Annotated in this window: 49 protein-coding genes and 3 pseudogenes; 41 read left to right on the top strand and 11 right to left on the bottom strand. The window is 39.5% G+C overall.

The genetic code is table 11. The features are described 5' to 3' along the window. Window positions 1–64: 64 nt before the first annotated feature. A pseudogene (locus ABDZ53_RS10375) lies at window positions 65–460 on the bottom strand (KilA-N domain-containing protein); the annotation flags it as partial. Between the two features lie 321 nt (window positions 461–781). Here ABDZ53_RS10375 and ABDZ53_RS10370 point away from each other — a divergent pair. From ABDZ53_RS10370 to ABDZ53_RS10355, 5 genes are all read left to right on the top strand, one after another. After that, complete coding sequence (locus ABDZ53_RS10370; protein ID WP_343756257.1) at window positions 782–1363, top strand: LytR/AlgR family response regulator transcription factor; 582 nt, start codon at window positions 782–784, stop codon at window positions 1361–1363. Further along, window positions 1321–1503, top strand: coding sequence for a LytTR family DNA-binding domain-containing protein (locus ABDZ53_RS12955; RefSeq protein ID WP_425541705.1), 183 nt, complete (start codon window positions 1321–1323; stop codon window positions 1501–1503). The genes ABDZ53_RS10370 and ABDZ53_RS12955 overlap by 43 nt, the downstream gene beginning before the upstream one ends. After that, on the top strand, window positions 1500–2225 hold the full coding sequence (locus tag ABDZ53_RS10365; protein WP_343756255.1) for a GHKL domain-containing protein: 726 nt from the start codon (window positions 1500–1502) through the stop codon (window positions 2223–2225). The genes ABDZ53_RS12955 and ABDZ53_RS10365 overlap by 4 nt, the downstream gene beginning before the upstream one ends. A gap of 157 nt (window positions 2226–2382) precedes the next feature. Continuing rightward, window positions 2383–4212 (top strand): ABC transporter ATP-binding protein, encoded by a 1830-nt coding sequence (locus ABDZ53_RS10360; protein ID WP_343756253.1) that lies wholly within the window; start codon window positions 2383–2385, stop codon window positions 4210–4212. Then, entirely contained in the window at window positions 4199–6079 is a 1881-nt protein-coding gene (locus ABDZ53_RS10355) for an ABC transporter ATP-binding protein (protein ID WP_343756251.1), read from the top strand. The genes ABDZ53_RS10360 and ABDZ53_RS10355 overlap by 14 nt, the downstream gene beginning before the upstream one ends. Before the next feature lie 53 nt (window positions 6080–6132). Here the strand turns inward: ABDZ53_RS10355 and ABDZ53_RS10350 are convergent, their stop codons facing one another. Beyond that, window positions 6133–7677, bottom strand: a complete 1545-nt coding sequence (locus ABDZ53_RS10350; RefSeq protein ID WP_343756249.1) for an FAD-dependent oxidoreductase — start codon at window positions 7675–7677, stop codon at window positions 6133–6135. 332 nt (window positions 7678–8009) lie between these two features. Between ABDZ53_RS10350 and ABDZ53_RS10345 the strand changes: the two genes are divergently transcribed. The 3 genes from ABDZ53_RS10345 (at window position 8010) to cysK (ending at window position 10752) form a co-directional block, all read left to right on the top strand. Further along, window positions 8010–8600: an SOS response-associated peptidase gene (locus ABDZ53_RS10345; protein WP_343756247.1), complete on the top strand. Its 591-nt coding sequence runs from the start codon at window positions 8010–8012 to the stop codon at window positions 8598–8600. A gap of 84 nt (window positions 8601–8684) precedes the next feature. After that, entirely contained in the window at window positions 8685–9680 is a 996-nt protein-coding gene (locus ABDZ53_RS10340; protein WP_343756245.1) for a ribose-phosphate diphosphokinase, read from the top strand. Between the two features lie 145 nt (window positions 9681–9825). Continuing rightward, the gene (cysK, locus tag ABDZ53_RS10335) at window positions 9826–10752 is read left to right on the top strand and encodes a cysteine synthase A (RefSeq protein ID WP_343756243.1); all 927 of its coding nucleotides are present in this window, start codon (window positions 9826–9828) and stop codon (window positions 10750–10752) included. 196 nt (window positions 10753–10948) lie between these two features. Here the strand turns inward: cysK and ABDZ53_RS10330 are convergent, their stop codons facing one another. Together ABDZ53_RS10330 and ABDZ53_RS10325 are read right to left on the bottom strand one after the other, a co-directional pair. Next, window positions 10949–11650, bottom strand: coding sequence for a PspA/IM30 family protein (locus ABDZ53_RS10330; RefSeq protein ID WP_343756242.1), 702 nt, complete (start codon window positions 11648–11650; stop codon window positions 10949–10951). Window positions 11651–11689: 39 nt separating this feature from the next. After that, window positions 11690–12784: an OPA3 family protein gene (locus ABDZ53_RS10325; protein WP_343756240.1), complete on the bottom strand. Its 1095-nt coding sequence runs from the start codon at window positions 12782–12784 to the stop codon at window positions 11690–11692. Between the two features lie 233 nt (window positions 12785–13017). Between ABDZ53_RS10325 and ABDZ53_RS10320 the strand changes: the two genes are divergently transcribed. The 4 genes from ABDZ53_RS10320 to ABDZ53_RS10305 all read left to right on the top strand — a co-directional run bounded on the left by ABDZ53_RS10320 (window position 13018) and on the right by ABDZ53_RS10305 (window position 16982). Beyond that, window positions 13018–13923: an ATP-binding protein gene (locus ABDZ53_RS10320; protein ID WP_343756238.1), complete on the top strand. Its 906-nt coding sequence runs from the start codon at window positions 13018–13020 to the stop codon at window positions 13921–13923. Between the two features lie 195 nt (window positions 13924–14118). Beyond that, on the top strand, window positions 14119–15399 hold the full coding sequence (locus ABDZ53_RS10315; protein WP_343756236.1) for a YeeE/YedE family protein: 1281 nt from the start codon (window positions 14119–14121) through the stop codon (window positions 15397–15399). A 133-nt stretch (window positions 15400–15532) separates the two neighbouring features. Then, window positions 15533–15925 (top strand): hypothetical protein, encoded by a 393-nt coding sequence (locus tag ABDZ53_RS10310; RefSeq protein WP_343756234.1) that lies wholly within the window; start codon window positions 15533–15535, stop codon window positions 15923–15925. Between the two features lie 433 nt (window positions 15926–16358). Continuing rightward, window positions 16359–16982 carry an AAA family ATPase gene (locus ABDZ53_RS10305; protein WP_343756232.1) on the top strand — a complete coding sequence of 208 codons (624 nt, stop codon included), beginning with the start codon at window positions 16359–16361 and terminating at the stop codon, window positions 16980–16982. A 133-nt stretch (window positions 16983–17115) separates the two neighbouring features. Here the strand turns inward: ABDZ53_RS10305 and ABDZ53_RS10300 are convergent, their stop codons facing one another. After that, entirely contained in the window at window positions 17116–17964 is an 849-nt protein-coding gene (locus ABDZ53_RS10300) for an SDR family oxidoreductase (RefSeq protein ID WP_343756230.1), read from the bottom strand. 348 nt (window positions 17965–18312) lie between these two features. On the opposite strand from ABDZ53_RS10300, the gene ABDZ53_RS10295 reads away from it, so the two are divergent. The 3 genes from ABDZ53_RS10295 to ABDZ53_RS10285 are packed head-to-tail and all read left to right on the top strand — an operon-like array spanning window position 18313 to window position 20570. Further along, the gene (locus tag ABDZ53_RS10295; protein ID WP_343756228.1) at window positions 18313–19482 is read left to right on the top strand and encodes an NAD(P)-dependent malic enzyme; all 1170 of its coding nucleotides are present in this window, start codon (window positions 18313–18315) and stop codon (window positions 19480–19482) included. After that, a complete protein-coding gene (locus ABDZ53_RS10290) occupies window positions 19483–20124 on the top strand; it encodes a uridine kinase family protein (RefSeq protein WP_343756226.1) in 642 nt (213 codons plus the stop codon). 26 nt (window positions 20125–20150) lie between these two features. Continuing rightward, on the top strand, window positions 20151–20570 hold the full coding sequence (locus ABDZ53_RS10285; RefSeq protein ID WP_343756223.1) for a lipocalin-like domain-containing protein: 420 nt from the start codon (window positions 20151–20153) through the stop codon (window positions 20568–20570). 49 nt (window positions 20571–20619) lie between these two features. On the opposite strand, the gene ABDZ53_RS10280 is transcribed toward ABDZ53_RS10285, so the two are convergent. Beyond that, a complete protein-coding gene (locus ABDZ53_RS10280) occupies window positions 20620–21510 on the bottom strand; it encodes an RluA family pseudouridine synthase (RefSeq protein WP_343756221.1) in 891 nt (296 codons plus the stop codon). Between the two features lie 265 nt (window positions 21511–21775). Between ABDZ53_RS10280 and ABDZ53_RS10275 the strand changes: the two are divergent. Continuing rightward, a pseudogene (locus tag ABDZ53_RS10275) lies at window positions 21776–23296 on the top strand (AbgT family transporter). Window positions 23297–23315: 19 nt separating this feature from the next. Next, window positions 23316–24515 (top strand): amidohydrolase, encoded by a 1200-nt coding sequence (locus tag ABDZ53_RS10270; RefSeq protein ID WP_343756219.1) that lies wholly within the window; start codon window positions 23316–23318, stop codon window positions 24513–24515. Window positions 24516–24659: 144 nt separating this feature from the next. Here the strand turns inward: ABDZ53_RS10270 and ABDZ53_RS10265 are convergent, their stop codons facing one another. Continuing rightward, complete coding sequence (locus ABDZ53_RS10265) at window positions 24660–26168, bottom strand: methyl-accepting chemotaxis protein (protein WP_343756218.1); 1509 nt, start codon at window positions 26166–26168, stop codon at window positions 24660–24662. A gap of 192 nt (window positions 26169–26360) precedes the next feature. On the opposite strand from ABDZ53_RS10265, the gene ABDZ53_RS10260 reads away from it, so the two are divergent. From ABDZ53_RS10260 to ABDZ53_RS10245, 4 genes and pseudogenes are all read left to right on the top strand, one after another. Continuing rightward, window positions 26361–27092: an MnhB domain-containing protein gene (locus tag ABDZ53_RS10260; protein ID WP_343756216.1), complete on the top strand. Its 732-nt coding sequence runs from the start codon at window positions 26361–26363 to the stop codon at window positions 27090–27092. A 26-nt stretch (window positions 27093–27118) separates the two neighbouring features. Then, a complete protein-coding gene (locus tag ABDZ53_RS10255) occupies window positions 27119–28666 on the top strand; it encodes a complex I subunit 5 family protein (RefSeq protein ID WP_343756214.1) in 1548 nt (515 codons plus the stop codon). Between the two features lie 142 nt (window positions 28667–28808). After that, window positions 28809–29354: pseudogene (locus tag ABDZ53_RS10250) on the top strand (sugar O-acetyltransferase). Window positions 29355–29367: 13 nt separating this feature from the next. Further along, a complete protein-coding gene (locus tag ABDZ53_RS10245) occupies window positions 29368–30378 on the top strand; it encodes a nuclease-related domain-containing protein (protein ID WP_343756212.1) in 1011 nt (336 codons plus the stop codon). Window positions 30379–30612: 234 nt separating this feature from the next. Here ABDZ53_RS10245 and ABDZ53_RS10240 read toward each other — a convergent pair whose 3' ends face one another. Beyond that, window positions 30613–32241 carry an ABC-F family ATP-binding cassette domain-containing protein gene (locus ABDZ53_RS10240; RefSeq protein WP_343756210.1) on the bottom strand — a complete coding sequence of 543 codons (1629 nt, stop codon included), beginning with the start codon at window positions 32239–32241 and terminating at the stop codon, window positions 30613–30615. A 206-nt stretch (window positions 32242–32447) separates the two neighbouring features. Here ABDZ53_RS10240 and ABDZ53_RS10235 point away from each other — a divergent pair, with 206 nt between their 5' ends. Next, window positions 32448–33452, top strand: coding sequence for a sodium:calcium antiporter (locus ABDZ53_RS10235; RefSeq protein ID WP_343756208.1), 1005 nt, complete (start codon window positions 32448–32450; stop codon window positions 33450–33452). Window positions 33453–33518: 66 nt separating this feature from the next. Here the strand turns inward: ABDZ53_RS10235 and ABDZ53_RS10230 are convergent, their stop codons facing one another. Both ABDZ53_RS10230 and ABDZ53_RS10225 read right to left on the bottom strand, forming a co-directional pair. Further along, window positions 33519–34895: an alkaline phosphatase gene (locus ABDZ53_RS10230; RefSeq protein WP_343756206.1), complete on the bottom strand. Its 1377-nt coding sequence runs from the start codon at window positions 34893–34895 to the stop codon at window positions 33519–33521. 92 nt (window positions 34896–34987) lie between these two features. Next, window positions 34988–35419, bottom strand: a complete 432-nt coding sequence (locus tag ABDZ53_RS10225; protein ID WP_343756204.1) for a GNAT family N-acetyltransferase — start codon at window positions 35417–35419, stop codon at window positions 34988–34990. Window positions 35420–35617: 198 nt separating this feature from the next. Between ABDZ53_RS10225 and ABDZ53_RS10220 the strand changes: the two genes are divergently transcribed. The 18 genes from ABDZ53_RS10220 (at window position 35618) to ABDZ53_RS10135 (ending at window position 50391) form a co-directional block, all read left to right on the top strand. Further along, window positions 35618–35974 (top strand): hypothetical protein, encoded by a 357-nt coding sequence (locus ABDZ53_RS10220; protein ID WP_343756202.1) that lies wholly within the window; start codon window positions 35618–35620, stop codon window positions 35972–35974. 3 nt (window positions 35975–35977) lie between these two features. After that, window positions 35978–37174, top strand: coding sequence for a cation:proton antiporter (locus tag ABDZ53_RS10215; protein WP_343756200.1), 1197 nt, complete (start codon window positions 35978–35980; stop codon window positions 37172–37174). 224 nt (window positions 37175–37398) lie between these two features. Next, window positions 37399–38118 (top strand): 16S rRNA (guanine(527)-N(7))-methyltransferase RsmG, encoded by a 720-nt coding sequence (gene rsmG, locus ABDZ53_RS10210; protein WP_343756198.1) that lies wholly within the window; start codon window positions 37399–37401, stop codon window positions 38116–38118. 30 nt (window positions 38119–38148) lie between these two features. Beyond that, window positions 38149–38910, top strand: a complete 762-nt coding sequence (locus tag ABDZ53_RS10205; RefSeq protein ID WP_343756196.1) for a ParA family protein — start codon at window positions 38149–38151, stop codon at window positions 38908–38910. Then, window positions 38903–39790 carry a ParB/RepB/Spo0J family partition protein gene (locus ABDZ53_RS10200; RefSeq protein WP_343756194.1) on the top strand — a complete coding sequence of 296 codons (888 nt, stop codon included), beginning with the start codon at window positions 38903–38905 and terminating at the stop codon, window positions 39788–39790. The genes ABDZ53_RS10205 and ABDZ53_RS10200 overlap by 8 nt, the downstream gene beginning before the upstream one ends. Before the next feature lie 17 nt (window positions 39791–39807). Further along, window positions 39808–40005, top strand: coding sequence for a DUF951 domain-containing protein (locus ABDZ53_RS10195; RefSeq protein ID WP_343756192.1), 198 nt, complete (start codon window positions 39808–39810; stop codon window positions 40003–40005). A gap of 32 nt (window positions 40006–40037) precedes the next feature. Continuing rightward, window positions 40038–41138 (top strand): redox-regulated ATPase YchF, encoded by a 1101-nt coding sequence (gene ychF / locus ABDZ53_RS10190; protein WP_343756190.1) that lies wholly within the window; start codon window positions 40038–40040, stop codon window positions 41136–41138. Between the two features lie 17 nt (window positions 41139–41155). Next, the gene (locus ABDZ53_RS10185) at window positions 41156–41854 is read left to right on the top strand and encodes a DUF1129 domain-containing protein (RefSeq protein ID WP_343756188.1); all 699 of its coding nucleotides are present in this window, start codon (window positions 41156–41158) and stop codon (window positions 41852–41854) included. Between the two features lie 584 nt (window positions 41855–42438). Further along, window positions 42439–44349 carry a heavy metal translocating P-type ATPase gene (locus tag ABDZ53_RS10180; protein ID WP_343756186.1) on the top strand — a complete coding sequence of 637 codons (1911 nt, stop codon included), beginning with the start codon at window positions 42439–42441 and terminating at the stop codon, window positions 44347–44349. A 76-nt stretch (window positions 44350–44425) separates the two neighbouring features. Then, window positions 44426–44659, top strand: coding sequence for a heavy-metal-associated domain-containing protein (locus ABDZ53_RS10175; protein WP_343756184.1), 234 nt, complete (start codon window positions 44426–44428; stop codon window positions 44657–44659). 17 nt (window positions 44660–44676) lie between these two features. After that, window positions 44677–44964, top strand: a complete 288-nt coding sequence (locus ABDZ53_RS10170) for an iron-sulfur cluster repair di-iron protein, ric (protein WP_343756182.1) — start codon at window positions 44677–44679, stop codon at window positions 44962–44964. A 222-nt stretch (window positions 44965–45186) separates the two neighbouring features. Continuing rightward, window positions 45187–45492: a rhodanese-like domain-containing protein gene (locus tag ABDZ53_RS10165; protein WP_343756180.1), complete on the top strand. Its 306-nt coding sequence runs from the start codon at window positions 45187–45189 to the stop codon at window positions 45490–45492. After that, window positions 45492–47144 (top strand): FAD-dependent oxidoreductase, encoded by a 1653-nt coding sequence (locus tag ABDZ53_RS10160; protein WP_343756178.1) that lies wholly within the window; start codon window positions 45492–45494, stop codon window positions 47142–47144. The genes ABDZ53_RS10165 and ABDZ53_RS10160 overlap by 1 nt, the downstream gene beginning before the upstream one ends. Continuing rightward, window positions 47144–47440, top strand: a complete 297-nt coding sequence (locus ABDZ53_RS10155) for a rhodanese-like domain-containing protein (RefSeq protein WP_343756176.1) — start codon at window positions 47144–47146, stop codon at window positions 47438–47440. Before ABDZ53_RS10160 ends, ABDZ53_RS10155 begins: the two co-directional genes overlap by 1 nt. After that, complete coding sequence (locus ABDZ53_RS10150; protein ID WP_343756174.1) at window positions 47440–47700, top strand: metal-sensitive transcriptional regulator; 261 nt, start codon at window positions 47440–47442, stop codon at window positions 47698–47700. Before ABDZ53_RS10155 ends, ABDZ53_RS10150 begins: the two co-directional genes overlap by 1 nt. 239 nt (window positions 47701–47939) lie before the next feature. Then, a complete protein-coding gene (locus ABDZ53_RS10145; RefSeq protein WP_343756172.1) occupies window positions 47940–48104 on the top strand; it encodes a hypothetical protein in 165 nt (54 codons plus the stop codon). Between the two features lie 136 nt (window positions 48105–48240). Further along, a complete protein-coding gene (locus ABDZ53_RS10140; RefSeq protein ID WP_343756170.1) occupies window positions 48241–49623 on the top strand; it encodes a Glu/Leu/Phe/Val family dehydrogenase in 1383 nt (460 codons plus the stop codon). 18 nt (window positions 49624–49641) lie between these two features. Next, entirely contained in the window at window positions 49642–50391 is a 750-nt protein-coding gene (locus ABDZ53_RS10135) for an NAD-dependent epimerase/dehydratase family protein (protein WP_343756169.1), read from the top strand. 132 nt (window positions 50392–50523) lie between these two features. Here ABDZ53_RS10135 and ABDZ53_RS10130 read toward each other — a convergent pair whose 3' ends face one another. Then, complete coding sequence (locus ABDZ53_RS10130; protein WP_343756168.1) at window positions 50524–51171, bottom strand: deoxynucleoside kinase; 648 nt, start codon at window positions 51169–51171, stop codon at window positions 50524–50526. 172 nt (window positions 51172–51343) lie between these two features. Between ABDZ53_RS10130 and ABDZ53_RS10125 the strand changes: the two genes are divergently transcribed. Continuing rightward, on the top strand, window positions 51344–51871 hold the full coding sequence (locus tag ABDZ53_RS10125) for a sugar-binding domain-containing protein (protein ID WP_343756167.1): 528 nt from the start codon (window positions 51344–51346) through the stop codon (window positions 51869–51871). The last annotated feature ends 287 nt before the right edge of the window (window positions 51872–52158 follow it).

Genomic DNA, 52158 nt, shown 5'->3' with positions numbered 1-52158 from the left:
TGCGTAATTTCTTTGGTGAGGGTTAATCCGATAGGATTGTGAAGCATTTATTAGGGTGCGAAACTTGAGTAATATACAATTTAAATTCCGGAGATATCCATGAAGCGAATTCAAAAGCAATATCTGAATGAGCAAATGTACCGCCGTATCTACCTGACTTTGATGTTATCCCTATTGCATTTGTATTCTCTATCCATTTTTTAGGAGACATTACAAAAGAGTTGGAACCCGATTCGTTTTTAAACTGGTCGAATTCGACCAGTTTAAAATTAGGATTATTCAATCGTTCCCAAGTTCCTAAATATTCTAGGGTATTTCTATTTCTCAACCAATTTTTTATTAAATCAGCCGGACTGTCTTTGTTTTCATATTTAGCTATGTCGGTCAAACTTATATAATCTTTCTTTTCTCCGAAAGTAACGGATATTTCATTTCCATGAGCTATAATTTTAGGTGGCACTGTTGATCATCCTCTCATTTTAAGTCATTTTTCGTACTATTCATTAGTAATAAAATAAATGACGCACATATCAACTTCCTATAAATATATCTAATCTATTATCATTATTATATCAATAAGGGTATCGAACCACAACAAAAAAGAACTTATGTTTGCATTTTTGCATCCTGATTATTAATTTATAGAAGTATATTCACCCAGATTGTTCATTTGGGAATAAAAGAGAAAGTATATTGGTATCATTATCAAAGGGTAAAGTGAGCTTAAAATGCCACAACAAAATGCTAGTATTTACGTTATAATAAACGTGAGGTGAATGAAATGAAGTGGCGTATAGCTTTAGTCGATGATGAAGCAGTTCAGATAGAATTATTGAAAAAGTTATTAAAAGAATATGGACAAGCTCATGAAGTATCCTTTCAATTTTTGTGCTTTGAATCAGCAGAGGCCTTTTTGTTTCATTTTGAAGAAGATAAAGCCATTGACTTACTGGTTCTGGATATTGAAATGGATGGTATGAACGGTTTGGAGTTGGCTCACTTACTGCGAGAAAAAAATCAGGATATAAAATTATTATTTGTCACAGGTTATACGGATTATATGGCAGATGGGTATGAAGTGAGTGCGATGGATTATATTCTTAAACCGGTGGACAGAAAAAAACTTCACCGTGTGCTGAACCGCTTCAAAAAAAGTACTCCAAAAAAAGAAGAAACACTAGTTATAGAAACAGCAGAAGAGAAAGTAAAAATAATTCAAGCCGATATCATGTATTTGGAAGCAGATGGACACCGAACCATTGTTAAGTTGATGGACAAGAAGTACGAAGCACTGGAGGGTATTGGTGTGTTTAAAAAAAAGTGTCAGCAGACCTGTTTGTTCAAAGTCACCGATCCTACTTAGTTAATCTTGACCATATTAAAAGAATAAGTAAAACAGATATCTATATGGATAATCATACTTTAGTACCTGTTTCAAGAAGATTATATAAAAAAGTCAATGAAGCCTTTATTCAGCACTTTAAAGAAGGGTTGATACAGTGAGTCCTTATATCATGATTATAATCTCAGTGATTGGCTTAGCGATAGTAGGATTTGGCTTGCGTCATCTTATCCGTTCTTATTATGATAAGAAAATTACTGAAGCCAATGCCACACTTATCCGTTCCCACGTAGAAGAGGTAGAAAGTATTTATAAGCAAATGCGCGGATGGCGTCACGATTATAAAAATCATATCCAAGCGATGAAAGCTTATCTCGAATTGAATCAACTGACTCAATTGAACAGTTACTTAGACGAATTGGATGAAGATTTAGTATCTGTTGATACGCTGATAAAATCTGGAAATGTCATGATGGATGCTGTTTTGAACAGTAAGTTGACATTAGCCCAGTCAAGAGGAATTACTCTTCGGGCAAAAGCTCAAGTACCGAAAACGATTCAAGTGCAAGATGTTGATTTAGGCATAATATTAGGAAATTTATTAAGTAATGCCATTGAAGGCTGCATGACTCTTGAGAATCCAGAAGACCGGGTAATTCGTGTGTACATCAATGAAATGAAAGGGCAACTTTACATCAGTGTCACGAACACAATGAATCACACAATAAGGAAATCAGGGAATGAAATCTTAACAACTAAAAAGGGAAAAGATCATGGGTTTGGTCTCAAACGAATTGATTCGACGGTCAACAAATATGAAGGGTTTATTAACCGCCAGTTTGAAGAAGGAGTGTTTGCTACGGAAGTCACCTTACCGTTGTGACACTCTTTTTTTCTATTCTTTAAGAAACAGCGTCTACTCTGTTAGATGCTTATCTTGTATAGAGTTATATCGACCGTTCATGTGTGTAAAAGGACCATTCAAGAATGAGGAGCCACTTTTTTTCAAATGGATATAAGATAGAAGTGAGGTGAAAGAGATGAAGAAAAAATCAGAACAGAAGTATACAGCAATAAATAATATTTGGTTTTTACTCAAGGAAATCGCAGTGTACGATAAGAAGTTGTTTTTGTATGTCGGGTTAGCATCCGTTTCAGGCATGCTCCTGCCTTTAGCAACATTAGGTTTGACGGCGATTGTCATAGAAGGCGTTTCGACTGGTCAAAATGTGGAATGGCTAATTGGAACTTTTGTTGCCTTACTTGTGGGAGTACTGGTTTTAACGGTGCTCTCTAAAACAAATATGATGAAACTTCAAATGCAGGGAAATATTTTCAGAGTGATCATATTGAATCGTCTGGCCGTTCATTTAATGAAGATTGACTTTGATGTATTTGATGGAGATGAAGGACAGGAAAAAATAAATAAAGCCTTTGATACAGCAAGTAATCCGCATCAAGCATTTCAGCATATATTCCTTGTGCTTGAAGGACTTACAAAGAGCATCCTCGGTTTCCTTCTCTATAGTTATATTTTAGTAGACATTCATTGGCTGTTTATTGTACTCGTTGGTGTCTCATCAGTAATCAATTTCTTATACAGTCTGCATATTAATACATTAGAAGACGACAATAAGAAAGTGGTATCACCCGTTAATCGGAAAATTACTTACTTAACAGAACAAACAGGTCATTTTCAGCGGGCTAAAGATATGCGATTGTATAAAATGGAAAACTGGTTTGGAGATATATTCTCCCAATTGAGTCAAGAAAAATATCAGTTAACCCATCAGGTGAGACGCAGAAAGATTGGTGGAAATATTTTAGACGGAGGATTTAAGCTAGTTATAGATTTAGTTGCCTATGTTCTACTGATTCAAATGATTATTAGTGGAGAAATTAGTGTGGCTAGTTTTACCGTATACTTCGGTGCTATTGCTACTCTGTCTCAGTGGATTAGCGGTATTCTCAGAAGAATTGTTGACTTAAATAAAGCAGGAATGGAAATAGATGATTACAGGGAATTCATGGAATTAAAAAGCACGCGCAACCATGGAGAAGGAGTGGAGACAGAAGTTTCACCCTCCCTTCCTTATTCTATAGAATTTAAAAATGTTTCCTACAGATATCCGGAAGCTGAAACAGATACGATTAAGGAGTTTAATCTTACCATTAAACCAGGAGAAAAAATGGCCTTAGTTGGAGTGAATGGAGCAGGGAAATCGACATTGATTAAGTTACTAACCGGTTTATATCGTCCAACAGAAGGAGAGATTTTAATCAATGGCCACAGAATGGATGAATACAATCTAGATGATTACTACGCTCTCTTTTCAGTCGTTTTCCAGGATTATTATGAATTGCCTGTTACGATTGAAGATATGGTTTTACAAGGAAAAGAAAAAGATGATGTTTATTTAAATAAAGTAGAAAAAGAAAGTGGATTAAAGCACGTGTATCAGTCACTGCCTAAAGGAAGAGAAACAAAGTTAGTTAAACGCATTTTCTCAGATGCAGTTGACTTATCGGGCGGGCAGAAACAAAAGTTGCAATTGGCCAAAGCCTTGTATAAAAATGGTCCGATACTTATTCTGGATGAACCGACGGCAGCCTTGGATTCCATTGCTGAGAGTGAAATCTATCAGCAGTATGAATCCTTGTCGAAAAATAAGACTTCTATTTTTATTTCCCATCGATTAGCTTCTACACGTTTCTGTGATCGCATTGTCTTTCTGGAGGATGGGAAGATTATCGAAGAAGGCACGCACTCTGAGTTAATGAGATTAAGAGGGAAGTATTTTGATATGTTTGAAACACAAAGTTATTATTACAAAAATGAAGTAGGTGAAAAGCAGCATGCAATCGTTTAAAGAAAGTGCCCAGTTGATGTGGCGCGGGTATAAAGAAGTGTATGAACTAGAACCGAAATTGATACTGATTAGCCTGGCACAGGGAGTCTCTGAAGGGCTGTTCCCGTTCATCAGCTTGTTTTTCACATCGTGGATCATTAATATACTATTTACCCAGCCCACTTTTGAAGAGCTGATTCCTATTATTGCTTCAGCGTTACTGTTGACTTTTACGGCGAATGTCTTAGCAAATGGTCTGGAACATTATAGAATAACCTTATATTATCAAGCGAAAGACAAAAAAGACATGAAAATGAACAACAAAGTCATTTATATGGATTATGAATTTATTGAAAACACAGAAGTACATGAATTGAGAAATTTTCTGGATATGGCAGAACTGTCAGGCGGACAGGGTTTGCATTATTATATGTTAGAAACAAAAGGTCTCATTACTCAGTTGATTTCCTTAGTTGTAGCTAGTGTGTTTGTCCTACAGATATTTACGGCAGAGGTTCCAGCCACAAGCTCATTATCTTTTCTTAACAGTGGATGGTTTTTAGTAGGAGTTATCATCGTAGGCATTGCCTACTTCCTCTATGCATCCAAAATTTATGAACGAGGAGTCAACGCATTAAATAAAATGCTTGAAAGTGCGACGCATACAAATAATATATACGGATTCATAATGAATCAACTCTTTGATTATCAGTCAGGGAAGGAAATCCGTTTATATAAACAACAGAAAGTATACAGTAAAGTGTTCAAAGGTATGTCGGAATCAACTGGTGAAGCCTTAACAACTATGCAAAATGAGGAAAACCTGGGAACCACTAAACTTCAAATATGGATTCATTTGTTTTTAGGTTTGGGTTTCTTGTTTACAACACTGAAAGCTATTGGGGGAGCAATACCGCCTGGTTCAATCGTTATTTATACCGGAGCCCTCTCCAACTTTATGATGGCTTTCCCTGAGTTTGTCTCAAATGTCTCTCAGTTAAAAAACAATAATAAAGTCCTTAAGAAATATTTTGAGTTTCTTGAATTGAAAAGTGAAAAACACGAAGGCACGTTGCCAATCGAAAAACGATCAGATCATGAGTATGAATTGGAAGTACGCAATGTTTCCTTTAAATACCCTGGTTCTGACGACTATGTATTGAAAAATATTAACCTCAAGTTAACTATCGGAGAAAAAATGGCGATTGTAGGGATGAATGGAAGCGGCAAGACAACGTTCATTAAGTTACTCGCTCGATTATACGATCCGTCTGAGGGCGAAATTTTATTAAATGGTATTGATATTAAGAAGTACAACTACGATGAATATTTGCAACTTTTTTCAGTAGTCTTTCAAGATTTCGGACTCTTCTCCTTTAGCTTAGGAGAAAACATTGCAGCTTCAACAGAATATGAGAAGGAAAAAGTGCTGTCTGCCATTGAAGATGCTGGCTTTAAAGAGCGCTATGATAAGCTACCAAAGGGACTGAATACGTATCTTTATCAGAATTTTGAAAAAGACGGTGTAGAAGTTTCTGGAGGAGAAGCACAAAAAATAGCCATGGCTCGCGCCATCTATAAAGATGCCCCCATTGTCATTTTAGATGAACCAACCGCAGCTTTAGATCCCATTGCGGAGTTTGAAATCTATTCTCATTTTGATAAAATTGTTGGAGATAAAACGGCCCTTTATATTTCCCACCGACTTTCCAGTTGCCGATTCTGTGATGAAATCGTTGTTTTTCATGAAGGGGAGATTGTCCAAAGAGGCCCACATGAGGAACTCGTAAAAGACAAGAAAGGGAAGTATCATGACTTATGGTATGCCCAGGCGCAATACTATACAGAAGATGACGAAGGAGAAATTAAAGAAGTTGTCTTAACGTAAAATAAATGAAAGATGCCCTTACCACTTTATTCTCAGTGATAAGGGCATTTTGTTTATTCTTCTACTTTTTCAAGTGGTTTCACAGCTGGGCCGTCGAGGACGTCGCCTTTATAGGAGAATCGTGATCCGTGGCAGGAACAATCCCATGACCGTTCAGCGTCATTCCAGTCTAAGCCGCACCCCATATGGGTACAGGTGGTTTTGACTACATGAAGCGTGCCGTCTTTATCCCGGTAACCTCCCACTTTTTTACCATTGACTGTGACCAAACCGCCTTCATCTATGGCTAAGCTTTCGGCAGGCTTGTCTGGTCGCTTAGCATGTTTCACGACGAAATCTTTTCCGACCGCTGCATTCTTTTTAGTAAACTGCTGCACGTCTTTTGTTTTCAATTTATTACGCAAGGGGTCAAATAAGTCGCTGTAATCATTCTCTTGATTTAAAATAGTATCCGTCAGTAACTGACTGGCGGTAGCTCCCATTGCCATGCCCCATTTATTAAAGCCAGTCGCAACGAGTATATGTTCGGAAGAATGAATCATCTGTCCGATATAAGGCACTTTATCCAAAGTAGTCAAGTCTTGTGCTGACCAGTGATAAGGAACCTCTTGTAAATCAAACCAGGTTTTCCCGAAGTTTTCAAGATTACGGTAGTGAGCTTCTGTATGGGTGTGGCGTTTCCCCGTTTGATGGCCATCTCCACCGATTAATAAGTACTCTTCACCCGTTGCGCTGCGGGCTGAACGAAGGGAACGACTCGGTGACTCGGTACTGATATACATGCCTTTTGGAACAGGTTGATTCACTTTCGCTGCAAGCAAATAGGACCGTTCAATAGATAATTTTGAAAAGTATAAGCCATTAAAATCATTAAAAGGGTAGTGTGTAGCGACAACAACTTTTTCACAATCTAGAGCCGCCTCATTTTCCAGATGCACTCTCATTTTACCCTTACATACTTTGACTGCACGGGTATTTTCGTAAATCTCCCCACCGAGTTTTTCAATCTCTTTTAATAAAGGGGCGAGAAATTTAACAGGATCAAATTGGGCTTGATTCGGCATAGTGAGTGCCGCTGTTGTTTCAAAAGGCAATTCATCCACTTGCCCATTAATTAACGTCCCATCAATATGAAGTTTTTGATACGCCTGGGCTTCTTTATCAATTTGTTTTTTTCCTTTAGTTGAAGTAGAAAATACAGTGGCATCCCGGGTTTCAAAGTCGCAATCGATTTCCAGCGATTCACTGATTTCTTTAATCATATGAAGGCCGTCTCTGTTCGCTTCATAGTATAAACGCGCCTCTTTTTCTCCAAAGGTGCTCATCAGCTCATTATAAATCAGACCGTGCTGAGCAGAAATCTTAGCTGTTGTGTTGCCAGTCACTCCAGATATCATCTCTCGCGCTTCAATGAGAGTGACTTTTTTCCCAGCTTTGGCTAGTAAATAAGCCGTGAGTATCCCAACGATTCCCCCACCGATTACGCCGACTTCTGTTGTTTTATTTTCTGTTAAAGACGGATAGCGGGGGATGGAGTGTTTAAGCCAAAGGGATTGGGGGAATTGAGAAAGGTGACTATTTGTTGAGTGGGTGTCCATAAAACTCCTCCTTCAAAAGACTTCTTTTTTTGAGTATAGCACTCTTGAATTTAGAAGGAAAAAGATAGCCTTATTTTACCCTCTAAAAGGAGTGAGCATCTCAATAAAAGGGCTGAGCAGGAATTATTGAGACGCAAATCCATTTTGCATCTCAATAAAAGGGTTGAGCTGGATTTAACGAGACGCAAATCGATTTTGCATCTCATTAAATTATTTTAAAAAAATTAACCGGATGCAAAGAGGAATATCTGTATTTTTTTGCTTATCAGACTAATAAAACTATAATTTAAAACTCTAAATGCGTTATAATATAAGAAAAGGAGGAGTTCAGGATGTGTGGAAGATACGGCTTAACTGTCTCCAAAGAAGAACTGGAAGAACGCTATGAAGCCAAGTGGTCAGAAGGGGATTTTACTGGCCAGGAGGAAATATTTCCTACTGCTGACACTGTTGTCCTCTTGCCGAATCGAAAGTTGTACCGGATTAAATGGGGCTTTACACCCAATTTTGCGAAACGCCCTTTAATCAATGCCCGATCAGAAACGATTTTAGAAAAGAAAACATTTAAAGAGCCATTTTCAAAGAGGCGCTGCCTGATTCCTGCAACTTACTTTTTTGAGTGGCAGAAAGTAGAGAGCATTGAGAAAAAGGAGAAGAAACGCATTCAAATGAAAGACTTACCCATTTTTTCTATGGCAGGTATATGCGAACGGTATACCAATGAAAATGGAGAAAGTCAGCTGACCTATTCTATTTTGACAACTGAAGCCAATAAACAAATGGCTTCTATTCATGACCGAATGCCAGTTATTTTAGAACCGGAAGACGAACAATTTTACTTGAATTTAGACAATGACCCTAAGGAAGTTCAGGCACTATTAAAACCTTCTAGCCGAAAATTAGAAATTACACATGTGGGCTAAGTAAACGGAAATCCCTTGCATTTTTCAGCCTATAAGCTTAGGATAAAATGGAAGAGTGTGAACAGTTAATGAGTGGAGGCCACTATGACAAAAAAGAAAAAGCAGTTGCGATTGTTTTCGTTGAACTCAAATCGACCGTTAGCTGAAGAAGTCGCTAAAGAATTAGGAATGGAACTAGGAAAAGCCGATATTACAACCTTCGAAGATGGAGAAATCAGAATAAACATTGAAGAAAGTATTCGAGGGGATGATGTCTACTTCATTCAGTCGACCAATCACCCAAGCAATGATTACTTGATGGAAGCTGTTATCATGATTGATGCCTTAAGACGGGCAAGCGCACGTAAAATCAATGTGGTGATTCCTTATTACGGCTATGCCAGAAAAGACTCCAAAGAACGTCCGAGAGAAGCTATAACCGCTAAAGTTGTCGCCAATATGCTGACAGTAGCCGGAGCAGACCGAGTTGTGACGATGGAAATGCACAGTCCACAGATTCAAGGATTCTTTGATATTCCAACAGACCACTTATCTGCCGCAGCTCTCTTAGCTAATTACTTTATTGACAGAGAATTATTTGGGGAAGAGGTCGTGATTGTCTCCCCAGATCATGCCGGAGTATCTCGTGCCCGAGAAATGGCTGAACTTTTAAATGCGCCTCTAGCCATTATTGATAAACGGGAAGAAGAAGAACAAGATATCCCTCATAAATACAATATTGTAGGAGACGTTGAAGGAAAAATCTGTATTTTATATGATGACTTAATAGATACAGGTAAAACAGTGACCATAGCGTGCGATACACTTCTGGAAGCGGGAGCAGTAGAAGTCTATGCCTGTGCGACCCATGCGGTCTTTTCTCACAATGCTATTGAAGTATTAGATCAATCCGCACTGAAAAAAGTCGTCGTGACGAATACAATTGATCTGTCTCAAAAGAGTTTATGTCCTTTGGTTGAACAGATTAGTGTGGCCATCATTATTGCGGATGCCATCAAACGTATTTACGAACACAAATCCATTAAGCCTTTATTTGATAAACGATACGTTGAAAAACTGGAACACCATGAATTAATTTAAATAAATCAGACGCCCTTTGGACCCATTAGTCGGTTTAGAGGGCTTTTTTATAAAAAAATTAACTTTCTAATAGTAAGTGCTTGAATAAAAACGCTTTAAAGCTTAAACTGAAAGAGGACTAAAGTTAAAGGAATGAGGAGATTATATGAAAAAAGTAAACTCTGTAACTGAATTGATCGGACAAACACCTATTTTGAAGCTGAATAAGGTTGTAGCCGAAGATGCGGCTGATTTATATGTGAAGCTTGAATCGATGAGTATTGGAGGCAGTGTGAAGGACCGTATTGCTTTGAATATGATAGAGCAAGCTGAAAAAGACGGAATCATCAAACCGGGTGATACGCTTGTGGAAGGAACAAGTGGAAATACGGGTGTGGGCTTGGCTATGGTAGCTGCTGCAAAAGGCTATAAAGCTATTTTTGTTATGCCTGATACGATGAGTAAGGAAAGACGTGCGTTAATGAAGGCTTACGGTGCGCAATTGGAATTGACACCTGGGGCCGACGGAATGCCCGCTGCTAATGCGCGTGCAGAAGAGCTGGCTTCAAAACCAGGGCACTTCATGCCTTCTCAGTTTACAAACCCGGCTAATCCGGCTGTTCATGAAAAAACGACGGGCCCTGAGATTCTGGAAGCTTTCGGTGGAGATTCACCAGATGCCTTTGTTGTGGGTGTCGGTACGGGTGGAACGATAACCGGTGCAGGTAAAGTGTTGAAAGAGAAGAAATCCGATGTTGAATTAATTGTTGTGGAACCGGTGGAGTCGGCTGTTTTAAGCGGCAAAGAAAAAGGCCCTCACAAGATTCAAGGGTTAGGTGCAGGGTTCATCCCAGAAGTGTTGGATACTGATTTATATTCTGAGGTCTTAACGGTTTCCAGTGAGGAAGCAATCGATATGACTCGTCGCTTAGCCAAAGAAGAAGGCTTGCTCGTGGGAGTGTCCGCTGGAGCAAACGTGGTAGCGGCGATTAAAGTTGCGGAACGCTTAGGCTCTGGTAAACAAGTGCTAACGGTTGCGCCCGACACAGGTGAGCGTTATTTAACAGCCCCCGTTTTTGCTGAAGAAGAGTAAATGGCATTTATCTATCAAACAGAGTGAAAAAATCTCTTCGTTTGAAGGATAAATTATATTTATACACCTTAAAGAGTGACACGTTTATATAAAAACTATCAATGAGATAACATATGAAAATCCCCTAGACACTTGTAGAAGCTCACAAGGTTCTAGGGGATTCTTTTATTTAGACTCTCTTTTATTCAGAATCTGTTTATTCTGAGGTCTCGTCTGAAGAAGATAAGCCCATTTCCTGTTTCATACGCGCTAATTCATCTTCTACAGCAGCTGAACCAGAACTACCGTATTTCTCTTCCAATTCTTTTGCAGGATCAACCGGTTCCTGATTTAATTCTGCCATCGCATCCGCTTCGTCCAAGCGGCGAGAGGCTTTATCTTCCATACGCTGGAATGAACCCATAGCTCCTTTGGATTTTCCGACAGAATCGCTTACTGTGTTTAATTTTTCCTGAGTGTCAGCGACAGACATCTGTGCTTTAATCATAGAGCGACGGTTACGCAATTTTTCAATATCGGAAGCCAGTTTGTCATGCATTTGGCGCATTTTAGAAGCATTTTCATGTGCTTTCGCATAAGAATTGGTTAAACCAGTTCCGACATCTTCTAATTCCTGTTTCTTAGATAAGAAGACTCGGGCATCATCGTCATTTCCGGCTTCTAACGCTTTTTTAGCAAAGTTACTGTATTTAGCTACTTCTGCTTCATTCTCATCAACTAAGCGTTTAGCACGTGTTTCTTCAGCCATCACACTAGCTGTGTTTTTCTTCACTTCAGCTAAATCGTCCATCATATCGCGTAAATATTGATCGATCATTTTTTCTGGGTCTTCCATTCGATCAATCATCGCATTGACGTTCGCGCTGATTATATCTGAAAACCGATTTAAAATTGACATGTTGTTTCCTCCTATAAAGATGTTTGTATTTAAATATATTTAATAATTATCCCAATCGTCATCGTTCTCTTTTTCAGAGTACTTCTTAGATAAGTTTTCCGCTTCAGAATCTGAACTTCCAAAAGTTTCTATTGGGCGGCTCAGCATCTCTTCAGTGCGTTTGGCTTCTTTCTCTTTGCTTTCCTGTTTAGACTTCCACCAACGGTATAGAAGATAAAGACCGATAACGACACCAAAAATGATAAACACTGGAATCCACGGTGAAGTGGTCACTTCCATAATGCGTTCGGCTGCTTCGTAAAAGGATTGACTGAAATACTGCTCTTCGTCTAGACTTCTATCATAGTAATTACGGTCCAGATAATCCAGTAAAATGTCTCCCGCTTCCGTATCAATGACGCTTCTTGCCTGTGAACCCGTTACATAGTAGGTCATATAATCATTTGGTCTTGGTTCAAAAAAGACTAATAATAAATGGGCTTCATCTGTAAAGAGCTCATCGTATAAATCGTTGGCGTAGGTTTCTACTTCATCCATGGAAGGATTAGCTGAACCATTGATGTCGCCAGTGATATGGACGTGAGGCTGTACACCTGTTTCATTATAAAAATGACGCAGTCCATTAACGGCTTCAGTTTCATTCTGAATCCATCCTAATTCATCACTGTAATAGTCTGTTTCATTCACCATTCCGGAAGGTAAAGGTTCACGTTCAATCGTTGAACGGGTAATGTTTCCGCCAGTCCCTCCGCCTCCTCCGCCACTGAACAAGCCAGTAGTTGAGAAAAGGGAAAAGAATATAAAGATAAAGAAGAATACTATCAAGATACTACCGCAGCCGCAACCTCCGCCGCCGCCAGGATAATATCCACGTCGTCTTCTACGACCTCCAAACCATGCAGGGCCCATCATCGGTCCGTAACGGGGTCGACGATTGTATCCGCCGCCAAAACCGCCGCCGAATCCACCGCGATTACCGCCTCGGTTGCCTCCGCCAAAGCTTCCGCCTCCACGACCACTACCGAAACCACCGCCACTTCGACCTCCGCCTCCACGGCCGCCACCGAAGCCACCGCCTCGAGATCCGCCACCGCTAAAGCCACCACCGCCACCGCGGCCGCCGCCTCTTCCCATATGTATCCACTCCTTCTTTAAACGATATATTACTAGTGTATAAAATTTAACATAAGAGGTAAAGCAATGCAATTTTTAACTATTGAAACTTATCAATCTGACTAAACGGTATGACTGGGGTTTGGGGCGGGGAGATAATGAATCGAGACATGCATTCTATGCAGTATTTTATAAATATCATGTTAAACTGACAGTAAGATGCACTCATTATGTATACAGGAGGGAACAGATATATGAAAAAGGACTCAAATGACGGAATCCAATCCGAATGGTCAGAATACGAATTAAGAGAAGGCCTGAAATCGCGTTTACTTGAAGAAGAAGCTCTGAAAAGGGGATTTGAAGTGGAGCGGTTGACGTTTGATAAGATGATTGTTTCCATTAATGGAAAACACCTCTTATTTAAAGATATGAATGGTCCAATGTCATCGACGGCTATAAATGAAATAGTAGATAACAAATACTTAGCTCGAACTTTAATCAAAAAGACGGGCATATCTACACCTTCTTCTACCTATTTGTTGATTCATCAGAAAGAAGAGATTTTAGACTTTGTTCATTCTATCGGTTATCCCGTCGTTTTAAAGCCCAATAATCTAGCAAGAGGACAAGGTGTCTTTACGCATATTGATAGCGACGAGTCCTTAATTATTCATTTAGACAAAATCAGTGAGGTCATTGGAAGTACAGACGAAAGAATACTTATTGAGAAACAGTTTATAGGAGAAGACTTCCGTTTCTTTGTCGTAAACAATGAAGTTTTAGCTGTCACTCAAAGAGCACGGGCAAATGTCACAGGCGACGGAAAACAGACCATTTTTGAACTCATTAGAGAAAAAAATGAGAAACGACTACAAGATAGGGATTTGAAGCACTATTTAATCCCTACTGATCCGAACAAGCTAGGAAGATTATATCGTGAAGGCAAAACGATTGACTCTATCCCTGAAAAAGGCGAAAAAGTGATTATTCGTGATGAATCCAATATCGCTAGCGGAGGAGAAGGGATAGACTTCACAGAAAAAGTGCAGCCTGAATTCAAGAAGATAGCTGTTAAAGCGGTCAACAGCATTCCAGGCTTTCGCTATGCAGGAGTAGATGTGATAGCGGAAGACATTACAAAAGAACCGAACAAATAGAACTATATCGTGACAGAAGTCGAATTCAGTCCTGGTCCATTGAGCATGTTTCCTTGGAAAGGACCTGCTCGTGATATGGCCGGTCCGATACTTGATTTTTATATGAATCATCTGGATCACATTAAGTAAGTGGATTGAAGAGAAGGATTGTTTATATGTTTAATTTTAGAAAGGAATATAGAAAGGCGGGTATAAATGGCAAAAAAAACCCGAACCAATAAAATAAAATGGCTCATTGGATTAAGCTTCACGGCTCTATTCTTTTACTACAGCATCAATTTGATGCGTCAGGAGTTTAAACTAGGTTTGTTTTTACTGATTGGATGGGCACTGGGTTATGCCATAAGCCGGTCTGAAATTGGATTATCCTCTGGATTTGCTGAATTTTTCACTAAAGGGAGTAGTCCGAGACTAAATGGCTTACTTGTTTTATTTGGATTAGGGGCTTTAAGTGCCGCTATCGTCCACTATATCTATCACTTAAATGGAGCAGTGCCAAATTTTAGAGCAGCTTCTGATCAAAGCACCATTCCCGGAACAAGCGCTGTAGTACCAGTTAATTTAGGTTTAATAGTCGGATCTTTTATATTTGGAGTAGGACTGACATTGAACTCTGGTTGTGGACTCGGTACGCTCCAAAATATTGGGCAAGGGAATCTGCGTTATATATGGACCTTGTTCTTTCTTATAATAGGGACCATTCCTGGACAATGGGTAAGCTATCATCTCGATCAGTCAGTTATTCATGACTACGGCTTCCGTCTTTACTTACCTGATGCTTTAGGGTACAGAGGGACTTTTCTATTCATCTTTTTTATTCTTATTTTCATTGTCTTTCTAACCAAAAAATACAAGCAAATAAGGAAAAGAAAAGGCACTTATCAATCAACCGAATCAAATATATTGACTGATTCATACGACGAAACAGCCAGTAAATCTTTACGTAAAAAGTTCTTCTTCAGTGTATATAAAAAATATTGGCCTAGAATTGTCACTCATCTACTCATCACTCTCTGTCTGTTGTTTGCTTTAACCTTAACGGGAGAAACGTTAGAAGTAACAGAGGCCTTTAAAAAACCGGCTGTCGCATTTTTTCAAACTTTGGGGGTTTCTTTTAATAATCCTGCTTTTAATAGTACGATAGAAACCGTTGAGGAAGGCTTATTAAATAACTACTTAATAAGACAGAATATAGGAATCGTAGTTGGTGCAGCAACCTTTGGCATCACTTCCTTAAAGTTTAAATTTAGCTTTTCAGAAGGAATGAAAGAAAGACTGCTTCGTATAGTAAGTGGATTACTTATGGGCTTTGGAACGGTACTGGCAAGCGGCTGTATGATGGGAGCCTTGTATTCAGGGATTGTAAACTTATCTTTATCCGGATGGGTCGTTTTTGCCTTTATGAGTTTAGGAGGATATTTGACTGTTCGCGTCATGAATGGAAAAGTCGGGACCATTCCAGAAATTGAAAATTAAAGCTATTGAAACCCCGTAGTATTTATATTACGGGGTTTTTTGCTTTCTAAAAAAGTATTGTCGAGACTTTTTTAAAATGATAGAATGGTTAAATAATAGTAGTATTTTGATTAGAAAATTGAGAGGTGATCGTTTGAAAATACATGTTTTGCAGGTAAAGTTATATACTACTTTCTTTTTTAAAGTAGCATTAGCCAATAAACTGAACTTTCTTTACACACTACTTATACCGGCTGTCTTGTTAAGTCTACAGCTCTATTCTCAACCGGGTAATGAGGAAGGAGTGAGTCATGCCATTATTTATAGCTGGCTAGCCTATATGGTTATTAACCATGCATTGACCCATACGTTTGCTGTATCCATTCTCAGAGAGCAGGGGTATCTTAAGCAATATCACACTGTTGTAACAAGTGTCTACATATTTCTCATTAGTGAAGCTTTAGTTGGTCTTTTTAAATTATTGGCTTCAACCTTGATGCTACTTATACTCGTCTCATTTTTAACTCCCCTTTCTATAACTCGTTAGCTATAGTATCTTTTATAGCGATAGTCTTAACCTATCCAGCATTAGTCCTACTATTTTCTTTTTTTCTACGGTTTAAAATCAACCGACAAACGATCGGCACCATTCAAAATGCAGCGACAATGATTTTGATTGCTGCTCTTATTCTGACGCAGGCATTTTTATCTAATGAATTGACATTGCTTTTAAATATAATTAATCCTCTGAATTTAATTATGAGCACCTTTTACAGCGTACAACTGATAAGTCTGAGTGACTTGTTGTTGACTGTTGTTCCCATATTAATCTTATACATCGCAATAGGTATTTTTTCATTAAAACACATCGAAATTCTTCCATCGGAGGGACATTAGCTATGCTAAAAGAAAGGACTGACTTAAATGAAGTTGAACGTTAAGCACTTTAGTCGTAAAAAAGTCCATTCCTTATGGAGGATATGGAATATAGTGTGGCAGATAATAAAGTCAATTTTTTAATTGGAAAAAATGGATCGGGTAAAACAACACTCCTAGATATTTTTCTAGGTTTAATACATACAAAACAAGCAACCAGAAGCTACGATATTGGAAATGACTATATATATATTAATCAGATGATTCCATTGCTAGGATCGTTAGAATGTCGAGAAATAGTTCAACTTGTATTGGGGCTGAAATATGAAAAGAGCTCTTTGACTATTCATGATTTAGAAGCAGATGTAGATGAGTTTACGATAAAGATTATAAAAGAATTTTGGGATATAAAATATAACCATTTATCTGGCGGCCAGAAGAAGTTATTTCAGCAAGTTCTGTTTATTCAATTTGACAAATCTGTTTATCTACTAGATGAGCCGACCAATTTTTTAGATCGAGAAAATGTACACGAATTATTTAGAGTCATTAATGCAAAGAAAAACAAGACATTTATAATCGTTACTCATGATTATCGTGATCTTGAAATAGTTGATGACTATTATGTAACGATCATTGATAAAGGATCAATCAAAGGAAGGTTCGACAAGGAAGAATTTGAAACTCCAGAAACGTCCAGTCAGTTTTTAAAATATTTTAAAGGGTGAATTCATTTAGATAAACTGAAAAAAGTGCATTAAACTATCTATTTTATTTTTTAGAAACATTGTGATGACAAGGAAAAAAGACCCAATCTTCAGTAATAAAACTGGAGAATGGGTCTTGTATTTGTGGCTTTAGCTATTTTCTAGTGGCGGGTTCCATTTTCATTGATTTTTGAGCCATAGGGTGTCTCTTTCCTAAAAACCAGTGGGTCCGTCTCATCCACTCAAACTTCTGCATCATCTTAACCACCGGCTTGATTTTCTTAGGCACAATGTTTCGGTAAGATTTAGTTAAGCCTAAGATGACACGAATAGTAGGAGCAATGGCTTCTTTCGCTTCGTACTGCTTCAGAGGGAAGGAAAGGTCAGCGGGATTAAAAACATAATCTTCTGGTTTTCCAGGCCAATTCCTATACCGTTCAAACTCTTCGTCATTAAAGCCAGTCAAGAAAGGTCCATGGTTGACAGTAGCGACTTCCACATGATGCTCCATTAACTCCTGGCTTAATGTACTGGCTATTCCTTCTAAAGCATACTTTGAAGACACATAAGAACCTGAAAAAGCATTGGCCATGAGTCCGGATATAGACGTAATAAATACGATTCGTCCGCTTTTCTTTTTAATCATCTGTTTTGCAAAGCCTTGTGTGAACAGTAGCGTTCCAAACACATTGACTTCATACTGATGTCTGAAATTCTTTTCAGGAATGTCTACAAGCGACCCTCCCTCAGAGACACCTGCATTATTCACCAGTATATCAACATCCCAAGTCCAGGCTTTCTCCCGATCGTCTGAATTGGTGATATCCACTTTTTCAATTCGTAAAGGAATACCTAAAGCTTGGGCATCCTCTTGAAGAAGTGCCGCCTGCCTGGTTGTTTCTGTCGCTGCGATAACGGAGTAACCCAATTTTCCAAGTGTCAGTGAAGTTAATTTTCCAAAGCCGCTTCCAGCACCAGTAATTAAAATTGTACCGACGTCCATTCTGTTTCCTCCTAGTATTTTGTCGCTTAAAGTATACCAGTCAACCATAAATAATAAAAATGTAAGAGTCTGACAATAGTTTGAACTCTATTGAGGAGAATGATTCCAACTCATAGAGACTAAACCGCTGGAGTTGGAATCAAAAAGGAGATTGATTCCAACTCGTAGAGACTAAACCGCTGGAGTTGGAATCAAAAAGGAGATTGATTCCAATTCGTAGAGACTAAACGACTGGAGCCGGAATCAAAATGGGAAATGATTCCAATTCATAGAGGTTAAACCACAATATATGGAGCATTTTTGATAGTATAGGGTAAAGAGTCGAATTTCAAAAAAGGAGACAGAGACATGACTGATGTGAGAAAAAGAGCGTTAGAACTAAGTAAGGAAAAAGGGGGGAAGTTTGAAACAGGGTCTAAATTTCCGATTGAAACCATGGAGGATTTGGCCATAGCCTATACACCGGGAGTGGCTGAGGTGAGTTCGGCTATAGCGAAAAATAAAGACGACGTGTATACCTATACGTCTAAGAGAAATTTAGTGGCAGTCGTAACAGACGGATCAGCTGTGCTTGGCTTAGGAAACATTGGACCTGAAGCGGCGATTCCTGTCATGGAAGGAAAAGCTGCCCTGTTTAAACGATTTGCTGGAGTGGATGCCGTTCCGATCTCTTTGAATACTCAGGACGTGGATGAAATCGTGTCTCATATTCAAGCCATTGCCCCTTCTTTTGGAGGGATTAATTTAGAAGACATTAGTGCGCCTCGCTGTTTTGAAGTGGAGAGACGATTAAAAGAAACACTGGATATTCCTGTTTTTCATGATGACCAACATGGGACTGGAATCGTTGTTCTCGCTGCACTATACAATGCTCTCAAGTTGACCGGTAAGAAAATAGAAGAAGTAAAGATTGTTGTGAATGGCGGTGGGGCTGCCGGTATAGCTATTTCCAAGCGTCTGTTGTCTGCTGGAGTGAAGCACCTAACAGTGGTTGATAAAACAGGGATTATTTCAAAAGACGATCCGAACTTGGATGAGCGCCATAAAGAAATAGCGGAATTAACGAATAAAAATAATGTTAAAGGTGACCTGGAGACAGCTGTACAAAATGCGGATGTGTTTGTGGGTGTATCGGCTCCACATGTTTTGAAAAAAGAATGGGTTCAAACGATGAATGAACAGGCGATAGTGTTTGCGATGGCTAATCCGGAGCCGGAGATTATGCCAGATGAAGCAAAAGAAGGCGGAGCCTACATTGTAGCTACTGGCCGAAGCGACTTTCCTAATCAGATCAATAACGTTTTAGCTTTCCCAGGAATCTTTAGAGGGGCTCTTGACTCGCGTGCACGTGATATTACAGATGAGATGCAGATTGCAGCGGCTAAAGGGATAGCCAGCGCTTTATCGGAAGAGGATCTGAGCCCGAATCAGATTATTCCAGATGTCTTTACTCCTGGACTAGCTGAAGCAGTCGCTAAAAGTGTAACCGATGTGGTCTCTCAAAATAGGAGTGACTAAATGGAGAAACTGATTCATGCTATCCAAAAGAAAGTAGACTCTTCTGAGAACCGTCTTATGATTGGTATCTCAGGACATGGTGCATCAGGAAAAACAACTTTTACACAAGAACTGATAAATGGGTTAGGAAAAGAAAAGGTAGCGTATCTTAACACCGACCCATACATCCTATCATCGGATGTAAGAAAATATTCACTCATTCCTTATTCTTGTGAGGGGATCGATTATAAGTATAAAATGACGGCTTGCCACCCAGCTGCTCATGCTGTTTCCATTTTGGAAAGAGATCTTCGGGTGCTTAAAGAAGGGAAGGATTTCCTATCCATTACCAATCACTATGTAACCGGTCAATGGATAGCACCAAAAAAAGTGACTATCGTAGAGGGAATGAGCACAGCCTTTGTCAATCTCAACTTATTTGACTTAACATTATATTTTTATACGGATTCAGATACAGAACTGGAAAGAAGACTGGAGCGGGATATTTCGGAGAGAGGGACAAAAAAGGAGTATCTCATCGACTCCCATCAACACCGACGCATCCAGTATGATGTGTTCATGCATCCTTATAGTCGGAACTTTGATATAGTGATTCAAAATTCCAATCAGGAGTATAGAATTGAGAAAAATACGCTTTTTTAAAATAGCAGAGAAGGAGCCTGATAGTAGTGAGTTTAGAAGAACAGTTAAAAGGAACAACGTGGAAATTGGAGTCCTATCAATTAGAAGATAAAAATGGAGAAATCTTATATCCGCTTGGTGAAGATGCAGAAGGTTATATTTATCTGACACCAGATAGCCGGCTGTCCGTTCACATCATGGCGAAAGACAGAAATGCTGAAATAGATAAAGGTAAATTGTTTAATACAGAAGCCGAAAGAGAAATGGCTGAACGAGGTTACCATGCCTATACGGGCCCGGTGACATTGGATGAAGAGGCACAAACGTTGACGACTGAAGTCGAATTGAGTTTATTGCCGTCTTATGTTGGGACAAAACAGACGCGTTCGGTTAGGTTAGAAGGTGACACTTTATACCTTTCGAATGTGCAGCATCCCGAACGCCAATTAGTCTGGAAAAAAGTCTAAAAAAAAAATCGAACGCCCTTTTGACTAAATTGTCGGGCGTTCGATTTTTTTATTTGACTAATTTTAAGAAACTTTTCGGTGGCTTGACGGTGAAACGCTTCAGTTCTTCCGTAGCGGGATGGATAAAGGCTAACGTTGTGGCATGCAGGCCTAAACGCTTAAGCGGATTAGTTTTCGCGCCATATTTTTTATCCCGAACAATCGGATGGCCGATATCTTGTAAATGCACACGAATCTGATTCTTTCTTCCCGTTTCTAGTTCGACTTCGAGTAAAGAATACGTCTCGTTTCCGTCGATTCTTTTGTAATGGGTAACAGCGTGTTTGCCGCCTTTTTCTTTCGGTCCAGAGTACACGCGCATGGCATCATTTTCAATCAACCAAGAGGTAATGGTGCCTTCTTCTTTAACGACTTTTCCTTCGACTACGGCTGTGTACGTACGCTCTTTGACCACTTTTTTCCAGTTTTCCTGTAAAGCTTGCTGGGCATCCACTGTTTTAGCGTAGAGCATAACTCCAGACGTGTCCCGGTCGAGTCGGTGGACGATAAAAATGTGGTTCGTCGGATTATCTGCTTTGACGTAGTCATTCAGTTGACGGTAGGCATTCAGCTCATTAGGATTTTTACCGGACATAGAAAGCACACCGGCGTCTTTATTAATAACAATAATATCTTTGTCCTCATGCAGGATTTCAATACCAGTTAAGGCGTTTTGCTTCATAGCTGCTTTATTACTCAAAATCTCAACGACTTGTCCAGGCTTAAGGGGGTAGTTGTGTTGGGTGATTGTTTTTCCATCCACACTGACTTGTCCGCGAGTTAAAATTGATTTGACTGAATTACGGCTTTTGTTGTTTAAGGTTTCTAACATAAAGGGCAGGAGAGTGGTTGCTTCTTGAATCGTATAAATTGATGTCTGTTTATTTTTAATGGGTCTCACTCTTTCTTACATATTTTCTATAGTGTAGCACGAAAAGAATCGATTTATCTAAAATTATTCGTCTATTCTTTGTAAAAAATAAATAACAGATGCTATTTGTATTTAAAAGGCGACTAAGTTGCATGACCTATAAAGAGTATTTTATATTTATTAGTAGAGTGCTTCTTTATTAAGGATATATAATAATGTTCTCATGGTATACTAATAAAAATAAATACTTTAGTGTAATCTTTCTCGTCGCGCTAAAGATTGAGGAGAGAATCAGATGGAAGAGAAAAGAAAAACCGGGATAGTCGAACGCGTCCTGAGCGGGATTGAGCGAGCCGGAAATAAAATGCCCGATCCGGTTATGATATTTATTATACTTATTGTCCTTATCATATTAGCTTCTTGGATACTTTCTGCGATGGGCGTCGAAGTGGTTAATCCGGCAAGTGGAGATGTGGTGCAAGTCCAAAGTTTACTGACGCGAACCAATCTGATTCGAATGATTGAAGAGGCGGTTACTAATTTCACAGCCTTCCCCGCTCTCTGACTCGTTCTGGTCGTTATGCTGGGAATTGGATTAGCTGAACAATCCGGATACTTTGAATTGCTTTTGACATCCGTTGTTGAAAAAGCACCCGGCAATTTAGTCTTGTGGGTCATTATCTTTGTCGGGATATTAGGTAACGTAGCCGGAGATGCGGCTCCAATCGTTATTCCGCCTCTTGCAGCGATTATATTCCTTAAGATGGGTTACCATCCAGTGGCTGGAGCTATTGTGGGATACGTGGCTCCCTTAGGCGGCTTTGCGGCTAACTTGATTCCGGGGATGTCAGATGCATTAGTTTATGCCTTTACCGAGCCCGCAGCGGCCTTAGTGGATGGCAGTATCAGCTTAAATGTGTTAATGAACTACTATTTTATTGCTTTTTCAGCCCCTGTTTTACTTGTTGTGATTTATTGGATACTTAAAAAATATACACTGCCCCGTATGGGTGAATACAAACCTGAAGGTCAGAAGATTCAAGAAGCGAAAGAGTTTAGTGATAGAGAAAGAAAAGCCATTAAGTGGGCTAACTGGAGTTTTGTCCTTGTTGTGTTAGCTCTTGTCGCTTTGACCGTGCCATCCAGTGGCCTACTGAGAAATCAGGAAACAGGAAGCATAGTCAATGACTCTCCTTTAATGAATGGCATAGGGCTTATTATGACCATTCTCTTCTTTATTCTTGGCTTAGTTTATGCCCTCGCTGCGGGAACAATGAAAAACTCGAGAGAATTTTCAAAAATGCTTTCGGATTCTATGTCTTCAATGGGAAGCTTCATTGTCATTGTTTTCTTTGCTGCTCAAATGATGGCTTACTTTGAATGGAGTAACTTAGGGACGATACTAGCTGTTTCAGGAGCAGACTTGCTACAAGATCAAAGTGGGATGGTGTTGGTTGTCGGCTTCATTGGATTAACAGCGATTATCAATCTGTTCATTGGAAGGGCGAGTTCCAAGTGAGCTATTTTAGCTCCTATTTTTATCCCAATGTTCATGCTTTTAGACTTCCACCCAGCCTTTACGCAAATCGCCTACAGAATAGGGGATTCTATTACCAACCCATTATCCCCGATGATGCCTTATATGCCTTTATTACTGGCAACCATTCAGAAATATGATAAAAAAGCTGGTATTGGAACGCTTATGGCTAATACCTTGCCTTACTCAGTTGCCATAGGAATTATTTGGACCGTATTAATTATTGTATGGTATTTACTGAATTTACCACTTGGACCAAACAGTCCAGTACTTTTATAAGAAAGGAAATGTGTGACTAATGATTGGATTAAAAGAAGAATGGCTGAAAGATATTGAAGCCAGAAAAGACCAGGTTATTGAATACCGCCGCTATTTACATCAGCATCCGGAATTGTCTTTTCAAGAATATGAGACGAGTCAGTTTATTTATGATGAGATGAGTAAGCTGTCGAATGTGGAGGTTACAAGGCCTACTGAAACATCTGTCTTGGTAAAAATTGAAGGGGGAAAACCGGGTAAGACAATCGGTTTGCGGGCAGATATTGATGCTTTACCTATTCAGGAACAAAGAGATGAATTAGCATTTCAATCGACTGTTGACGGGAAAATGCATGCGTGCGGCCACGATGGGCATACGGCTATTTTAATGGTAGCCACTCAGTTTTTAGCTGAGCACGCAGAAGAAATAGAAGGAACGGTTTACAGCATTTTCCAGCATGCGGAAGAATTGCCCCCTGGTGGAGCTCAAGAAATGGTAGCGACGGGCATTTTTGATGATTTTGACTTTATTTATGGTCACCATTTATTCTCAACGATGCCTCTTGGAACCATTGATATTAAAAGCGGACCAAATACAGGAAATTCAGATTTGTATGAGTTAACGATATACGGTAAAGGTGGCCATGCGGCTTATCCTAATAGCAGTGTGGATCCTATTATTGTGGGCGGAGACATTTTAAACAAAATGCAGACCATCATATCTAGAAAATTGAATCCTTTAAACGCCAGTGTCATTTCCAATACTGTTTTCCAGGCGGGCTCAAGAGACGGACTGAACGTTATTCCGGATACAGCCTTCCTGGGTGGAAGTGTGCGTACAAATGATTCCAAAGACCGTGAAATCATTGCAGAGGAATTTGAGCGGATTGTAAAAGCGAGCTGTGATGCCTACGGTGCGACCTATGATTTAAACTACACTATGGGCTACAGCGCTGTTCAAAATGACGAAAAGACAACGGAGATTGTCAAAAGCATTGCGGAAGAGCTCTTTCCTGATCAGATAGAAGAGTTACCGCCATCTTTAGGAGGAGAAGACTTTTCTGCCTTTTCAGAAATTGTTCCGAGTACCTATATTTGGATAGGAGCAGGAAATGCTGAAAAAGGCTATGATTACCCGCACCATCATCCAAAGTTTGCATTGGACGAGGATAGCTTTTTAACCGGTGTCAAACTCTTTGTCGGAGTAGCAATGAATTACTCGTCGTTAGCAGATAACTAAATCAAAAAAACAGGGTTGTCTTTACCATTCTCTAGAATGTATAGACAGCCCTGTTTCTTTAAGAGCCTGTTCTATTTTTTAAAAAATCTTTTACAGCTTGGACTTCATGACCCCACCAGTAGGGCTTGTAACTGGAAATTCGTTTCACTTGAACTGTTTTATCATTAACAGGAGGTCTTCTGAATGTTGGTTGATTAAGTGTGTTTTCTGGTCGATGTCTTTTGTTAAAGATGCTTGAGTTTGAATTTTATCACTCATGGTTTCAATACTGGTAACGATTTCCAGAACAGATTCTTTTATAGTGTCTAGTATAGTTTCAATTTGCTTAACGGCATCTGCTGTGTTGTGAGAAAGTTTTTGAATTTCTTGGGCAACGACACTGAATCCACGACCGTGTTCACCTGCTTGAGCCGCTTCAATGGATGCATTTAATCCCAGCAAGTTGGTTTGTTCAGATATTTCTTTAATCAAATGGGCGACAGCTTGAGTGGATTCGATATTCTCTCTCGCTTTTTCCGATGAACGAACGGTCACTTTATTTTCGATAGCCAAATCTGAGGCATCCTTGGAAATGTTTTGAATATGTTCAGCCAATTCACTTAATGTATGAGTGAATGAATCCACATTGTGTTCGATACGGTCATTGTCATTTTGACGTCCTCTTTCATAATCGATGTCTCTTAAGACTCCTGCCAATATGAGGGGATGATTCTGCTCGTCACACTGTTTAACAGCTGTTAGACTAAACCATCTCACAGACTCATCTTTCGTTTTCATCTCAAAATGCGTGTTAAACTCCTCTAAGTCAGAGTGATCAAACAGATAAGAATGAAAAGCTTGACGTACTCTTTCCGTGTGCTCTGGAGTGATATGGTTCATCCATGTTTCCACATCTGGTTCAAAATAGTCTGATTCTTCATAGCCTAAAAGGCGTTTGAACTGAGGAGAATACCAGGACGTTTCTCCACTTGACTCCTCAGAGCTCAAGTCGATGCCCCACGCTCCTTCTAGAGTGTTTAGACTGAGATGAAGGGATTGTTCAATCAAATCCAAACGGGACAGCAGGGTAAGTATCTGATCCTGATTCTCTCTGCTTTCATTAAGGTTTCTTAAGGTCCCAATATGACGGTAGGCTTTACCGTCGTCATCTCTTAAAACCTTTGCCCTGACATGAACCCATTCTGCTCTATTATCTTTCGTGAGACTCCGGTATTCAAGATCATAAGGTTCATCGTAATCAAGAAGCTTCTGATACGCTTCGGACACTCTTTCTTTGTCCTCCGCTGCAACAGTTTTTAGCCAACTGTTCAATACATTGGGAAAGTCTCCTTCATCTGTGTATCCTACTTCTTTTCTCATGATGGCATTATATGTATTGGCACTATCTTCAGATAATTCACCGTCTACAATCTCACCGTCCCAGGTCCCTATATTGTTTAAGTCAGTGACTACAGAATGCTTAATAGCCAGTGCCTCGTATTTTTCTTGTTGCAACATCAGCACGTCATTCATGGACTGAATGAGACGGTTGACTTCTTTGTTTTTTGAACCTACCGATAACTGAATAGGGTGTTCTAAGTGTTGAGTGAGTAAGGATTTAGCTTGCTCAAGCTCATAGGTGAGTTCTTTAATTGCTTTGGTCCCTTTTAACACGACATAACCTCCTGCTTAATTAAGTGCTTTCATATTTATATAATCGGCATTCCTGTGACAAGATTAATAAAGGAATGAAACCCTTATCTTTGGTGTGCTTAAATGGAGGGATACTTTGATTGAAACCATTAATAGTGAACGCTATACTGAATAAGTAGTTGCATACTGAAAAAAAAGGGGGGGACAGACCACATGATTAAAAACCGTCGATGGATTAAAGTTGTGGATTTGGTATTAGTTGGAATAGGAATTGGAGCGGTACTCTTTTTATATTTAAACTACTCTGAACAATTAAATACCCCTGTTAAAGATTGGATAGTCGATAATTATTACAGAGTAACAGGTGCGGAAAATGGTGTTACGGCAATTTATCTAAATTTCCGCATGTTTGATACTATCTTTGAAGCGCTGATGCTGCTGGTGTGTATTATGGAAGTCATTAATATATCCGGATCTGGTGGGAAAAAGAGACAGGATAATGTGGAAGAGATAGGATTAGGACATCCAAAAGGATCTGACTTTGTGATCTATCCTATGCGCGTAGTTTATCCCTTATCCTTATTCTACGGGATTTATTTAATTCTTAACGGTCATATTTCTCCCGGAGGCGGCTTCCAAGGAGGGACCGTTTTAGCTACTGTGTTTATTATTCGCTATATCATTTATCCAAAACAACTCATTAATATTGATCAATTAGAAAAACTAGAATTTATGCTTTTTCTGGGCATCATTTTAGTCCCAGCTTTTTCTATATTTATGGAGATACCACTTATTAACCAGCTCTTACCTGATCAAGTGTATCTCATTATTATGAACACCTTAATTGGATTAAAAGTATTTGCCGGGTTTTCTATTATAATAAACTGGTTTATTTACTATGAAGGGGCTGAACAAACAGAAAGCAAACACGAAGAGCATACGTAAAAATCATAAAGGAAAGGAGGACCATTATGCTTTATTGGCTCGTATTATGCCCGATACTTATTGGGGTCGCTCACCTTACTTTTGGAAAAAAAGAATCGAAACGATGGGTTATTGCTGTACAAATAGGTATAGTACTGTATGCAACCTATTTATATTATCGAATGAATCAAGGCGACAGTATTATCAATCATTTGGGTAGTTCCTCTGGACTAGCAGCTATTACGTTAAGTGTGAATGAATTGACAATTGTCTTTATATGGATAACGACCTTGTTGTTTTTAGGCCTGTATATTTATGGATATTTTACTGAGTACTTTGATAATTACACAGGATTTTTATACTTAACACTCGAATCTCTCGTTTTAGTATTATTCTTGACTAATGATTTATTTAATATCTATGTCTTGCTGGAAGTGTCCACTATTATTATTGCTCTTTTGATTACTTCCAACCGTGAAAAGCAAGCCGTATATAATAGCATGATTTACTTATTTGTCACAGTGATCTCATCCTCTTTCTGGCTCTTTGGAACGGGTATGCTTTACCGAACTTACGGCTATTTTGATTTAAATATGATTTCAGAAGTCTTGACTCAAGTAGATAATCCTAGAAGCCTTATTCTTCCTTTCAGCTTTCTGTTATCAGCAGTGAGTACAAAAATTGCATTGTTCCCTTTACACGGCTGGCTGCCTAAAGCTTACAGCGCACCTAGTGCTCCACCGATAGTTCCGGCTGTTTTATCAGGTATATATGAAGCGGCAGGCCTTTATCTGTTTTTACGTGTGGTTACTTTATTTTCCGGTGTGATTCCGATTAATTCTTTCTTACTTGCTATTGGTTTTATTTCTGGGATCTTCGGCTTTATAAGAGCTCTTATTGAAGATGATATTTATATGGTTTTGGCCTACTCTACCATTTCTCAAATTGGATTAATTGTTATTGGGATGGCTACAGGAACAGAAGACGGATTCTGGGGGAGTGTGTATCATATTCTAGCCCATTCTTTATTTAAGTCCACCTTATTCTTAGCAACCGGTGATTTGATTCGTTATTACGGAACCAGAAAAATAAGTGAAATCAAAGGTGTCATGAAAACACTGCCTATAAGTGGGGTGTCTTTTGTCCTTGGCTTGTTAGGACTGACAGGTGCGCCTTTTTTCAATGGAGCCATTTCTAAAAACTTGATTGGCAGTGGGATCTATTCCACTCCTTTATATATTTTGCTAAATGTCATTACTTTAGGTACCGTTTTATACAGCTTTAAATTAATGTCTGTTTTAGTAGGAGACAATCAGCTAAGTAAAGAGGTGCGCGAAAAGGATCAACCCAAAGATTACTATCAATGGATTACTCTATCTTTTGGCCTGTTAACTCTTTTTACAGGACTATTTGGAGAACCTGTTATGTCTTTTCTATACGACTACCAATTAGACATTGCGATGAGTGATCGCCTGCAACATACCCTGACTTACATCTTATTATTGGCCATTGGTTTTTTCCTGTTTTCAAAATACAAAAGCAACAAAAAAGTTCTATTTCGAATCATGGGAATTAATTTATCTTTAATTCGATGATTCGAGCTTTGGTACTATACTTTATTACCTTAGTCGGCTATATGTACTGGATGCTTTAAAATTTTTATTAGGAGGAATAACGGTGAATCATTACGACAAACTGCATACAGGAGAATTATATAATCCAAACGATGAAACGGTTATGAAGGATCAGAGGAAATGCCTATAAAAACTGTATGATTTTAATGCGACGCGCCCGTCAGAAATGGAAAAGAGAGACAGGTTATTGAAAGATATGTTTGCTGAAATAGGAGAGAATTGCTATATCGAACCGCCTCTCCGTGCAAACTGGGGTGGGCACCATGTCCACTTCGGAAAAGGGGTCTATGCCAATTTCAATCTCACATTAGTGGATGATACGCACATTTATATAGGTGACCATGTCATGATTGCTCCTAATGTAACCATCGCCACAGGGACTCACCCAATTTCTCCAGAGTTACGTGAAAAAGGTATTCAGTACAATTTGCCTGTTCACGTTGAAAGAAACGTATGGATTGGCTCGGGAGCACAGATTATGCCAGGAGTAAGAATCGGCGAGAACTCCATCATTGGGGCAGGAAGTGTGGTCACAAAAGATATTCCGGCAAATGTCGTGGCTTTCGGGAATCCATGCCGAGTCATTCGAGACATATCTGAAAAAGACAATCAGTACTATCGCAAAAATATAAAAATCGATTTGAATTAAAGAAAGATCTCTAGTGAATAAACGCTCACTAGAGATTTTTTTGATTTGTAATAATGAATTTCCATTCTTTTGGGTAATAGTATTAATAGGAAGAAAAGAATGGAGTGAAGTTTGGATGGTTTATAAAGAACGAGAAGCACCTTTTCGAATGAGTTTAATGCAGTCATTAAAGAATCGCCTGCCCTTATCTAGAAAAGACAATAAGAAGTTATCAAATGCTATTAAAGGATTTGAAGGAGAATGTTTTTTTGATTCTTTAACAGAGAAACTAACCTGTGATTGCGAAGTATTAAATGATTTACTTTTAGAAGTGAATGATTCTGAATTTCAAATTGATTCGCTAGTAATGACAGGAGAAGGCATTACTTTATACGAAGTAAAAAATTACGAAGGCAACTATATTTACGAAGGCGGAAGTATCCGATTGCTGACTTCTAAGCAAGACTATCTAAATCCGTCAGAACAAACGAATCGAGCAGTTATACTTTTTAAACAATGGCTTGCTCTTCATCATTTCAATTTTAAGGTACAAGCCTACGTGGTATTTGTAAACAAGCATTTTTCGCTATTTCAAGCTCCGGCGGATATAGGAATTTTACTACCGGGGATGCTGGACAAACACTTTGAGCGAGTGAATAACATAACCACTCCTATTGGAAAAGAACATTACCGCTTAGCACAGAAATTATGTGAGCAACATATTTCTAGATCATCTAATATAAAATTGCCTAAGTACAATTATGATAACTTAAAGAAACAGGTGTATTGTAACCAGTGCAGTGGATGGATTAGAAGCATTGGCAGACGAATGAATACATGCCAAAAATGTGGGCATACAGAATTGAATTCAAAAACGATTCTTCGTCATATTCGGGAATTTCAGCTATTATTTCCAAATTGGAAGCTAACCACACCAATTATATACGAGTGGTGTGGGGGATTATTTTCTAAAAAGAGCATCCAATTAGTATTATCTAAAAATTTTAAGGCTTCAGGCGTTAAGCGAGCACGATATTACTATTAAATGGCGAGTATGGAACCCGTTATCGCCTTTCAGAACTTTCACATAAGAGTGAACGTCGATAAGACCGTCTCTTATCACCCTTCAGGACTCGTCAATCAGCGCGAACGTCGATAAAGCCATCCTTTATCGACGTTCAGCTTCAAAAATAATAACGAAGGTCGCTCAAACCAAAACACTCATCAATTAACTAAAAAAAGCACTCTCGAAATTTCTTCGAAAGTGCTTGTCTTTATATTAAACAGCGTATAAAGCTTTGATTTGGTCTTGAGCGGTTTTATTTTCTAAGAAATCATTATAAGTCGTCTCTGCTCGATCGACTACCCCGTTAGGAGTGACTTCAATAATACGGTTAGCAACAGTTTGAATAAACTCACGGTCGTGTGACCCGAATAAAACAGAGCCTTTGAAATCAACTAAACCATTATTCAAAGAAGTAATGGATTCTAAATCTAAGTGGTTCGTTGGATCGTCCATGATTAGAACGTTGGCTTTGCTGAGCATCATCTTCGATAACATGACACGTACTTTTTCTCCACCAGACAAAACAGACACTTCTTTCATAACTTCTTCGCCTGAGAAAAGCATGCGTCCTAAGAAACTTCTTAAGAAAGTATTGTCATTCTCTTCTTTAGAAGCAAATTGTCTTAACCAATCTAAGATAGTCAGAGAATTATTTTCGAATTCTGCAGAAGTATCTTTAGGCAGATAAGAACGAGAGGTTGTAATACCCCAAGTAACCGTTCCTGTATCAGGTTCCATTTCTCCCATAATGATTTTGAATAAAGTCGTGACCGCTAAGTCACTCATACTAGTGAAAGCGACTTTGTCTTCACGAGACAGGGTAAAGGTAATTTTATCTAATACTTTTGTTCCGTCAATCGTTTTAGACACATTCTCTACGCGTAAAACATCATTTCCGATTTCACGCTCAGGGCTGAAACCAACAAATGGGTAACGACGTGAAGACGGCTCGATATCATCTAAAGTAATTTTTTCCAACATTTTTTTACGAGAAGTCGCCTGTTTCGATTTGGACGCGTTCGCACTAAATCGGGCTATAAAAGCTTCTAACTCTTTAATTTTTTCTTCTTTTTTAGCATTTTGGTTCGCTTGTAATTTAGAAGCTAGCTGACTGGACTCTAACCAGAAATCGTAGTTTCCAACAAATAACTTTATTTTTCCAAAGTCGACGTCCACCATATGGGTACAGACTTTATTTAAAAAGTGTCTGTCGTGGGATACCACGATGACTGTATTTTCAAAGTTAATTAAGAAATCTTCTAGCCACGTAATGGAATGAACATCCAGACCGTTTGTCGGCTCATCTAAAAGCAGGACATCGGGCTTACCAAATAAGGCTTGAGCCAATAGGACTTTCACCTTATCTCCAGCAAGCAATTCGCTCATTTTTTGACTATGCAGGTTTTCAGGAATACCTAAGCCTTCTAAAAGAGTAGCGGCTTCTGGTTCAGCTTCCCACCCGTTTAATTCGGCAAATTCGCCTTCTAATTCAGCTGCGCGAATGCCGTCTTCATCAGAAAAGTCTGGTTTAGCATACACCGCATCTTTTTCCTGCATCACTTCAAATAAACGCTTGTGGCCCATAATGACGGTATCAATCACCAATTGGTCCTCGTAGTCAAAATGGTTCTGTTTTAAAACAGCCATGCGTTTGTCTGCTGGCATAGAAACGTCTCCGCTTGTTGGAGAAATTTCACCTGATAAGATTTTTAAGAAGGTGGATTTACCCGCACCGTTTGCACCAATCACACCATAGCAATTATCGTTTGTAAACTTTAAATTAACATCTTCAAATAGTTTTCTGTCTGAAAATAATAAACTAACATCTGTTACTGTAATCATACTATACAAATCCTCGATTCTATTACATTCTAATGACCTGAAAGATCATCACTCCTATTATACGTGCTTTTCACATAAAGTCAGGACTTTTCTGAAAAAAGTTTTAAAATTTAGGCTGAAAGACAAAAATCAGTCAAAAATGTAGTGTTTATTCCTCAAAGGGTCTATATAATAGAATATAAACCAAATGAAAAAGGATGTTTTACGTGACAGAATTACTCAGCACCTTACCCACACTCATTATTATCATTATTCTAATAGGATCATTATACATACTCTCTAAAGCAGCTGACCGTTTAATCGACGAAGCGGTCGCTCTGTCCTTACAGTTCGGCTTGTCTAAAATGGTCGTCGGTGCCACAATCTTATCTGTCGGAACCACATTACCCGAAGTTGCCTCTTCCTTAGCCGCCTCGTTAAGAGGAAATAGCCTGTTCGGATTAGGAAATGCAGTCGGCTCAATCATCACAAATGCCTCACTCATACTCGGCGTAGGGGCTTTAATCGGTCTTATTCCTGTGAAAAAAGAAACCAGACGGACTTTTTTGGTTTTTGCAGGGTCTATGCTGGGATTTATGGGGCTCAGCTTAATAAGTAGTGGGAGTCTTCAAGAAGGCCTATTGCCTCGTTGGAGCGGAGTACTTTTACTCTTGTTAGTGCCTTTTTATATTTGGCAGACGGTCAAAAAGAACCCAAAGGAAATTGAGGAAGAGTTGGAACAAAATCAAATAGAAGAAAAAGCACCTTCTCATTCTCTATCTAAAAGAGTGGTCATCTTGATTGTCAGCTCTCTAGGCGTTACGATAGGAGCCGCTTTACTGGTAGCCAGTGCTGAAATAACAGCAGTTAGAATAGGGATTCCAGACAGTATTATTGCTTCCACATTGGTCGCCTTCGGAACCAGTGTTCCAGAAATATCGACAACCTTAGTAGCCGTCAGGTATGGACATGGAGAAATGGCTATTGGCAATATTTTAGGTGCTAATATGATGAATATCTTACTGGTTATGGGAGCTGTTGCATCGCTCACACCAGGGGGAGTGCTTATTCCAGCTTCTTATATAACGGTCCAATACCCAGCCATTTTAGTCTTGATGGGGCTAATAGGTTTTCCTTTGTTCTTCAAACAGACGAGTCTCATCAACCGCCGACATGGACTCGCATTGGTTATCCTTTACGGGGTGTACTTACTCACTAGCTTTTTAGTATAAATAGAAAGGAGTATGCCGATTGCTGTCGGAATACTCCTTTTCATCTTGAATGATACGTTTCAGTATTTATTCTTTTTCTTCCAACACTTCAAAAATGTTTTTAGCCACGCTTGTATTGTCACTTAAGCCATGCCAGAGCTCACTCTTAGGTCCGAAGGCATAGACATTGACATCTTCTCCCGTATGACCGTCTGTGGTCCAGCCCGTATAAGACCGTTTGTCTACCGCTTTAGAAAGGATAGCCCTGATGCTGCTTGATGGGTTTTCGTTAGATAGAGCAGTTTGGATGGCACTTATTTCTTCAACTTCAAAATCCCATTCTACATACTCTTCTAAAAGGTCTACGACCGTACCTTCATTTACTATTTTTTGAGCAAGAAATTGTGGTGTCCGTTTCATTTGCCGAATCGGTTCGGGATTCCAGTGATTTTCTCCGTCAACTCCCATTGAAAATCCTCCCGTTCCGTGATCGGCTGTAACTAAAACAAGCGTGTCTCCGTCAGCTTCAGCAAAATCAAGGGCGGCTTCAAAAGCCTGTTCAAAATCAGTCATTTCACTCATCATGCTAGAGATATCGTTAGAGTGACCGCCCCAATCGATTTGGCTTCCTTCAACCATTAAAAAGAACCCGTCTTCATCCTTTGAAAGTCTAGATATAGCTGCTTTGGTCATGTCTTTTAATGAAGGGATATCTTCGTCTCTGTCCAGAAACATGGGAAGCCCTTCTTCAGCAAACAGACCTAACAGCAAGTCAGAATCTGAATCCAGTAACTCTTGTTTTGAAGAGACATAAGTATAGCCTCTTTCTTGAAGTTCTGATACAAGGTTTCGGTCTGAACGATTGAAATGTTTTAACCCACCACCCAGTAAAACATCTACTTTCAATTCATTTTTGATTATATCATCCACAGATGCATCTGCAATCTCAGAGTGCCTGTCGCGATCACGGACATGAGTAAAAAAGTTAGCCGGCGTCGCATGAATCACTTCACTTGTGACCACTAACCCAGTAGACATGTCTATAGTCTTTGCAGCTTCTATGACATTGTGCAGCTGCTCTCCGTTTCCATCCACACCTACTGCTGAGTGATAGGTTTTTTCACCCGTCGCCAAAGCCGTCGCTGCAGCGGCTGAATCGGTAATCGTTTCTTTTGTATCCGCTGAATGAGTCATCTGCTGACCGACTAAATGAGGATCAAAGGCGGTCTGCTCTAATTCAGCAGTCGCTGTATCATCCGAATAGTGCCGGTAAGGAGTCATGAGACTCGGACTCATGCCGTCTCCAATAAAAAGAATGATATTTTTAGGTGCCTGAGAATTTTCCGACGCTACATCTGTGTTTGTGACGACTGCTTCTTGTAATGGAGACGCAAACGTCCAAGTGATGATAGTGAAAAGTGCAATGATTAATAATATGACAGTCAGTCCTATTTTTTTAAACATAATCAAGTCACCCTGTTTATTTGTGCAAAAATTGTATCAATTTAAACGAGGGATAGCGACTAAAACTACTCATAAAAAGTGGTGAAAACCAGTTAAATTCTCATTGCCATGTCGTAATGTTCAATATCATAGTCGAGATACTTGTCAGAGATAATTTTGAAACCGAAGGAAGCATAAAAGTCCTTTAAATAAGCTTCTGCTTGTATTTCAATTTCCCGATTAGGGTAATGTGCTCTAGCATAGGCTAACACAGTTTCCAGTAGCTTTCGTCCATTGCCTTCACCGCGTCCTTCTTTAGGAACCAGAACTCTGCCGAATGTTATTTTCCCATCTTTTTCAAATAACCGAGCGTACGCTTTTAATTGACCGCTGTCTTTTTTATAAATATGAACAGCTTCCAAGTCATAGTCATCGACCTCTTGATAGGCTGACGTTTGCTCCACCACAAAAACCTTGATTCTCTCTTTTACGATGTGATGCCATTCTTTAGTATTTAATTCGTTAAATGTTTTAATAGACCACATGGTTCAATGCTCTCCTTTATGTGTCATGATGAATATAAATTAGTATACATCTCAAAATTGAGAAAGTGAAATGAAAAACACATAAAAACAGACGGAAAGACTACTGCTGTAGGGTTTTTATGAAAAACACCCGCTTTTTTTATAGATGTATGATACACTATATAAGGATTAATCATATCAATAGAAAGAAGGAGTATTATGGAGCTTGTTGTAATCGTCCTAAACAAAACAGACGTTTTAGACGAAATATTAACAGCGTTCGTCAATTATGAAGTCACAGGAGCCACTGTTCTGGACAGTAGCGGTTTAGGTCACCTCATATCGAATCGCTTTCCTATGTTCTCAATGTTTGCGGAACTGAAAGAGGAAAGAAAAGCAAACAGCAAAACCATTTTTACAGTAGTAGAAGACGGAGAAGAACGGGCGGAGGTTCTTGAAGCCGTCGAAAGTGTATTAGGAGATATTACTGAACCGGATACGGCTATTTTTTTCAGTTTGCCGGTTAACTTTACAAAAGGAATAGACGATCATCATATATTAGAAGAAGGTTTTTAGAAAATGACATATTCACTTTATATTGCTATCTTATTACTTGTTGGAATGGCCGGTGGGAAAATAGCAAGCAAAGTTGGATTACCCACTGTTTCTGGCTATATTTTAAGTGGATTGATTTTAGGTCCAAGTGTATTAAACCTTATAACAGGTGAAGTATATAACAATTTAGGATTTGTAAATGAACTGGCTTTAGGTATGTTAGCTCTATCAGTCGGAACAGAGCTGCATTATGAGATGTTCAAAAAGTTCGGTAAAAACTTAATGACCATCTCTATAGGTAATGCCGTATTCACCATCATTATAGGGACACTATTAACGTGGTGGATGGGGATGGAAATACAATATGCTCTCATTTTAGGGACACTGGCACTTACTGTTTCGCCCTCAGGTGTGGTAGAAGTTATTAAAGAAAACCGGGCTAAAGGAGAAATGACTCAAAATGTCCTTGGCCTGGTTGCTTTTGATAATTTACTCGCCATATTATCATTTGGTATGATGGTATCCTTTGTCCAATCATTAGGGGGAGACGGCGCTTCAGGAATTACTTTAGTGGGATCTGTCTTACTAGATATTTTCCTAGGTGTTCTCCTTGGAGCGGTTAGTGGATTGTTTGTCTCTTACTTTATTAGAAAGAAAACAACTAATGAAAACTTGCTCGTTTTCATTTTAGCTGCCATTTTATTTAACACCGGTATTGCCTCTATGTTTGGTTTATCGCCTGTATTAGTCAATATTGTCACAGGGATAGCCATTACGAACCTTACCTCTCGAAAAATACTTGTCGCATCCGTGCTGGATCGAATTGAACTACCGGTATTTGTGATTTTCCTGACTCTTGCAGGAGCCCACATTGATTTATCCGTCATTGGAAGAGTCGGATTAGCTGGTTTAGCCTACATCCTTGCTCGGTCAATCGGTAAATATGTCGGATCCTTATTCTTTTCACAGTTTACAAGTTTAGATAAAAAGATCCGCCCCTATATTGGTTTCGGACTCTTTCCACAAGCAGGGATTGCTATTGGATTAGCAACGATTGCGGAACGAAGTATACCGAATGTGTCCGGGGTCATTACAGGAGTTATTTTAGCTGGAGCCGTCTTCTTTGAGATTGCCGGTCCTATCATTGCGGAAAAAGCATTCAAAGCGGCAGGAGAAACACACCATTCTCGCCCTGAAGAACGACCTAAAAAAACAAAATAAACTGATAAAATAGATGCAAGGACACACTTTAAAGTGAAGCTTACGTTGAGCTTTATATTAAAGTGTGTTTTTTGCTAGGTCGAACACTACATTTTATTCACTTTTAAAGCTTTTTAATCTTAACTTACCATTGTATTTAAAGCCTTTTTGGTTTAAAGTGGAGAGAGGGATTTTGTGAAACAAAAAGACTGTTTCACGACTCTTAAAAGAAAGGATTTTGAAGGATGACTCCAGAAGAATTTCAAGCAGAACTGACTAAAAGAGACATTCCTATCTCAGAAGAAAAGATGCGTCAATTTGAACGCTACCTCGACCTATTAAGAGAGTGGAATGAAAAAATCAATTTAACAGCTATTACAGAAAGAGAAGAAGCGTATTTAAAACATTTTTATGATTCATTAACAGCCGGTTTGTATGTAGATTTTAACAAAGGGGTCCACAGCCTATGCGATGTTGGCTCAGGTGCTGGGTTTCCTAGTATCCCCCTAAAAATAATCTACCCTAACTTAAAGATTACCATAGTCGATTCGTTGAAAAAGCGAATTGGCTTTTTAGAGACATTGGTTAAAGAATTGGGCCTTGAAGACGTGCATTTATATCACGATCGAGCCGAGACCTTTGGACAGAACAAAGAATTCAGAGCCTCTTTTGATTATGTGACCGCCAGAGCAGTCGCCAGAATGAGTGTATTATCCGAATTATGCCTACCGTTATTGAAAAAGGACGGGACGTTTATTGCTATGAAAGCAGCTCATGCTCCAGAAGAACTAGAAGATGCTAAGCGTGCAATCGGCTTGTTGGGTGGAAAAGTAAGAGAAACCCATTCTTTTGACTTGCCCGAAGAAGCAGGCGAAAGACACATTATTTTAATTGATAAGAAGAAAGAAACACCCAATAAATACCCGAGAAAGCCAGGAACTCCTAATAAGAGCCCACTGGTATAAACCAAACAAGAGAATGATTGGAGGATCAGTATGGCACAAATCATTGCAGTCGCAAACCAAAAAGGTGGGGTTGGAAAAACAACGACAACCGTCAATTTGGGCGCTTCACTTGCTTATGTTGGAAAAAAAGTGTTGTTGATAGATATGGATGCTCAAGGAAATGCGACGAGTGGCTTAGGTGTGCGCAAAGGTGAAGTAGACAAAGATATTTATGATGTCCTGATAAATGAAGTACCTCTGAATGAAGTGATTCAATCTACCAGCCGCGAAAATTTAAGTCTCGTTCCTGCAACAATTCAGTTGGCCGGAGCAGAAGTTGAATTGACCAGTTTAATGGCTAGAGAAACCCGTTTAAAAAGAGCCGTTGAAACAGTCGTTGATGACTATGACTATATATTAATTGATTGTCCCCCTTCGCTAGGACATTTAACCATCAATGCCTTTACGGCAAGTGATTCCGTCCTTATACCGGTTCAATGTGAGTACTATGCCCTAGAAGGATTAAGTCAGTTATTAAATACCATTCGATTAGTACAAAAGCACTTTAATAAAGATTTGCGTGTGGAAGGTGTGCTGTTAACCATGCTCGATGCCCGTACGAATTTAGGCTTTGAAGTCGTGAATGAAGTGAAGAAGTACTTTAGAGAAAAAGTCTATGACACCATTATCCCACGAAATATTCGTTTGTCCGAAGCGCCAAGTTATGGCTTGTCTATTATTGATTATGACTTGCGTTCTAAAGGGGCAGAAGTGTATCAGGAATTAGCAAAGGAAGTGTTGGCTAATGGCTAATAACAAAAGAAAAGGGCTAGGCCGTGGAATAGATGCCTTGTTCGATGTCCCTGACTTTGAAAAAGAAATTGATCAAAACGAAGAAAAAGTAGAATTGATTGAATTAACAAGTATTCGACCGAACCCTTATCAGCCCCGCAGACACTTTGATGAAGACGCGTTGAAAGAATTGGCTGCTTCTATCGCCTTATCAGGTGTATTACAGCCAATTATTTTAAGAAAATCATCTGTTAAAGGCTATGAAATCATTGCTGGAGAAAGACGGTTCAGAGCGTCAAAATTAGCCGACAAAGACAGAATCCCTGCTATCGTCCGAGAACTGGACGAAGAAGTGATGATGCAGATGGCTATCGTTGAAAACCTGCAGCGTGAAGACTTAACGTCATTGGAAGAAGCGGAAGCTTATAATATGATGATGGACAAATTATCTATGACACAGGAAATGGTCGCAGAAAAATTAGGTAAAAGCCGATCTTATATTGCTAACCACCTGCGCCTGCTTTCTTTACCAGAAGAAGTCAAACAGATGGTACAAGAAGGCGCCTTATCTAATGGTCAAGCCCGAACACTGCTTGGCTTAAAGGATAAAGTTAAAATTATCAAACTGGCCAGACGAGCCGTTAAGGAACGGTTAACGGTCAGACAATTAGAGTTTTTAGTGTCTGAAGCGAATCAGCAGCAACCGAAAGAAGACAAGAAAAAAGAAGAAGCACCAGAAAAATCGATTTATATTCGTAAGTCTGAAGAATTATTGACAGACAAATTCGGGACCAGTGTGGTCATTCGCGAAAAAGGAGAAAAAGGAAAGATTGAAATTGAATATGTTTCTCCCGATGATCTGAACCGGATTTTAGAAGAGCTTGATATTGATTTAAATTAATAGGGAGGTTATCTCATATGAGCAAATCCTTTGATTTACATGATGTCGTAGAAATGAAAAAAGCCCACCCATGTGGCACAAACCGATGGGAAATTATTCGTATGGGTGCTGATATTCGAATCAGATGTACAGGATGCAATCATTTGGTACTCATGCCTCGCAGAGAATTTGAAAGAAAAATGAAAAAAGTTATCGAATCGAAAAATGAAAACTAAGATATTTTAGAAATAGAAAGGTGAGCAATTAAATGGCTCTAACAGCAGGAATCGTTGGTTTGCCCAACGTTGGAAAATCAACATTATTTAATGCTATTACAAAAGCAGGAGCAGAGGCTGCTAACTATCCTTTTGCTACCATAGATCCAAACGTCGGAGTCGTTGAAGTACCGGATGACCGTCTGAACCGTTTGGCCGAATTGGTTAAACCGCAGAGAGTGCTTCCGACAACCTTCGAATTTACAGATATTGCCGGTATTGTAAAAGGAGCCAGCAAAGGGGAGGGCTTAGGAAATAAGTTTCTAGCCAATATTAGAGAAGTGGATGCTATTTGTCATGTCGTCCGCTGCTTTGAAGATGACAACATTACCCACGTAGCTGGTCAGGTAAATCCCGCAGAGGATATTGAAACCATCAATTTGGAATTAGCTTTAGCTGACTTGGAAGCCGTTGACAAGCGAATAGAAAAGGTTAGAAAACAGGCAAAAACAAAAGATAAAGAAGCCTTAGCTATGCTAGCTGTATTAGAAAGAATTCAGCCAGTCTTAGAAGAAGGGAAACCGGTAAGAATGCTCGACTTTACAGAAGACGAGCTACCCATTGTCCGTTCTTTATTCTTATTAACCAGTAAGCCTGTTTTGTATGTCGCCAACGTATCGGAAGATGAAATAGCTGATCCGGAAAGCAATCAGCACCTGCAAACAGTCAAAGCGATTGCAGCAGAAGAAAATGCTGAAGTCGTGGCTATTTCGGCAGCGATTGAAGAAGAAATTGCCGAACTCGATGATGAAGAAAAAGAGTTATTCCTTGAAGATTTAGGTGTCACTGAACCTGGTCTAAACAAACTTATCCGTATTTCCTATGACTTACTTGGTTTAGCGACTTTCTTTACAGCAGGAGAAAAAGAAGTGCGTGCCTGGACTTTCAAAAAGGGAATGAAAGCTCCTCAAACGGCTGGAGTCATTCATAGTGATTTCGAAAAAGGCTTTATTCGAGCTGAAACTATTTCATTTGAAGATTATGATAAACTCGGCAGTGAAAAAGCGGCACGTGAAGCTGGGAAACTAAGATCAGAAGGAAAAGACTATGTCGTTCAAGACGGCGATGTTATCTTATTCCGCTTCAACGTGTAGAAGAGAGGATTGAAAGAATGTCTAAACAAAACGAAACGGTTGAACCAACACAAACTCTCGATGATAAAAGACGAGAAAATGAAGCCTTGTTTGCCCAGTTAACAAATAAAAATAAAGATTATATGGTTAAATTGAATCGTCAATTAGACGAGGGCGGCATGTTGGAAGAACAAAAAACAGAAATTTTTAATGATATGTTGAAAAATATTGTAGCTGAACAAGCCAATCATATAACGGCCCGCAAAATTTACGGGACATCAACAGATCAAGCTATTTATTTACTAGAAGGAAAAAGAGAGGCGACTGCTGAAGCGGGTGAGCGCTCTGAATCCTGGAAAATCTATTTAGACGGAGCCCTTCTTTTAGGAGGAATGTTCTCAATTATTACAGGTATTTCTTACTTTACAGGAAATCAGGAAGCAGGATTGGGACTGATTACGCTACTCCTTAACTTCTTATTGGGTGGATTAGCCGTTATGGTCATTACAAAATATGCTCCGACCCCAGGAGTCAAAGGGGGATTCTTTAAATACATTCTAGCCACCACGGTAACAATGGTAGGGTGGATTGTATTAATGGCCTTCGGGACCGCACTGATTCCACCAGCACTGAACCCCGTACTGCCGGGACCATACACCCTGGCCATCGGATTACTCGCGTTCTTAGCTAAATGGTACTTGAAGAAAAAACTCAATATCAAAGGAACACTTATTTAAATAAAACCTTTCAACAAAAACCTTTTACATTCGAGCACAGGCTGGGTGTGGAAGGTTTTTTTCTGTTTTATCTCCCTCCCCTTTATAGATATTAACCTTGGAGTCGTATAAAAGTATTTAATGGACAGGTGAAGAGTAAAAAAAGACTTACCGGTCTAATATAAGGGTTTTATACGACCTTATGCCTCTAAAACGAGTCTTTTTAGTCTTATATACAGAAAAAATTATGCTTATCCGAATGCTATTTACCCTAAAGCATTACTGAAAAGGGTGAAAGGGTACATAGAAGAGCTCTATCTGCACTAAAGTCAAAACTAAATAGCCGATATGTCACATAGGAGGCCTCTATGTGACCTTTTTTTCTTATTTAACCAATACTTAGGACACATAGAAAATAAAAAGGACCTAATCTTGATATGAGTCAATTCAATAAAGCTAAAAGACTCTTATACTCAGATTAGAAAGTTAGGAAAGGCGCTGAAAAAGCGACTAAAAAAAAGATACAAACTTGATACCGGTCAATTCTTAAAAACCAAATACTTTCTATACTATAGTTAACCAATCAACAAAAGGAGGAAAAAAACATGCAAAGAGCTATACTCAGTAAGAAAAATCAAATAACCGTAATCAGTGGTATTTTAATCGTTTTAGGATTCTTTAGCCGATTCGCACTCGATAATATGGCAGGGTTCAACATTGCCTTTATCATCGCTTCCCTATTAGGTGCAGCACCCATAGCGATTCAAGCCTACCAAGCGGTAAAAGTAAAAGTCATCAGTATCGATGTCTTAGTCACAATCGCTGTAATCGGCGCATTCCTGATTCAGAACTTTGAAGAATCAGCCATTGTCACTTTCTTATTTCTATTTGGAGCGTATCTAGAACAGCGCACGCTCAATCAAACCCGATCAGCTATTAAAGAGTTAACAGAACTAGCACCTGAAAGTGCCATGCGACAAATGGAAAATGGAGAATTTGAAGAAGTAGATGTCGATGATGTCGATGAAGGAGATATTTTACTCGTTAAAACAGGTGCAAAAGTCCCGGTAGACGGAACCGTTCTTACAGGAGAAGGTTATATCAACGAAGCCAGTATCACCGGTGAAGCCGAACCGGTCACCAAAGAAAAAGACTCAGGTGTGTATGCCGGAACCATTCTAGAAAATGGAACCATTCAAATCCGCGCCGATCGTGTCGGAGAAGACACCACCTTTGGCAAAATAATAGAACTGGTAGAAGAAGCACAAGACTCAAAATCAGAAGCCGAGCGGTTCATTGACCGGTTTTCAAAATGGTACACGCCGGCTGTATTAGTTTTAGCCTTTATTGTCTGGATCGTTTCTCAAAATGTCGAATTAGCCATAACCATTTTGGTATTAGGCTGTCCAGGGGCCTTAGTTATAGGAGTCCCGGTCTCAAACGTCGCTGGTATAGGGAATGGAGCTCGCAACGGTGTCTTACTCAAAGGAAGTGAAGTCATCCACGACTTCAGCCACGTAGACACGATTGTCTTTGATAAAACAGGCACATTAACTATTGGAAATCCAGAAGTAGGCGCAAAAGAATACTACGGAGAAAATACCGAGGAAGTTTTAGGCTACTTGGCGAGTGTCGAGCGCGAATCCGATCATCCTCTAGCTAAAGCCATTATCAAAAATATTGGAGACACCACACTTTCACCCGTCGAAGAAACAGAAGTCGTCAAAGGGGGAGGCATAGTGGCTACAGTGAATGGACACCGAGTCGCTGTAGGGAACGTCGCTTTAATGGAAAAAGAACAGGTCACATTAACTCAAAAAGCTCAAAGAGATGTGAAGCAGTTCGAGAAAAACGGGAACTCACTGGTACTCACAGCGGTTGACGGAGAGTTGAAAGTTCTGATGGGAATCCGTGACCAAATTCGTCCAGGTGTGAAAGAAGACCTGCAAAAATTAAAAGACTTAGGAGTCAAAAACCTCGTCGTACTTTCCGGTGATAACCAGGGAACCGTAGACTTAGTAGCGAGCGAATTAGGCTTAACAGATGCTCACGGTCATATGTTGCCGGAAGATAAAGCTGCTCATATAGAAAAATTGCAAAAAGAAGGTCAGATTGTTGCCTTTGTAGGGGACGGCGTAAACGATAGCCCATCCCTAGCCCTCGCTGACATCGGCATTGCGATGGGAAGCGGAACAGACGTCGCCATTGAAACATCTGATGTGGTTTTAATGAACTCAGACATGAGCCGTCTCCCGCATGCTTTAGGGCTCACAAAATCCACAGCCAATAATATGGTTCAAAATATTGTCATAGCCGTAGGAGTCGTCCTTATCCTTCTAGCCAGTCTCCTATTCGGGGAATGGATGAACATGTCCATCGGTATGCTGGTTCATGAAGCCAGTATTCTAGTTGTTATCTTTAACGCGATGAGACTCCTTCGCTACCGACGAAAAGGCGAACGTTACAAGGTAAAAAGAGACGACCTCGAAAAAGAGAAGAAAGTAGAATTAGCTTAAAAGTTGACGCTCGTCAATTTTTGTAGCCCATATACCCGCTATACTAAAATTAACCAAAGAGAAGGAGAGAGATAAAATGTATAATGCCACTATTCGTTTAGAAACCTTAGCATGTCCCTCATGTATGCAAAAAATAGAAAGTGCAGTAAAAGGATTGAAGGGTGTCGACAAAGACAGTGTGAAAGTTTTGTTCAACTCAAGTAAAGTAAAAACCACTTTCGATGCAGACGCCATTGCCATAAAAGACATTGAAAAAGCGATTGAGGATCTAGGTTACCCAGTGATTAAATCAAGAATTAAAGAGGCTTAAGAGAAAAGGAGAATAGCATGACTGCAATCAAAGACTATATAAAAGAAAATGACGAAAAGTTGGACTTGTTTACCACTGCCATTACTCGGGCTCATGGAAAGAACCACCCAGAGGCCTTTGATGTGCGCGAGATTTATACAGACATTCAAAACAAAACAGAAGAATCGGAGCATCCCAACTTAGATACAGAATTTTCAAAGCTAAGAAAAGTAACGAATGATTATACTATTCCAGACGACGTATGTGAGACCTACGCAGCAGTCTACACTATGTTATCTGAAGCAGACAAAACGTATCAATTATAAATTGAAAAAACCAGCATCCACTGATGGGTGCTGGTTTTTTGAATGCTTGTCTGACTAAGTGTGAGGCTGCACAAAGAATGCAACAGAAGAATGAGGTTAGCCAGTAATAAATCTCATCTATCGATATCCTTCAAAAAAATATATCAGTGAATACACTCCTTTACAAAAAATACCCCGTGGGGTATAATGCGTTTGAATGAACAAAAAAACCAGGAGGATGTCATGTTATTCAAAAGAATCCCAACAGTTTCTACTAAAGAGTTAGAAAGAAGACTTCCAGAAAAACCTACTATAATTGATGTCAGAGAACCGGTTGAATTTAGAGGAGGACATATACCAGGTGCTAAAAATGTGCCTTTAGCTAAGATCTCTACTTTTAATCCTAAAGGGAATGTATATGTCATTTGTCAGTCAGGTATGCGCAGCAAGAGAGCAGCGAAGCAGTTAATGAAAAAGGGCCACGATGTGGTAAATGTCCGCGGGGGTATGATGGCGTGGGCGGGAGCAAAAAGAGGAGGAAAATTATAATGAGAATTGTTATTGTCGGTGGTGTTGCTGGAGGCATGTCAGCTGCTACACGATTAAGAAGATTAAATGAGGATGCTGAAATTATTATATTGGAAAAAGGTCCCTATGTATCTTTTGCAAATTGTGGGTTACCGTATTATATTGCTGGAGACATCACGGAGAGAGAAAAACTTTTAGTTCAAACACCAGAGGCGCTACATGACCGCTTCAATTTAGATGTCAGACCCAATAGTGAAGCGCTATCCATTCATGCAAAAAAGAAAGAAATTCGAGTTAAAACTTTGGAAGAAGAGTATACTTTAACCTATGATAAATTATTACTCTCGCCTGGTGCTAAGCCATTTATTCCTCCAGCAAAAGGGTTACAAGAAGCAGAGAATGTCTTTACTTTAAGATCTGTACCGGATATGGATAAAATTTCTGACTATATGGATAACCATCAACCTAAACAAGCGGTGGTCATAGGAGCTGGCTTTATTGGTTTGGAAATGGCAGAAAGTTTAGCTAAGCGCGGGGCTGAAGTGACAATTTTAGAAAAAGCTCCTCATATTTTACCTCCATTCGATGTAGAAATGGCCGCATATGTGAATAAAGAGCTAAAAGAAAAAGGTGTAAAACTGTATACCGGACTAGCCGCTGAATCTTTTGAAGATAAAGGCCAAGTGGTTGTACTCGAAAATGGCGTGCGCTTGAATAGTGACATCACTTTAATGTCGGTCGGAGTTAAACCTGAAACGGCTTTGGCTTTAACAGCTGACATCGAACTAGGTGAACGTGGCGGTATTTTAGTGGATGAACATTACGAAACGAGTCAAAAAGATATCTACGCAGTCGGTGATGCCATTGAAGTGAAGCAGCAAATCAATGGAGAGTCTACCATGATTGCACTCGCTTCTCCTGCAAATCGACAAGGCAGACAGGCAGCAGATGTGATGAACGGATTAGATAGAAAAAATAAAGGAAGTATCGGGACAGCCATCGTCCGCGTTTTTGACTTGGCTGCTGCGTCAACAGGTTTGAATGAACGTCAACTGCAAGCATCAGGCGACACCTATGATGTGATTCACATTCAAGGTAAAAGTCACGCAGGATATTATCCTGGTGCTAAAACCATCGTATTAAAATTGATATTCAATCCAACGACTGGTAAAATTTATGGAGCTCAAGCTGTAGGAGAAGATGGTGTAGATAAGCGGATTGACGTTCTGGCTACAGCTATTAAAGCCGGGTTAACAATTGCTGATTTACCAGAACTGGAATTCACTTATGCTCCTCCTTTCGGTTCCGCTAAAGACCCTGTTAACATGGCCGGTTATGCCGCACTGAATATCATGGAAGGCATGAGTGAAACCATTCAATGGCATCAATTAGAAGATAAACAAGCTGAAGGACATGTGTTATTAGACGTTCGAAGCGAAGAAGAACTGAAGAACTTAGGAAAATTGAAAGATTCAATCAATATCCCATTAAATGACTTAAGAGATCGATTATCTGAGTTACCAAAGGATAAGCCTATTATCGTGAGCTGTCAAAGTGGTCAACGGAGCTATATAGCAGAAAGAATCTTAAAACAATCAGGCTTTGAAGCAAGAAACTTAGACGGAGCATTTGCTTTATATTCAACAGTTAATCCAGAAAAGGTGATAAAATAATGTATAACTCAATATCGATGCCGGAATTTGAACAAAAATGGAAAAAGGAAAAAGTTAATCTCATAGATGTACGAGAAACGAACGAATGGGAAAACGGTCATTTAAAAGGGGCGATTCTTATTCCTTTAAGTGAGTTCCATACTGAGAAAGAAAAGCTAGACAAAAATCAAGAATACTTCGTCATGTGTCATTCTGGCGGTCGATCGGCTATAGCTTGTGAGCAGCTATCTCAAGAAGGATATAAAGTAACCAATGTCATGGGAGGTATTTCTGCCTGGAAAGGAGAACTAGAATAGTGCAATATGATAAAAAAATAGTGAATCGTATTAGACGTTCCGATGGTCAGTTACATGGAGTTATAAAAATGATGGAAGAAGAAAAAGAATGTAGAGAGGTCGTCACTCAATTATCAGCTGTACGGTCTAGTATTGACCGGGCCATCAGTCTAATCGTGGCAAACAATCTAGTCGAATGTGTTCAAGAAGAGATTGATAAAGATGGAACAGGAGAAGAAAGTGTTCAAAAAGCGATCGAATTACTGATGAAAAGCCGATAAAATTAAGAGGTGAGCCTGATTTTTTTGCCGTACTAGGAAACCCCAGAATGACTGGGGTTTTTCATGCCTAGAAAATTAACTCATGCGTATTAATTTTAATTTGACTGATGTGAGATATAATGAACCTACAGGGGTGCTTATGAATAAAGCAGTTAGTCAGCTAAAACCTCTCGGCTATCAGTAGCTTGTAAAAAGGGAGATGAAGAGGCACATAAAAAGATAAAAAGGAGGCAAAGCAGATGTTCGAAAGATGGGTATTGATTAGAAAAGATACGCAAGAAGTAGTTATGGAAGGGCCTTTAAAAGACATACTTGAAAAACTGGGGGTGGATTCCCAGGAGGACATACCTACTAAATATGAACTTAAAGGGGCTCAACCCGACCGTCCAACTATAAATGGATAAGTACTGGCGTTTCGCTCTATAGCGGAACGCTTTTTTCATAAAAATAAGAAGGGACTTCGCATAGCCACAATCTCTTGTGATATAATAATGAATATTAATGAGTATTTTCTAATAAACCAACACTGGAGGAGTTTATATGACAGAAAACACGACAACACAATTAATTCAGAAAGTCGCAGACTATTTGAAAGAAGTAGATACAGAATCTCTGTCTGACTGGGGAGAGGAAAGAAATGACTTCATTCAAATGGGGGGAGACTACTTAAAAGGCGTGGATAAAGTGATTTCAGGTGATTTGCGCATCATAAAAGATGACGGCTCTGTCGGAACCTATCCCGCTTTCCGCGTGCAGCATAACAATGTGGCCGGGTATTATAAAGGAGGCATTCGCTTCAGCACAGGCGTTCATCAGTCTGAAGTCGAAACCTTATCGATGTTAATGACGTTAAAAAACGCTCTCCATGACTTACCCTATGGCGGTGGAAAAGGCGGCGTCCATATTGATGTGCGTCAGCATTCGAAACGCGAATTAATGGAAGTCAGTAAAGCTTACGTACGGTTACTTCAAAATGACATTGGTCCTTATAGAGACATACCCGCTCCCGATGTCGGGTCAGGTGCAGAAGTCATGGACTGGATGACCGAAGAATACAAAGCGCTGCATCCGAAAGAACCGTTTATCAATACCTTTACCGGAAAAAGCATTGCTAACGGGGGCGCTCAAGGACGAGCCGAGTCCACCGGTATTGGCACCTTTACCAGTTATTTTTACCTAGTCGAAGCGGTAATGAACGGCACTCTTCCAGTGAATGAGGAACACGCAGAGAAAAAGGAAAGAATAAAAGAAATAGCCAGCAAAGAAGAACCGATATCTGTAGCTATCCAAGGCTTTGGGAACTTGAGTCGCGCAGCCGCCATGGAAGCAGAGAGATGTGAGACTCCTCATCGTGTGGTAGCTGTATCGGATAGCCGTTCGACTGTTTATTCTAAAGCCGGACTTCCGGTTGAACCCTTAGCGTCCTTTAAAATGAAGCATGACAGACTGCCCAATGAAGAAGAGCTAAAAGAATTAGAAATAGAAGCAGAGGTATTGGATCCCAAAGAGGTCTTAACTTTAGACTGTGATGTGCTTATTTTAGGAGCCATTGAAGATCAAATCACAGCGGAAAACCAAGCGGACATTCAAGCGACTATTTTAGTGGAAGGGGCTAACGGTCCGATTAATCAGGACGCGGATGCTTACCTGGAATCAAAAGGAAAAGTCATTATCCCTGATGTTCTGGCTAATGCAGGGGGAGTAACCGTTTCTTACTTTGAGTGGATTCAAGGAACCACGAATGAAGTGAAATCTAAAACAGATATTTTAAATGACATGAACAGCCGGATGAAGGATGTGAGTCATAGAGTCTATACGGCTTATTTCAATTCGGAAAATGGCGAAACCATGCGCTTTTTATGCTACAAATTAGCTTTCGTACGTCTCATAGATTTAATGAAACGAACCGGTAAACTAATGTAAATAGTGAGGTGAACACGGATGAAAAAAGTGCTGATAACAGGCGCATCCGGTCGAATTGGCTCACGTCTTATTCCCTATCTGAAAGAGGACTATTCATTAGTTTTAGCGGATAAAGACGTCTCTTCCTTAACAGATTGGAATGCTGACACGATGACAGTTCATTCCTTAGATATAGTGAACAAAGAAGAATGCGAAAGAGTGTGTGACGGAGTGGATGTGGTCATTCATCTCGCAGGCAATCCCTCGCCATCTACGCCTTATGATGAAGTCAAAACCGTCAATATGGACGGAACTTACAACATGATGGCAGCCGCAAAAGAAGCAGGTGTCACACGCTTTGTGTTTGCCAGCAGCATTCATGCGGTAAAAGGCTATCCAGAAGATGTCCAAGTCAAAACAGACAGCCCGGTCCGTCCTTTGGATTTATATGGTGTTGGAAAAGTATTTGGAGAAGCATTAGGAAATTACTTTGCCTACCAAGAGGGAATGGAAGTCATAGCTATTCGAATTGGGGGACATATGTCTATAGAGTTAGGCATAAAGGCTGGCAAGCAGCCAAAAAAAGATCAACGGAGCTCTTATATTAGCGAACGCGATATGAATCAGCTCATAAAACGGTGTATAGAAGCTGAACTCGACGAACCCTTCCTACTGGTACACGGCATTTCCGATAACGAATATAACTATTTAGATTTATCAGATACAAAGAAAAAATTAGGATACAGGCCTGAAGACGATGGGTTTAGAGTGTTTGAAACCTATCAATAGAACATTTATAGAAAAAAGAGCCCTGCGCTAACAGGACTCTAATACAAGTCGTTAAAGACGGTGACTGATTTTACAGCAATAGAAAACAACCGCAACCTGTCAAAGTTGAGCGGTTATTTTCTATTGTCTTTTTTATGAAGTAGGGATGTGAGCTTTCTTAAGCGCCTGTTTCACTTTATGCATGACCAGAGCTTGGTCACCCGGACGCTCTAAATTAATTTCATCAATATCAATCACGAGAGTGTCGCTTTTATCATAAGAAGCGAACCAATCATCGTAGCGACTATGCAAACGCGTATAGTAGTCCAGTAAACCTGGGTTATCCTCAACCTGCTCATAAGGTCTGCCGCGCTTTTTAATTCTCTTTAAATGAGTGTCCAACGAGCCTCTTAAATAAATCAGTAAATCCGGCCCTTTCTTAGGCATCCCATCGATTTCTTCCATCATATTATCCAACAAGTCCGTATACAGTTCCATTTCAGCGCTGCTCATATTCCCTTGTTCATAGTTGATACGAGTGAATAAAGCATCTTCATATATAGAACGATCTAAAACGTTATGTCTGTGCACCAAAGCTTGCTTAATACTTCTAAAACGTGTATTTAAAAAGAAAATTTGTAAAGAAAAGGCCCATCTCTTTGGGTCATCATAAAATTTCTCTAAAAGGGCATTGTTTTTTACTTGTTCATAAAAAGCAGTACTATTTAATTCTTTTGATATTAGAGTGGTGTATGTACTTTTACCGGCTCCTATCATTCCAGCTAAAACGATCACTGACATTTGATCTCCTTCCAATTCAACTAAATTTTCAACTCTTCTATCATACCATAGAAATGAACAGTGAAGCATAAAAAGTATGACTATTTATAGGGCCAGACTCCTCCTGTTTGTTTTAAAATTAGGGAAGGGGTAAACTGAAAGGGAAGATAAAAACTGAAGGAGAGTAGATAGTATGCTATACCCGATTGTCACAGAAACCCGTCAAGTCATTGATTTAAACGGCATCTGGTCCTTTTACTTAGATGATGAGACAGAAGAAGTGGATGTCACTCAGCCACTAGAAACAGACGACGTGATAGCTGTTCCCGGTTCTTATAATGACCAGGCCGTACTGTCAGCCATTCGTAATCATGCTGGATCCGTCTGGTACGAACGCGACTTTATCATACCCAACACCCTGCACGACGAACGACTCGTCTTGCGCTTCGGATCAGCCACTCATCAGGCTACTGTTTATGTCAATGGCCAGAAAGTCGTCGAACACAAAGGGGGATTCATGCCTTTTGAAGCAGACATTAACGACGCTGTTCAAACAGGAAAAAACCGTCTCTTAGTAGAAGTCAGCAGCCTCCTTGATCACACGACCCTGCCCGTAGGAAACTACTCAGAAACGACCGACGAAAACGGCACAATCAAACGTCAAGTGGATGAAAACTTTGATTTCTTTAACTACGCCGGCTTACAGAACTATCAAGCGTGAAAGCCCACGGTTTTAATCGTGGGATGAGAGCGTACATTGAGATAAGTGCCTGCTTGGTTTGTCTTCTTTTTATTTTAAAATCAAGTATACATTTCTCTAGCCTTTCCGTTGACGGAGTGATATAATTAAATAAAAGAACATACGTTCGTTTGCAGGAGAGAGGTGAAGCGAGTGAAAAAAGAACAGACCGATACCTGTGTTAAAGTACTCAAAGTAAAATTAAAGCCGACTAAAGAACAAGCAGCTGAATTGACCCGGCTATCCAAAGAGTATATTTATCACGCCAA

The organism is Alkalibacterium iburiense, assembly GCF_039521845.1.
Taxonomy (GTDB): domain Bacteria; phylum Bacillota; class Bacilli; order Lactobacillales; family Carnobacteriaceae_A; genus Alkalibacterium; species Alkalibacterium iburiense.
Note: the sequence above shows the minus strand (reverse complement) of the source record. Positions and strands in the feature narration are given on the sequence as shown.

Excerpts from the sequence above, each read along its gene's own strand:
- ABDZ53_RS10370 (WP_343756257.1), top strand. The coding sequence starts at position 782 with ATGAAGTGGCGTATAGCTTTAGTCGATGATGAAGCAGTTCAGATAGAA.
- ABDZ53_RS10360 (WP_343756253.1), top strand. The coding sequence starts at position 2,383 with ATGAAGAAAAAATCAGAACAGAAGTATACAGCAATAAATAATATTTGG.
- ABDZ53_RS10355 (WP_343756251.1), top strand. The coding sequence starts at position 4,199 with ATGCAATCGTTTAAAGAAAGTGCCCAGTTGATGTGGCGCGGGTATAAA.
- ABDZ53_RS10350 (WP_343756249.1), bottom strand. The coding sequence starts at position 7,677 with ATGGACACCCACTCAACAAATAGTCACCTTTCTCAATTCCCCCAATCC.
- ABDZ53_RS10345 (WP_343756247.1), top strand. The coding sequence starts at position 8,010 with ATGTGTGGAAGATACGGCTTAACTGTCTCCAAAGAAGAACTGGAAGAA.
- ABDZ53_RS10340 (WP_343756245.1), top strand. The coding sequence starts at position 8,685 with ATGACAAAAAAGAAAAAGCAGTTGCGATTGTTTTCGTTGAACTCAAAT.
- cysK (WP_343756243.1), top strand. The coding sequence starts at position 9,826 with ATGAAAAAAGTAAACTCTGTAACTGAATTGATCGGACAAACACCTATT.
- ABDZ53_RS10330 (WP_343756242.1), bottom strand. The coding sequence starts at position 11,650 with ATGTCAATTTTAAATCGGTTTTCAGATATAATCAGCGCGAACGTCAAT.
- ABDZ53_RS10325 (WP_343756240.1), bottom strand. The coding sequence starts at position 12,784 with ATGGGAAGAGGCGGCGGCCGCGGTGGCGGTGGTGGCTTTAGCGGTGGC.
- ABDZ53_RS10320 (WP_343756238.1), top strand. The coding sequence starts at position 13,018 with ATGAAAAAGGACTCAAATGACGGAATCCAATCCGAATGGTCAGAATAC.
- ABDZ53_RS10315 (WP_343756236.1), top strand. The coding sequence starts at position 14,119 with ATGGCAAAAAAAACCCGAACCAATAAAATAAAATGGCTCATTGGATTA.
- ABDZ53_RS10305 (WP_343756232.1), top strand. The coding sequence starts at position 16,359 with ATGGAATATAGTGTGGCAGATAATAAAGTCAATTTTTTAATTGGAAAA.
- ABDZ53_RS10300 (WP_343756230.1), bottom strand. The coding sequence starts at position 17,964 with ATGGACGTCGGTACAATTTTAATTACTGGTGCTGGAAGCGGCTTTGGA.
- ABDZ53_RS10295 (WP_343756228.1), top strand. The coding sequence starts at position 18,313 with ATGACTGATGTGAGAAAAAGAGCGTTAGAACTAAGTAAGGAAAAAGGG.
- ABDZ53_RS10290 (WP_343756226.1), top strand. The coding sequence starts at position 19,483 with ATGGAGAAACTGATTCATGCTATCCAAAAGAAAGTAGACTCTTCTGAG.
- ABDZ53_RS10270 (WP_343756219.1), top strand. The coding sequence starts at position 23,316 with ATGATTGGATTAAAAGAAGAATGGCTGAAAGATATTGAAGCCAGAAAA.
- ABDZ53_RS10260 (WP_343756216.1), top strand. The coding sequence starts at position 26,361 with ATGATTAAAAACCGTCGATGGATTAAAGTTGTGGATTTGGTATTAGTT.
- ABDZ53_RS10255 (WP_343756214.1), top strand. The coding sequence starts at position 27,119 with ATGCTTTATTGGCTCGTATTATGCCCGATACTTATTGGGGTCGCTCAC.
- ABDZ53_RS10240 (WP_343756210.1), bottom strand. The coding sequence starts at position 32,241 with ATGATTACAGTAACAGATGTTAGTTTATTATTTTCAGACAGAAAACTA.
- ABDZ53_RS10230 (WP_343756206.1), bottom strand. The coding sequence starts at position 34,895 with ATGTTTAAAAAAATAGGACTGACTGTCATATTATTAATCATTGCACTT.
- ABDZ53_RS10225 (WP_343756204.1), bottom strand. The coding sequence starts at position 35,419 with ATGTGGTCTATTAAAACATTTAACGAATTAAATACTAAAGAATGGCAT.
- ABDZ53_RS10220 (WP_343756202.1), top strand. The coding sequence starts at position 35,618 with ATGGAGCTTGTTGTAATCGTCCTAAACAAAACAGACGTTTTAGACGAA.
- ABDZ53_RS10215 (WP_343756200.1), top strand. The coding sequence starts at position 35,978 with ATGACATATTCACTTTATATTGCTATCTTATTACTTGTTGGAATGGCC.
- rsmG (WP_343756198.1), top strand. The coding sequence starts at position 37,399 with ATGACTCCAGAAGAATTTCAAGCAGAACTGACTAAAAGAGACATTCCT.
- ABDZ53_RS10205 (WP_343756196.1), top strand. The coding sequence starts at position 38,149 with ATGGCACAAATCATTGCAGTCGCAAACCAAAAAGGTGGGGTTGGAAAA.
- ABDZ53_RS10200 (WP_343756194.1), top strand. The coding sequence starts at position 38,903 with ATGGCTAATAACAAAAGAAAAGGGCTAGGCCGTGGAATAGATGCCTTG.
- ABDZ53_RS10195 (WP_343756192.1), top strand. The coding sequence starts at position 39,808 with ATGAGCAAATCCTTTGATTTACATGATGTCGTAGAAATGAAAAAAGCC.
- ychF (WP_343756190.1), top strand. The coding sequence starts at position 40,038 with ATGGCTCTAACAGCAGGAATCGTTGGTTTGCCCAACGTTGGAAAATCA.
- ABDZ53_RS10185 (WP_343756188.1), top strand. The coding sequence starts at position 41,156 with ATGTCTAAACAAAACGAAACGGTTGAACCAACACAAACTCTCGATGAT.
- ABDZ53_RS10180 (WP_343756186.1), top strand. The coding sequence starts at position 42,439 with ATGCAAAGAGCTATACTCAGTAAGAAAAATCAAATAACCGTAATCAGT.
- ABDZ53_RS10175 (WP_343756184.1), top strand. The coding sequence starts at position 44,426 with ATGTATAATGCCACTATTCGTTTAGAAACCTTAGCATGTCCCTCATGT.
- ABDZ53_RS10170 (WP_343756182.1), top strand. The coding sequence starts at position 44,677 with ATGACTGCAATCAAAGACTATATAAAAGAAAATGACGAAAAGTTGGAC.
- ABDZ53_RS10165 (WP_343756180.1), top strand. The coding sequence starts at position 45,187 with ATGTTATTCAAAAGAATCCCAACAGTTTCTACTAAAGAGTTAGAAAGA.
- ABDZ53_RS10160 (WP_343756178.1), top strand. The coding sequence starts at position 45,492 with ATGAGAATTGTTATTGTCGGTGGTGTTGCTGGAGGCATGTCAGCTGCT.
- ABDZ53_RS10155 (WP_343756176.1), top strand. The coding sequence starts at position 47,144 with ATGTATAACTCAATATCGATGCCGGAATTTGAACAAAAATGGAAAAAG.
- ABDZ53_RS10145 (WP_343756172.1), top strand. The coding sequence starts at position 47,940 with ATGTTCGAAAGATGGGTATTGATTAGAAAAGATACGCAAGAAGTAGTT.
- ABDZ53_RS10140 (WP_343756170.1), top strand. The coding sequence starts at position 48,241 with ATGACAGAAAACACGACAACACAATTAATTCAGAAAGTCGCAGACTAT.
- ABDZ53_RS10135 (WP_343756169.1), top strand. The coding sequence starts at position 49,642 with ATGAAAAAAGTGCTGATAACAGGCGCATCCGGTCGAATTGGCTCACGT.
- ABDZ53_RS10130 (WP_343756168.1), bottom strand. The coding sequence starts at position 51,171 with ATGTCAGTGATCGTTTTAGCTGGAATGATAGGAGCCGGTAAAAGTACA.
- ABDZ53_RS10125 (WP_343756167.1), top strand. The coding sequence starts at position 51,344 with ATGCTATACCCGATTGTCACAGAAACCCGTCAAGTCATTGATTTAAAC.